At 60.0% G+C, this 54,069-nt stretch carries 60 protein-coding genes and 3 pseudogenes (1 of these 63 only partly in view); 33 read left to right on the top strand and 30 right to left on the bottom strand.

The features are described 5' to 3' along the window. The 4 genes from AB4Z52_RS22455 to AB4Z52_RS22440 all read left to right on the top strand — a co-directional run. On the top strand, positions 1–413 hold the 3' portion of the coding sequence (locus AB4Z52_RS22455; protein ID WP_442220111.1) for a J domain-containing protein. Its footprint begins 205 nt before the window's first position; only the last 413 of its 618 coding nucleotides appear in the window; its start codon lies off the left edge, out of view; it ends in the stop codon at positions 411–413. A 316-nt stretch (positions 414–729) separates the two neighbouring features. Continuing rightward, a complete protein-coding gene (gene cobS, locus AB4Z52_RS22450) occupies positions 730–1,719 on the top strand; it encodes a cobaltochelatase subunit CobS (RefSeq protein WP_442220110.1) in 990 nt (329 codons plus the stop codon). Between the two features lie 16 nt (positions 1,720–1,735). Beyond that, positions 1,736–3,637, top strand: coding sequence for a cobaltochelatase subunit CobT (gene cobT / locus AB4Z52_RS22445; protein ID WP_442220109.1), 1,902 nt, complete (start codon positions 1,736–1,738; stop codon positions 3,635–3,637). A 49-nt stretch (positions 3,638–3,686) separates the two neighbouring features. Further along, a complete protein-coding gene (locus tag AB4Z52_RS22440; RefSeq protein ID WP_442220108.1) occupies positions 3,687–4,682 on the top strand; it encodes an esterase-like activity of phytase family protein in 996 nt (331 codons plus the stop codon). Positions 4,683–4,694: 12 nt separating this feature from the next. Here AB4Z52_RS22440 and AB4Z52_RS22435 read toward each other — a convergent pair whose 3' ends face one another. Both AB4Z52_RS22435 and rpmB read right to left on the bottom strand, forming a co-directional pair. Next, a complete protein-coding gene (locus AB4Z52_RS22435) occupies positions 4,695–5,330 on the bottom strand; it encodes a queuosine precursor transporter (protein WP_442220107.1) in 636 nt (211 codons plus the stop codon). 115 nt (positions 5,331–5,445) lie between these two features. Beyond that, positions 5,446–5,748: a 50S ribosomal protein L28 gene (gene rpmB, locus AB4Z52_RS22430; RefSeq protein ID WP_442220106.1), complete on the bottom strand. Its 303-nt coding sequence runs from the start codon at positions 5,746–5,748 to the stop codon at positions 5,446–5,448. Positions 5,749–5,992: 244 nt separating this feature from the next. Between rpmB and AB4Z52_RS22425 the strand changes: the two genes are divergently transcribed. The 4 genes and pseudogenes from AB4Z52_RS22425 to AB4Z52_RS22410 form a co-directional block, all read left to right on the top strand. After that, complete coding sequence (locus AB4Z52_RS22425) at positions 5,993–6,763, top strand: DUF3108 domain-containing protein (RefSeq protein ID WP_442220105.1); 771 nt, start codon at positions 5,993–5,995, stop codon at positions 6,761–6,763. Positions 6,764–6,780: 17 nt separating this feature from the next. Further along, positions 6,781–7,674, top strand: a complete 894-nt coding sequence (gene yddG, locus AB4Z52_RS22420; protein WP_442220104.1) for an aromatic amino acid exporter YddG — start codon at positions 6,781–6,783, stop codon at positions 7,672–7,674. A 48-nt stretch (positions 7,675–7,722) separates the two neighbouring features. Beyond that, on the top strand, positions 7,723–8,400 hold the full coding sequence (locus tag AB4Z52_RS22415; RefSeq protein ID WP_442220103.1) for a methyltransferase family protein: 678 nt from the start codon (positions 7,723–7,725) through the stop codon (positions 8,398–8,400). Positions 8,401–8,787: 387 nt separating this feature from the next. Continuing rightward, positions 8,788–9,063: pseudogene (locus tag AB4Z52_RS22410) on the top strand (transposase); the annotation flags it as partial. Positions 9,064–9,372: 309 nt separating this feature from the next. On the opposite strand, the gene AB4Z52_RS22405 reads toward AB4Z52_RS22410, so the two are convergent. Together AB4Z52_RS22405 and gloB are read right to left on the bottom strand one after the other, a co-directional pair. Continuing rightward, positions 9,373–9,798, bottom strand: a complete 426-nt coding sequence (locus AB4Z52_RS22405) for a cupin domain-containing protein (RefSeq protein ID WP_442220102.1) — start codon at positions 9,796–9,798, stop codon at positions 9,373–9,375. After that, entirely contained in the window at positions 9,798–10,568 is a 771-nt protein-coding gene (gloB, locus tag AB4Z52_RS22400; protein ID WP_442220101.1) for a hydroxyacylglutathione hydrolase, read from the bottom strand. Before gloB ends, AB4Z52_RS22405 begins: the two co-directional genes overlap by 1 nt. A 55-nt stretch (positions 10,569–10,623) precedes the next feature. Between gloB and AB4Z52_RS22395 the strand changes: the two genes are divergently transcribed. From AB4Z52_RS22395 to AB4Z52_RS22385, 3 genes are all read left to right on the top strand, one after another. Continuing rightward, positions 10,624–11,415: a class I SAM-dependent methyltransferase gene (locus AB4Z52_RS22395; protein ID WP_442220100.1), complete on the top strand. Its 792-nt coding sequence runs from the start codon at positions 10,624–10,626 to the stop codon at positions 11,413–11,415. 100 nt (positions 11,416–11,515) lie between these two features. After that, the gene (hisC, locus tag AB4Z52_RS22390; protein ID WP_442220099.1) at positions 11,516–12,625 is read left to right on the top strand and encodes a histidinol-phosphate transaminase; all 1,110 of its coding nucleotides are present in this window, start codon (positions 11,516–11,518) and stop codon (positions 12,623–12,625) included. After that, positions 12,622–13,551, top strand: a complete 930-nt coding sequence (locus AB4Z52_RS22385) for a prephenate/arogenate dehydrogenase family protein (protein WP_442220098.1) — start codon at positions 12,622–12,624, stop codon at positions 13,549–13,551. Before hisC ends, AB4Z52_RS22385 begins: the two co-directional genes overlap by 4 nt. A gap of 1 nt (position 13,552) precedes the next feature. Here AB4Z52_RS22385 and AB4Z52_RS22380 read toward each other — a convergent pair whose 3' ends face one another. Continuing rightward, positions 13,553–14,569 carry a DUF2125 domain-containing protein gene (locus AB4Z52_RS22380; protein WP_442220097.1) on the bottom strand — a complete coding sequence of 339 codons (1,017 nt, stop codon included), beginning with the start codon at positions 14,567–14,569 and terminating at the stop codon, positions 13,553–13,555. A 50-nt stretch (positions 14,570–14,619) separates the two neighbouring features. Between AB4Z52_RS22380 and AB4Z52_RS22375 the strand changes: the two genes are divergently transcribed. Continuing rightward, positions 14,620–15,153, top strand: a complete 534-nt coding sequence (locus AB4Z52_RS22375) for a gamma-glutamylcyclotransferase (protein ID WP_442220096.1) — start codon at positions 14,620–14,622, stop codon at positions 15,151–15,153. On the opposite strand, the gene AB4Z52_RS22370 is transcribed toward AB4Z52_RS22375, so the two are convergent. The 4 genes from AB4Z52_RS22370 to ftsE form a co-directional block, all read right to left on the bottom strand. Beyond that, complete coding sequence (locus AB4Z52_RS22370; protein ID WP_442220095.1) at positions 15,154–15,957, bottom strand: lysophospholipid acyltransferase family protein; 804 nt, start codon at positions 15,955–15,957, stop codon at positions 15,154–15,156. Positions 15,958–16,014: 57 nt separating this feature from the next. Next, on the bottom strand, positions 16,015–16,776 hold the full coding sequence (locus AB4Z52_RS22365) for a YdcF family protein (RefSeq protein ID WP_442220094.1): 762 nt from the start codon (positions 16,774–16,776) through the stop codon (positions 16,015–16,017). A 71-nt stretch (positions 16,777–16,847) separates the two neighbouring features. Continuing rightward, entirely contained in the window at positions 16,848–17,795 is a 948-nt protein-coding gene (locus AB4Z52_RS22360) for a cell division protein FtsX (RefSeq protein WP_442220093.1), read from the bottom strand. A gap of 64 nt (positions 17,796–17,859) precedes the next feature. Further along, positions 17,860–18,519: a cell division ATP-binding protein FtsE gene (gene ftsE, locus AB4Z52_RS22355; protein ID WP_442220092.1), complete on the bottom strand. Its 660-nt coding sequence runs from the start codon at positions 18,517–18,519 to the stop codon at positions 17,860–17,862. Positions 18,520–18,698: 179 nt separating this feature from the next. Here ftsE and AB4Z52_RS22350 point away from each other — a divergent pair, with 179 nt between their 5' ends. From AB4Z52_RS22350 to AB4Z52_RS22340, 3 genes are all read left to right on the top strand, one after another. Then, complete coding sequence (locus AB4Z52_RS22350) at positions 18,699–19,385, top strand: hypothetical protein (RefSeq protein ID WP_442220091.1); 687 nt, start codon at positions 18,699–18,701, stop codon at positions 19,383–19,385. Between the two features lie 83 nt (positions 19,386–19,468). After that, a complete protein-coding gene (gene hpt / locus AB4Z52_RS22345; protein WP_442220090.1) occupies positions 19,469–20,011 on the top strand; it encodes a hypoxanthine phosphoribosyltransferase in 543 nt (180 codons plus the stop codon). 120 nt (positions 20,012–20,131) lie between these two features. Continuing rightward, a complete protein-coding gene (locus AB4Z52_RS22340; RefSeq protein WP_442220089.1) occupies positions 20,132–20,491 on the top strand; it encodes a response regulator in 360 nt (119 codons plus the stop codon). 4 nt (positions 20,492–20,495) lie between these two features. Here AB4Z52_RS22340 and AB4Z52_RS22335 read toward each other — a convergent pair whose 3' ends face one another. From AB4Z52_RS22335 to argH, 4 genes are all read right to left on the bottom strand, one after another. Then, positions 20,496–23,225: a TIGR02302 family protein gene (locus AB4Z52_RS22335; RefSeq protein WP_442220088.1), complete on the bottom strand. Its 2,730-nt coding sequence runs from the start codon at positions 23,223–23,225 to the stop codon at positions 20,496–20,498. 143 nt (positions 23,226–23,368) lie between these two features. Then, positions 23,369–24,637 (bottom strand): diaminopimelate decarboxylase, encoded by a 1,269-nt coding sequence (lysA, locus tag AB4Z52_RS22330; protein WP_442220087.1) that lies wholly within the window; start codon positions 24,635–24,637, stop codon positions 23,369–23,371. Positions 24,638–24,650: 13 nt separating this feature from the next. Further along, the gene (lptM, locus tag AB4Z52_RS22325; RefSeq protein WP_442220086.1) at positions 24,651–24,845 is read right to left on the bottom strand and encodes an LPS translocon maturation chaperone LptM; all 195 of its coding nucleotides are present in this window, start codon (positions 24,843–24,845) and stop codon (positions 24,651–24,653) included. Between the two features lie 101 nt (positions 24,846–24,946). Further along, complete coding sequence (argH, locus tag AB4Z52_RS22320; protein WP_442220085.1) at positions 24,947–26,350, bottom strand: argininosuccinate lyase; 1,404 nt, start codon at positions 26,348–26,350, stop codon at positions 24,947–24,949. 23 nt (positions 26,351–26,373) lie between these two features. Between argH and tlpA the strand changes: the two genes are divergently transcribed. Beyond that, a complete protein-coding gene (tlpA, locus tag AB4Z52_RS22315; protein WP_442220084.1) occupies positions 26,374–27,054 on the top strand; it encodes a thiol:disulfide interchange protein TlpA in 681 nt (226 codons plus the stop codon). A 54-nt stretch (positions 27,055–27,108) separates the two neighbouring features. Here tlpA and AB4Z52_RS22310 read toward each other — a convergent pair whose 3' ends face one another. After that, positions 27,109–27,450, bottom strand: a complete 342-nt coding sequence (locus tag AB4Z52_RS22310) for a hypothetical protein (RefSeq protein WP_442220083.1) — start codon at positions 27,448–27,450, stop codon at positions 27,109–27,111. A 371-nt stretch (positions 27,451–27,821) separates the two neighbouring features. Between AB4Z52_RS22310 and AB4Z52_RS22305 the strand changes: the two genes are divergently transcribed. The 4 genes and pseudogenes from AB4Z52_RS22305 to AB4Z52_RS22290 all read left to right on the top strand — a co-directional run. After that, on the top strand, positions 27,822–28,706 hold the full coding sequence (locus AB4Z52_RS22305; RefSeq protein WP_442220082.1) for an AraC family transcriptional regulator: 885 nt from the start codon (positions 27,822–27,824) through the stop codon (positions 28,704–28,706). 296 nt (positions 28,707–29,002) lie between these two features. Next, positions 29,003–29,197 (top strand): FitA-like ribbon-helix-helix domain-containing protein, encoded by a 195-nt coding sequence (locus AB4Z52_RS22300; RefSeq protein ID WP_442220081.1) that lies wholly within the window; start codon positions 29,003–29,005, stop codon positions 29,195–29,197. Further along, a pseudogene (locus AB4Z52_RS22295) lies at positions 29,194–29,611 on the top strand (type II toxin-antitoxin system VapC family toxin). Before AB4Z52_RS22300 ends, AB4Z52_RS22295 begins: the two are co-directional and overlap by 4 nt. 4 nt (positions 29,612–29,615) lie before the next feature. After that, a pseudogene (locus AB4Z52_RS22290) lies at positions 29,616–29,714 on the top strand (DNA integration/recombination/inversion protein); the annotation flags it as partial. Positions 29,715–29,928: 214 nt separating this feature from the next. Here the strand turns inward: AB4Z52_RS22290 and AB4Z52_RS22285 are convergent. From AB4Z52_RS22285 to AB4Z52_RS22260, 6 genes are all read right to left on the bottom strand, one after another. Beyond that, entirely contained in the window at positions 29,929–30,810 is an 882-nt protein-coding gene (locus AB4Z52_RS22285) for a 3-hydroxybutyryl-CoA dehydrogenase (RefSeq protein ID WP_442220080.1), read from the bottom strand. Between the two features lie 142 nt (positions 30,811–30,952). Then, positions 30,953–31,882: an electron transfer flavoprotein subunit alpha/FixB family protein gene (locus AB4Z52_RS22280; RefSeq protein WP_442220079.1), complete on the bottom strand. Its 930-nt coding sequence runs from the start codon at positions 31,880–31,882 to the stop codon at positions 30,953–30,955. Between the two features lie 23 nt (positions 31,883–31,905). Next, a complete protein-coding gene (locus AB4Z52_RS22275; RefSeq protein WP_442220078.1) occupies positions 31,906–32,655 on the bottom strand; it encodes an electron transfer flavoprotein subunit beta/FixA family protein in 750 nt (249 codons plus the stop codon). A 182-nt stretch (positions 32,656–32,837) separates the two neighbouring features. Next, positions 32,838–33,416, bottom strand: coding sequence for a cob(I)yrinic acid a,c-diamide adenosyltransferase (locus AB4Z52_RS22270; RefSeq protein WP_442220077.1), 579 nt, complete (start codon positions 33,414–33,416; stop codon positions 32,838–32,840). Positions 33,417–33,432: 16 nt separating this feature from the next. Continuing rightward, positions 33,433–33,636: a twin transmembrane helix small protein gene (locus AB4Z52_RS22265; protein WP_442220076.1), complete on the bottom strand. Its 204-nt coding sequence runs from the start codon at positions 33,634–33,636 to the stop codon at positions 33,433–33,435. A 20-nt stretch (positions 33,637–33,656) separates the two neighbouring features. Beyond that, positions 33,657–34,490 carry an SDR family oxidoreductase gene (locus AB4Z52_RS22260; RefSeq protein WP_442220075.1) on the bottom strand — a complete coding sequence of 278 codons (834 nt, stop codon included), beginning with the start codon at positions 34,488–34,490 and terminating at the stop codon, positions 33,657–33,659. Positions 34,491–34,596: 106 nt separating this feature from the next. Here AB4Z52_RS22260 and AB4Z52_RS22255 point away from each other — a divergent pair, with 106 nt between their 5' ends. Further along, entirely contained in the window at positions 34,597–35,511 is a 915-nt protein-coding gene (locus AB4Z52_RS22255; protein ID WP_442220074.1) for a YihY/virulence factor BrkB family protein, read from the top strand. On the opposite strand, the gene gluQRS is transcribed toward AB4Z52_RS22255, so the two are convergent. After that, positions 35,476–36,357, bottom strand: a complete 882-nt coding sequence (gene gluQRS, locus AB4Z52_RS22250) for a tRNA glutamyl-Q(34) synthetase GluQRS (protein ID WP_442220073.1) — start codon at positions 36,355–36,357, stop codon at positions 35,476–35,478. The two genes, AB4Z52_RS22255 and gluQRS, sit on opposite strands and share 36 nt — an antisense overlap. Positions 36,358–36,411: 54 nt before the next feature. Here gluQRS and AB4Z52_RS22245 point away from each other — a divergent pair, with 54 nt between their 5' ends. Together AB4Z52_RS22245 and AB4Z52_RS22240 are read left to right on the top strand one after the other, a co-directional pair. After that, positions 36,412–37,056 (top strand): DNA-3-methyladenine glycosylase family protein, encoded by a 645-nt coding sequence (locus AB4Z52_RS22245; RefSeq protein ID WP_442220072.1) that lies wholly within the window; start codon positions 36,412–36,414, stop codon positions 37,054–37,056. Positions 37,057–37,165: 109 nt separating this feature from the next. Then, on the top strand, positions 37,166–37,723 hold the full coding sequence (locus tag AB4Z52_RS22240) for an HNH endonuclease (protein ID WP_442220071.1): 558 nt from the start codon (positions 37,166–37,168) through the stop codon (positions 37,721–37,723). Between the two features lie 227 nt (positions 37,724–37,950). Here the strand turns inward: AB4Z52_RS22240 and AB4Z52_RS22235 are convergent, their stop codons facing one another. The 4 genes from AB4Z52_RS22235 to AB4Z52_RS22220 all read right to left on the bottom strand — a co-directional run bounded on the left by AB4Z52_RS22235 (position 37,951) and on the right by AB4Z52_RS22220 (position 39,893). Then, positions 37,951–38,220, bottom strand: a complete 270-nt coding sequence (locus tag AB4Z52_RS22235; protein WP_442220070.1) for a hypothetical protein — start codon at positions 38,218–38,220, stop codon at positions 37,951–37,953. Beyond that, positions 38,217–38,654 (bottom strand): PIN domain-containing protein, encoded by a 438-nt coding sequence (locus AB4Z52_RS22230; protein ID WP_442220069.1) that lies wholly within the window; start codon positions 38,652–38,654, stop codon positions 38,217–38,219. Before AB4Z52_RS22230 ends, AB4Z52_RS22235 begins: the two co-directional genes overlap by 4 nt. A 111-nt stretch (positions 38,655–38,765) precedes the next feature. Beyond that, positions 38,766–39,281, bottom strand: coding sequence for a disulfide bond formation protein B (locus AB4Z52_RS22225; RefSeq protein ID WP_442220068.1), 516 nt, complete (start codon positions 39,279–39,281; stop codon positions 38,766–38,768). Between the two features lie 21 nt (positions 39,282–39,302). Then, positions 39,303–39,893: a YqaA family protein gene (locus AB4Z52_RS22220; protein WP_442220067.1), complete on the bottom strand. Its 591-nt coding sequence runs from the start codon at positions 39,891–39,893 to the stop codon at positions 39,303–39,305. 252 nt (positions 39,894–40,145) lie between these two features. Here AB4Z52_RS22220 and AB4Z52_RS22215 point away from each other — a divergent pair, with 252 nt between their 5' ends. Next, entirely contained in the window at positions 40,146–40,433 is a 288-nt protein-coding gene (locus tag AB4Z52_RS22215) for a hypothetical protein (protein WP_442220066.1), read from the top strand. Between the two features lie 81 nt (positions 40,434–40,514). Further along, positions 40,515–40,724 carry a KTSC domain-containing protein gene (locus AB4Z52_RS22210; RefSeq protein ID WP_442220065.1) on the top strand — a complete coding sequence of 70 codons (210 nt, stop codon included), beginning with the start codon at positions 40,515–40,517 and terminating at the stop codon, positions 40,722–40,724. A gap of 426 nt (positions 40,725–41,150) precedes the next feature. Here AB4Z52_RS22210 and maiA read toward each other — a convergent pair whose 3' ends face one another. The 4 genes from maiA to hppD are packed head-to-tail and all read right to left on the bottom strand — an operon-like array spanning position 41,151 to position 45,390. Beyond that, positions 41,151–41,801, bottom strand: coding sequence for a maleylacetoacetate isomerase (maiA, locus tag AB4Z52_RS22205; protein WP_442220064.1), 651 nt, complete (start codon positions 41,799–41,801; stop codon positions 41,151–41,153). Continuing rightward, positions 41,798–42,823 (bottom strand): fumarylacetoacetate hydrolase family protein, encoded by a 1,026-nt coding sequence (locus AB4Z52_RS22200; RefSeq protein ID WP_442220063.1) that lies wholly within the window; start codon positions 42,821–42,823, stop codon positions 41,798–41,800. The genes maiA and AB4Z52_RS22200 overlap by 4 nt, the downstream gene beginning before the upstream one ends. A 37-nt stretch (positions 42,824–42,860) precedes the next feature. After that, entirely contained in the window at positions 42,861–44,222 is a 1,362-nt protein-coding gene (gene hmgA / locus AB4Z52_RS22195; protein ID WP_442220062.1) for a homogentisate 1,2-dioxygenase, read from the bottom strand. Between the two features lie 58 nt (positions 44,223–44,280). Continuing rightward, positions 44,281–45,390, bottom strand: coding sequence for a 4-hydroxyphenylpyruvate dioxygenase (gene hppD / locus AB4Z52_RS22190; RefSeq protein WP_442220061.1), 1,110 nt, complete (start codon positions 45,388–45,390; stop codon positions 44,281–44,283). A gap of 130 nt (positions 45,391–45,520) precedes the next feature. Here hppD and AB4Z52_RS22185 point away from each other — a divergent pair, with 130 nt between their 5' ends. Beyond that, positions 45,521–46,012, top strand: a complete 492-nt coding sequence (locus AB4Z52_RS22185) for an Lrp/AsnC family transcriptional regulator (RefSeq protein WP_442220060.1) — start codon at positions 45,521–45,523, stop codon at positions 46,010–46,012. Between the two features lie 39 nt (positions 46,013–46,051). On the opposite strand, the gene AB4Z52_RS22180 is transcribed toward AB4Z52_RS22185, so the two are convergent. Further along, complete coding sequence (locus tag AB4Z52_RS22180; RefSeq protein ID WP_442220059.1) at positions 46,052–46,513, bottom strand: Lrp/AsnC family transcriptional regulator; 462 nt, start codon at positions 46,511–46,513, stop codon at positions 46,052–46,054. Positions 46,514–46,635: 122 nt separating this feature from the next. Here AB4Z52_RS22180 and AB4Z52_RS22175 point away from each other — a divergent pair, with 122 nt between their 5' ends. The 7 genes from AB4Z52_RS22175 to AB4Z52_RS22145 form a co-directional block, all read left to right on the top strand. Further along, positions 46,636–47,424: a phenylalanine 4-monooxygenase gene (locus tag AB4Z52_RS22175; protein ID WP_442220058.1), complete on the top strand. Its 789-nt coding sequence runs from the start codon at positions 46,636–46,638 to the stop codon at positions 47,422–47,424. Between the two features lie 63 nt (positions 47,425–47,487). Then, positions 47,488–48,075, top strand: a complete 588-nt coding sequence (locus AB4Z52_RS22170) for an ANTAR domain-containing response regulator (RefSeq protein WP_442220057.1) — start codon at positions 47,488–47,490, stop codon at positions 48,073–48,075. Positions 48,076–48,117: 42 nt separating this feature from the next. Then, positions 48,118–49,395 carry a CmpA/NrtA family ABC transporter substrate-binding protein gene (locus AB4Z52_RS22165; protein WP_442220056.1) on the top strand — a complete coding sequence of 426 codons (1,278 nt, stop codon included), beginning with the start codon at positions 48,118–48,120 and terminating at the stop codon, positions 49,393–49,395. Positions 49,396–49,749: 354 nt separating this feature from the next. Beyond that, positions 49,750–51,048 carry a CmpA/NrtA family ABC transporter substrate-binding protein gene (locus AB4Z52_RS22160; RefSeq protein WP_442220055.1) on the top strand — a complete coding sequence of 433 codons (1,299 nt, stop codon included), beginning with the start codon at positions 49,750–49,752 and terminating at the stop codon, positions 51,046–51,048. A gap of 56 nt (positions 51,049–51,104) precedes the next feature. Continuing rightward, the gene (gene ntrB / locus AB4Z52_RS22155) at positions 51,105–52,028 is read left to right on the top strand and encodes a nitrate ABC transporter permease (protein WP_442220054.1); all 924 of its coding nucleotides are present in this window, start codon (positions 51,105–51,107) and stop codon (positions 52,026–52,028) included. Between the two features lie 12 nt (positions 52,029–52,040). Further along, entirely contained in the window at positions 52,041–52,838 is a 798-nt protein-coding gene (locus AB4Z52_RS22150; RefSeq protein WP_442220053.1) for an ABC transporter ATP-binding protein, read from the top strand. A 5-nt stretch (positions 52,839–52,843) separates the two neighbouring features. After that, a partial coding sequence (locus tag AB4Z52_RS22145; protein ID WP_442220052.1) for an NAD(P)/FAD-dependent oxidoreductase occupies positions 52,844–54,069 on the top strand: 1,226 nt, incomplete at its 3' end.

The raw sequence follows: 54,069 nt of genomic DNA, 5'->3' as shown, positions 1-54,069 counted from the left end.
TTTCCGGCCTGTCGGATGGCGAGATCGCCCGCTATCAGAAGGAAGCGATTACCGGCCACCGCCCGACATGGACAGTCGGTGTCAACAAGGCGGCACGCAACAGCCCGCTACAGTCGGACATTCGCTCCGGCGCCCATTCGCGCTTTCGCGATCCTTTTGGCTTCGTGGCAGAGGGGCGCGGCAAAGGGCCGCGCTTCGAGACGCAGGCTCCGAAGCTAAAGTCGCTGGAGGCAAAAGCCTTCGCAACGATGTCGCTGGCGGCCAATGCGACCCCCAAGGAGATCAAAAGCCGCTACAAGGAGCTGGTCAAGAAGCACCACCCGGACGCCAACGGCGGCGACCGCGGCTCGGAAGAGCGGTTTCGCGAAGTGGTCCAGGCCTATCAATTGTTGAAGCAGAACGGTTTTTGTTAGACGGTCTCCTTGAGTTCGGATTTGGATAAGGTATGGTCCGGATCGGCCGGGATTGCTGGGCGACCAAGGCGTCAGCTTGCGCATTTGTCGCTTGGATCCAGCGCCGACCTTCCGGACGCGACGTTTCTTGTCCGGGACTCTGTCTAGAATGCTCGCAGGCGCACCGCTTGGTCGCATCGAGGTTTTGCTTCAGTCCCGGAGAAGAATCGCCGACGTCCTGACGTATCTGGACGGGTGGTTGTCCTCCCGTCGCGATACGGTCGCGAAATGGACATGACAATGCGGCCGGGTGAGGATCACCCGCCTTGGAGACACGATGAGTAAGATTGATCTTGATTATTCCCAATTGCCGGACACAACCGTTTCCGTCCGGGAGGCCTTTGGCATCGATTCCGACATTCGCGTTCCGGCCTATAGCAAAGGCGACGCCTATGTTCCGGATTTCGATTCGGACTACCTTTTCGACCGTGATACCACGCTTGCGATCGTCGCCGGTTTCGCTCACAACCGCCGCGTCATGATCTCGGGCTATCACGGCACTGGCAAGTCCTCTCACATCGAGCAGGTTGCCGCCCGCCTCAACTGGCCTTGCGTTCGTATCAACCTTGATAGCCATGTCAGCCGTATCGACCTCGTCGGCAAGGATGCGATCGTCGTCAAGGACGGCATGCAGATCACCGAATTCAAGGACGGCATCCTGCCCTGGGCCTATCAGCACAATGTCGCGCTGGTATTCGACGAATATGATGCGGGCCGGCCCGACGTGATGTTCGTCATCCAGCGCGTGCTGGAATCGTCCGGTCGCCTGACCCTGCTCGACCAGAGCCGGGTCATTCGTCCGCATCCTGCCTTCCGCCTGTTTGCGACCGCCAATACCATCGGCCTTGGCGATACGACAGGGCTCTATCACGGTACGCAGCAGATCAACCAGGCGCAGATGGACCGCTGGTCGATCGTCACGACGCTCAACTACCTGCCGCATGAGAACGAAGTGAACATCGTGCTGGCTAAGGTCAAATCCTTCCGCACGACTTCGGGCCGCGACACGGTATCGAAGATGGTGCGTGTTGCCGACCTTACCCGCGCCGCCTTCATGAATGGCGACCTGTCAACCGTCATGAGCCCGCGTACCGTCATCACCTGGGCAGAAAACGCCGAGATCTTCGGCGATGTCGCATTTGCCTTTCGCGTCACCTTCCTCAACAAGTGCGACGAGCTGGAGCGCCCTCTGGTCGCTGAACACTACCAGCGCGCCTTCGGCGTCGAGCTGAAGGAAAGTGCTGCCAACATCGTGCTCGAAGCCTGAGAAAGACTGATCGGTCATGACAGGTCGTGGAGACAATTTGAAAGCGAAGCCGGGCGCTCCGATCGACATGGAGCCGTTGCGCCGGGCGATCAGCGGCTGCGTCCGCTCGATCGCCGGCGACGCCGAGGTGGAGGTGGCTTTCGCCAACGAGCGCCCTGGAATGACCGGCGAGCGCATTCGCCTGCCCGAGCTTTCAAAACGCCCAACCGCGCATGAATTGGCCGTGACCCGCGGGCTCGGCGATTCCATGGCGTTGCGGCTTGCCTGCCATGATGCCCGCCTGCATGCGACGATGTCGCCGCAGGGGGCTGACGCCCGCGCCATCTTCGATGCCGTCGAGCAGGCGCGCGTCGAATCCATCGGGGCGCTGCGGATGAGCGGCGTGGCCTCCAACATCAACTCGATGAACATCGAGAAATATGCCAAGGCGAATTTCGCCGGCATCGAGCGGCAAGAGGACGCGCCGCTCGGCGAGGCGATGGCGATGATCATCCGCGAGAAGCTAACAGGCCAGAAGCCACCGGCGACCGCCGGCAAGGTGCTGGACCTGTGGCGCCCCTTTATCGAGGACAAGACGTCGGGCGCGCTCGACGCTCTTCCGTCTGCCATCAACGACCAGCAAGCCTTCGCCAAGGCCATCCGCCACGTGCTTTCCGCCATGGAGATGGCCGAGGAGTACGGCGACGACGACATGGAGCCGGATTCCGAGGAGAACTCCGACGACGACCAGCAGCCCCAGGGCGAGGAGCAGCAGCAGGACGAGGTCGAGGACGACGCCGGCTCCGATGCGGCGCCCGCCGAAGACAGCGAGATGTCCGAGGAGCAGATGGAAGACGGCGAGATGGATGGCGCCGAGATTTCCGACGACGACATGACCGACGAGGGCGAGGACGATTCGGAGACGCCGGGCGAGACCCGCCGTCCGAACACACCTTTTGCCGACTTCAACGAGAAGGTCGACTATCGCGTCTTTACCGAAGAGTTCGACGAGATCGTCACCGCGCAGGAGCTCTGCGACACAGTGGAGCTCGAGCGATTGCGGGCCTTTCTCGACAAGCAGCTTGCCCATCTTCAGGGCGCGGTCGGGCGGCTTGCAAACCGCATGCAGCGGCGCTTGATGGCGCAGCAAAGCCGTTCCTGGGATTTCGATCTCGAGGAGGGCTATCTCGACAGCGCCCGTTTGACGCGGATGATCATCGACCCGATGCAGCCGCTGTCGTTCAAGATGGAACGCGATACCCAGTTCCGCGACACCGTCGTCACGTTGCTGATCGACAATTCCGGCTCGATGCGCGGCCGGCCGATCACCGTTGCTGCCACCTGCGCCGATATTCTGGCGCGGACGTTGGAGCGTTGCGGCGTCAAGGTCGAGATCCTCGGTTTCACCACCAAGGCCTGGAAGGGCGGGCAGGCGCGCGAGAAATGGCTCGCCGGCGGCAAACCACAGACGCCGGGCCGCCTCAACGATCTTCGCCATATCATCTACAAGTCCGCCGACGAGCCGCTGCGCCGGGCGCGCAGCAATCTCGGGCTGATGATGCGCGAGGGATTGCTGAAAGAGAACATCGACGGCGAGGCGCTGATCTGGGCGCATAACCGGCTGCTGGCCCGCAGCGAGCAGCGCCGGATCCTGATGATGATCTCGGATGGCGCGCCGGTCGACGACAGCACCCTGTCGGTCAATCCGGGCAATTATCTGGAACGGCATCTGCGCGCCGTTATCGAACAGATCGAAACGCGCTCGCCTGTCGAGTTGCTGGCGATCGGCATCGGCCACGACGTGACGCGTTATTATCGTCGCGCCGTCACCATCGTCGATGCCGACGAGTTGGCAGGTGCCATGACGGAGCAATTGGCCTCGCTTTTCGAGGACCAGTCGCAGCAACCGCGTGGCAGCCGCCGGCGCCGTGCCGGGTGACGATATTTCCGTGTCAACCGTCCGGTCGGCATACACCCCGAGAAATGCGATGAAGCGACTTTGCCGCGCATCCATGCTGGCAGTGCTCTTGACCGGCTGTGCGCCTGCAAAGGAGCCGGCAGATGGCGCGGCCTTCATGCGGGTGACGCAGATTTCGAGCTTTCACTTCGGGTCTGATCAGGCGAAATTCGGCGATCTCGAATTCCTCGGCGGCCTGCAGTTGAACTCCGGCAACGAGCTCTTTGGCGGAGCGTCGGCGATCCGCTTGCGGCCCGATCAGCGGCATTTCATATCGGTGCTCGATACCGGCCACTGGTGGACTGGCACGATCGAACGCGACGATGCAGGCAGGCTCAAGGGGATATCGGGCGCGCGGATCACACCGATGATCGATCGCTTCGGCATCTCGCATGAGGGCAAGGGCGCCATGGATGCGGAAGGGCTGGCGCTACGCGGCGACGACGTTCTCGTCAGCTATGAGCAGGACCATCGCGTCGATGTCTATCCGGATCCGGGTTTCGAGGCGGCAATGCCGATTGCATCTCTTCCAATCCTGATGCGCAGGTCCGAGCTCAGAAGCGATCAGAGCCTTGAAGCGCTGATGATCGGACCGGTAGGCAGTCCGCTTGCCGGCGCCGCCGTGCTCGTCACCGAACGTAGCCTCGATCGCGATGGAAATATGCTGGCGGCTATCCTCGATGGTCCCCTGAAGGGCCGGTTTGCCGTTCGCCACTACGACAATTTCGATGTGAGCGACGGCGTCTTCCTGCCGGATGGGGATTTGCTGTTGCTGGAGCGGCGCTTCGATCTCGCTCACGGGATCGGCATGCGGCTGCGCCGGATTGCCGGCGGCGATATCAAGCCCGGAGCCCTCGTCGACGGCAAGGTCATCTTCGAGGCCAGCGCCGATGATCAGATCGACAATATGGAGGGCATCGACGCCTTTCGCGCCGAAGACGGCACCATCCATCTGATCATGGTTTCAGACGACAACCATTCAATCCTGCAGCGCAGCCTGATGCTGGAATTTCGGTTGAACGGGTAAAAGCCCGGCGCCTCAGGACGCGCGGATCGGCTGCATCGGCTTCAGGACGTTCATCAGCGCGCCGTAGGGCAGGAGCATGACGAGGCCGACGATGAGCTTTACCGAGAAGTCGCCGATCGCCCAGGAAATCCAGCGCGGCGCTTCGGTCGCGAAGATGCCAAGAATCGGGGCCTGTTCGAGGGCGAAAGGCGTATTTGCACCAAGCAAGACGAAGAACGCCGCAAACGAGAGCGAGAAGAACATCAATGTATCGAGCAGCGAGCCGATCAACGAACCTACCAGCGGCGCGCGCCACCAGGCCTGACGGCGCAACCGATTGAAGAGCGCGATGTCGAGCAACTGGCCGGCGAGATAGGCCGAGCCGGAGGCGATGGCGATGCGCGGGACCGAGGTTACGAACGACAGCGTCACGCCGACGACGAAGCCGGCAAAGACCACCTTGCGCGCGGTCTGCGGGCCGAACTGGCGATTGGTGAGATCGGTGATCAGGAAGGCGACCGGATAGGTGAACGCGCCCCAGGTCAGGATATCGCCCAGCTGGATGCCGGCGATTTCGCCGTTCAAAGGGAACTGGACGAGAAAGTTCGAGGCGACGACGACAAGCGTCATTGCGGCAACGTAGATCAGTAGGTAGCGCGTCTTGAGCATTTTTTTATCCTGGGAGATGCCACCAGTTGCAGGGAACCGAGCACAAGGAAAAGGCTTGATCGGATATTATCCGTCAAGCCTTTCGAAGCTCGTATGATGTCAGGTCGCGAGAAGCTTATGCAGCTGCGACTGCAGTTTCTGCGGTCTTCTTGACGATCTGGCGACGCAGCAGACGCGCGCGCATGCTGAGGTTCGTTTCGCTTGCCTTCAAGAGGAAAGCGTCGAGGCCGCCACGATGCTCGACAGTGCGAAGGGCTGCAGCGGAAACGCGCAGACGATAGCGCTGGCCAAGAGCGTCGGAGATCAACGTCACCTTGCACAGGTTCGGCAGGAACTTGCGCTTGGTCTTGTTGTTGGCGTGGCTGACATTGTTACCCGTCAGGACGGCCTTGCCGGTCAATTCGCACATGCGGGACATGGTACACCTATTTTATTTTTGTCTGCCATTGGAAAGCCTTGCCGGCAAAGCCGAGCTTGCGATCCAACAGGCCATGATTGGAAAGTTGCGGTTCTATAGTCAGACAGACCGGCCGCGTCAAGTCAAACCTTGGCCAAACCTTGGGCTTTCCCGCAATTCGGTCAAAAAGCTCGTATTGTCTGCTGGTCGCGGGCAGCGCATAAAGTCCCTATATAAGCTGCCGGAATGATCACAAAGGCCCTTCATGTCGCATTTTGGAAAATGTCTTTTGGCTACGGCTTTGGCGATTGGCGCGCCCGTCCTTGGACATGCCGAGGAATTGCGGCACGAAACCGCCTATCGCGTCTCGCTTGCTGGTATTCCGATCGCCCGTGCCGATTTCCGCACCGATGTCGTCGACAAGCATTTCACCATCAAGGGCGAAGTCAATTCTTCAGGCCTTGCCGATCTTGTCACCACCATCTCGGCACACGCAGATATCTCCGGCCAGGTCGGGCCCAACCGCCTCGAAACGGATCGTTACACGCTGGATTACACCAGCGGTCACAAGCACCATGTCTATGACGTCGTCTACAAGGACGGCAATGTCACCTCGACCACGACGACGCCGGAGCCGAAGCGGCCGAACAATTGGATCCCGGTCAGCCCTGAAGATCTCCGTGCCGTCCTCGACCCGATTTCCGGTCTGATCTTTCCGGCTAACACCAACATCTGCGCCCAGACGCTGCCAATCTACGACGGCGAGACGCGGATGGACCTGAAGCTCTCGCCGAAGGGGTCGCATCCGTTTTCCACGGATGGGTTTCACGGGATCACCACCGTCTGCGGCGTGCATTTCACCGCCAAGGGCGGCTACAAGAAAACCCGTACGGATTTTGAATATCTGAGCAAGAGCAACGACATGGAGATCTGGTTTGCCAAGGCAGAGGTCATGAATGTATATGCTCCGGTCTATGTCCGCATCCCGACGAAATATGGGACGGTGACGATAACAGCGGTGAAATACGGCGGCTGATCGGGTAGGAGAATAGCGTGAAGTTGCGGGCGACCTTGACTGGATTTGCGGCCATCCTGATGTGGTCGTTTCTGGCGCTATTGACGGCCGCATCCGGCAAGATGCCGCCATTTCAGCTTTCCGCCATCTGCTTTGCCATCGGCAGCGTTCCGGGGATCGTGGTCCTCATTCTCAAGCCTGAGCGGCTGAAGCTGCTCCGCCAGCCTGCCAAGGTCTGGATCGTCGGTATTGCAGGGCTGTTCGGCTACCATTTCCTGTATTTTACCGCACTCAGGAACGCCCCGGCCGTCGAGGCCGGATTGATCGCCTATCTCTGGCCGTTGTTGATCGTGGTCGGCTCGGCGCTGCTGCCGGGCGAGCGGCTGCGCTGGTATCACGTTACCGGCGCCATTGCCGGACTTGCGGGCACGATCCTGATCGTCGGCCGCAATGGCTTTCATTTCGAAGGCGCCTATGCGATCGGCTATTGCGCGGCATTTCTTTGCGCCTTCACATGGTCAGGCTATTCGCTGCTTACCCGCCGCTTCGATGCCGTATCGACAGATGTCGTCACCGGTTTTTGCCTTGCGACCTCTGTTCTTTCTCTTGCATGCCATGTCGGGCTTGAGACGACGATCTGGCCGGAGACCATACTTCAATGGATTGCGGTTGTCGGCCTGGGACTGTTCCCGGTCGGCGCTGCCTTCTATGCTTGGGACTATGGCGTCAAGAATGGCGATATCCAGATCCTTGGGGCGGCCAGCTATGCCGCGCCGCTGCTTTCGACGCTCATCCTCACGCTGTTCGGCTTTGCCGAGCCGAGTTGGGGCATTGCCGGCGCCTGCCTGCTGGTGACCGGTGGCGCCGTCCTTGCCGCCCACAGGATGATCCTGAGGCGCCCGTCAGAACCTCAGGCGGCAATCGCCGAGTAAAGAGGTCTGGGAAATGTGGACAGTTATCTGATCCATAGGACGATTGCTATGATCACGAGAATGGTGGTTCAGACGACGATCTGGCTTTTGGCGATGGGGGTCGTCCTCTTCCTTGCAGCCGGCGACTGGGGCTGGCCGCAAGGTTGGGTTTTCCTGGGCGAGATTGCGGTATCGAGCTTCGCCGTGAGCTTCTGGCTGGCGCGGCACGATCCGGCCCTTCTCGCAGCACGCCTCTCCGCGCCTGTGCAACCGGACCAACAACCCTGGGACCGCGTCTTTATGGCCGCGGCGGCGCTCGTCTTCGTCAGTTGGTTGGTGTTGAGCGCTCTTGACGCTCGTCGCTTCGGGTGGTCGGTCGTTCCACTTTGGGCGGAGGCTCTGGGGGCCGTGCTGATCGCGCTGTGCATGCTTGTCGTTTGGCAGACGTTTCGCTTCAACACGTTTGCAGCCCCGCAGGTGCGCGTGCAGATCGATCGGCAGCAACGCGTGATCACCGACGGGCCCTACCGCATCGTTCGCCACCCGATGTATTCCGGCGCGCTACTAATGTTTGTGGGCACGCCCCTGCTGCTGGGCTCCTGGTGGGGCCTGCTGTTCGTTCCTCTCGCCGTCGTTGGCATCGGTTTTCGGGCGGTGGGCGAGGAGCAAATGCTGCGCGTCGAGCTGCCGGGTTACGACGACTACACCAGGGATGTAAGGTTTCGATTGTTTCCCGGCATTTGGTGAAAAACAGAGGTCTCACTCTCGCGAATGTCCGCCAGGCGATCTCGAAAGGCCGCAATGGGCTGTCTGTGGAATTGCCCTCAGGCGGGCATCCCTTACCCGGTTTCAACCGGCTGAGCCCGAGATGCTGGCGGTCAAGCGCCAGCGCTAAAACACTTTCGGCGCCCATGGGCGTTGATCGGGGTCGAATGCCAGTCCTATGACGGCACGCTGGCCAGCCGCCGTTGTCACGGGCCAAACGTCAAAGCGCGAGGCCAACGTCGGATAGATTCCGGCGCGCCCGACGGTCCCATCGCCAGCGACGATCGAGCCGCCTCGAAATCGGCCTGCTGCGGTTCTAGGTCGCCGGCTCTGTTGACGGAAACCACGTCGCCCTCTGCTACAAGCATCACGACTCGCTATCAGTCGGGCGAAGTAGACTATGATGGCCATATCTCCCGACGCGGAGACACGCATATACGTTCCCTTCTCTATGAAGCCGCGGTAGTGATCCTGACACGCAGCCAGGCCGACAGCGATCTGCGCAATTGGGGTATAAAACTACGCGAGAAGATTGGCTGCAAACGCTCCGCTGTCGCTGTCGCCCGCAAGCTCTGGAGAAGCTAACCCAAGTGCATCATGCATGCGATGCTTCGCTCCGGTGAAGTCTTCAACAGGGCGACAGCCACCAACTCTCGAGCTTTGCAGCGCCCATGGCGTGAAGTGGCGTCCCTGCCGAGACCGAGGCTGGTCCATTCCGTTAACACCGTTGCACCACGAGTTTGCTTGCAGCGTGCGAGACATACATTGGAAGGACCGTCCCGCGAAGCACCATAATGCGGCGACCTATGTCGACCGCGTAGACGACCATGCTCCCGGCAAATAACCTCCCGCACCTAAAAGGCGCTTGCAAAGCTCGCTATTAGACGACGGTCTAACTACTTGTTTTGACGCAATTCCGAGGGAAAACCGCTTCACACTTTTTCTGGAATTGCTCTATCCAGCCAATGGCTTCCATCCAGGCGGCGCCATTTCGAAGCTCGAAAACTCGAAACCGGGCGCAACCGTGCAGCCGACAAGGGTGAAATCACCGAGCGTTTCCGCCGCCTGCCACCAGTTGGCCGGGACGACCGCTTGCGGACGCTCGCCCTTTGCAAGGTCTGTGCCGAGAATGATCGTTTCGGTGGACTTGCCATCGTCCGACAGGTGCAGCGCCAGCGGCGCTCCGGCGTAATAGTGCCAAACCTCGGTAGCGTCGTGGACGCGGTGCCAGTGCGAATGCTCGCCTGCCTGGAGCATGTAGTAGATTGCCGTGGAATGGCCGCGGGTCTCGTCCGTGCTGTCTCGAAATGTCTGGACATACCAGCCACCCTCGGGGTGGGGCCGCATCGCAAGTTCGCGAATGATGTCTTCCGGTCGCATCAGAAATTGTCCTTGCGCTTTCGGATTTCGGCAAAGACTTCCTCGTTGCTACGGTTTTCCATCAAGAGGTTGCGGCGGATCGACGGATCGGCGGCGCGCAGGAAGGGATTGGTTTCCTTCTCCAACGCCAGCGTCGTCGGAATAGTGAATTTTCCTTCCGCTCGCAGCGCTTCGATATCGGCAGCGCGGGTCTTCAGGCGTTCGTTGTCGGGATCGATCGTCAACGCGAAACGGGCGTTTGCCAGCGTATATTCATGGCCGAAATAGATGGCTGTTTCGTCGGGAAGTGCCGCGAGCTTTTGCAGCGAGGCCCACATGTCGCTTGCCGGCCGCTCGAACAGCCGGCCGCAACCGAGTGCAAACAGCGTGTCGGCGGAAAACAGCAGCTTGTCGTCCTCGAAGTGGTAGCAGATGTGGCCGGCGGTATGACCTGGTGTTTCGATGACGTTGACGGTATGGCCGCCGAACTCGAAGCTGTCGCCATCGCCCACCGCGCGGTCGAGTCCTGGAATTGCCACTGCCTCGTTGATCGGGCCGATGATTTCGCAGCCGAACTGCTCCTTCAATGCCAGGTTGCCCTCGACATGGTCGGTGTGTTGGTGCGTCGTCAGAATATGCGTGATCTTCCAGCCGCGACGTGCGGCAGCGGCCAGCACCGACGCTGCCTCGGGCGCGTCGATCGACGCAGTCAGCCCGGCTTCCGGATCGTGGACCAGAACGCCGTAGTTGTCGGTCCGGCAGCTAAAAACTTCTATTTCCAAAGGCTTCATCGTCGAAAATGTCCTTAATCCCATGTCGTCAGGACCAAATGTAGAGGCTGCGGCCTTGAAGTCCAACCGCCTCCTGATAACATTTGTCGCAATGCACGCTGATATCGTCGATCTTCGCCAATTCTATCATTCCGAGCTCGGTCGCTTTGCGGAACAATCGATCGCGATGGCGCTGTCGTCGCTTTGGGCGCGGTTGCCAGAAGAGCGGCTTGTCGGCCTTGGTTATTCTGTCCCCTATCTCGACCGCTTTCGCCCCGACACCGAGCGCACCTTCGCCTTCATGCCAGCCGGGCAGGGGGCGGTGAACTGGCCGATGGGATCTGCCTCATCCACCGCGCTGATCTTCGACGAGGAGCTGCCGCTGCCGGATTCATCGATAGACCGGGTGCTGATGGTTCATTCGCTTGAATTTGCCGAAAGCCCGCGGGAGACGCTGAAGGAGCTATGGCGAATACTTGCGCCGGGCGGACGGCTGGTGATTGTCGTCCCGAACCGCACGGGCGTCTGGGCGCGGATGGAGCATACGCCGTTCGGCTCCGGCAGGCCCTATTCGCGCGGGCAGCTTACCGCTCTGCTGCGTGAGACAAATTTCACCCCTGGGGCCTCCGCCGAGGCCCTGTTCTTCCCACCGTCGAAGCTGCGTACCGTGCTGAAGCTGCGGCGCGCCTTCGAGCGGATCGGCCGCACGCTATGGCCGGCTTTTTCGGGCGTGATCATCGTCGAGGCGCAGAAGCGGCTCTACCAGGGGCTTCCGGTCGCCGTGCGCACCTCGCGCCGGGTTTTCGTTCCGGTTCTGGCACCACGCGGCGTTCCGACCGCCCGCAGGGAGACGAGCGTCGAGCGCTGAGGCGTGTGTCCGCCTCCGCCCTCGACAAAACCGTCTTTCCGCATTAATGCCACGGGGTGTCTCAAGCCGGAATTTTCCGGCCCGTTCCAAGGTCAGTCCAATGAGCATTGAAATCAGCAAGCCTGTTCCGCGCCCCGGTATTCTCGATATCGCAGCCTATGTGCCGGGCAAAGAACATGCACCGGGTGTTGCCCGCGTGTTCAAGCTGTCCTCGAACGAAACGCCGTTAGGCGCCAGCCCCAAGGCGATCGAGGCTTTTCGTGCCGCCGCCGGGCAGCTGGAGCGTTATCCCGATGGCCAGGCGAGCGAACTGCGCCAGGCGATTGCCGGGGTCTACGGGCTGAATGCTGCCAATATCCTATGCGGCAATGGCTCAGACGAACTGCTTGGCTTGCTCTGCCATGTCTATCTTGCCCCCGGCGACGAGGCCGTTATCACCGAACACGGCTTCCTCGTCTACAAGATCCAGATCATGGGTGCGGGCGCAACGCCGGTGACCGTCAAGGAAAAGGACTGTACGGTCGATGTCGACGCCATCCTTGCCGCCGTCACCGACAAAACGAAGATGGTCTTCATTGCCAATCCGGGCAATCCGACGGGCACCTATGTTCCGGTCAGCGAAATCCGGCGGCTGCAGGCGGCTCTGCCGAAGCATGTCATCCTCGTGCTCGACGCCGCCTATGCGGAATATGTCCGCCGCAACGACTATGAAGCCGGGATCGAGCTCGTCTCGTCGAACTCCAACGTCGTAATGACGCGCACCTTCTCGAAGGTCTACGGCCTTGCCGCCCTGCGCGTCGGCTGGATGTTCGGCCCTTTAGAGATCGTCGATGCGCTCAACCGTTTGCGCGGACCATTCAACATGAATGCCCCGGCGATTGCCGCCGGCGCTGCCGCCGTCCGCGATCAGGCCTTCGTCGAGACCGCTGTTGCCCACAATCTGCTCTGGATCGAGAGGCTGACCGGCGCGCTTGAGACCATTGGCCTCAAGGTGACGCCGTCGGTTGCCAATTTCGTTCTTATTCATTTCCCCGATGTCGACGGAAAACGCGCTGTTGACGCCGACGATTTCCTGACGAGCCGCGGGTACATCCTGCGGGCGGTGCGCGGCTATGGCTTTGCCAATTCTTTGCGCATGACCGTCGGCACGGAAGAAGCAAACCGCGGCGTCATCGAAACGCTCGGCGAGTTCATGGGGCGCAAGGCATGAGCAGTGTTCAGTTCGACCGAATCGCGCTGATCGGCATCGGGCTGATCGGCTCTTCGATCGCCTACGACATCAGGCGGCTCGGGCTTGCCAAGGAGATCGTCGTCAGCACGCGTAAACCCGAGACGCTGAAACGGGCCGAAGAGCTCGGGCTTGGCGATCGCTATACGATATCAGCAGCAGAGGCTGTCGTGGATGCTGATCTGGTCATCGTCTCGGTCCCGGTTGGCGCGTCGGGCAGCGTTGCCGAGGAGATTTCGGCGCATCTGAAGCCTGGCGCGATCGTCACGGACGTCGGATCGACCAAGGCATCCGTCATCGCGCAGATGCAGCCGCATATTCCTGCAGGCGTACATTTCATCCCTGGGCACCCTTTGGCGGGCACCGAAAAATCAGGTCCGGACGCCGGCTTCCCCGGCCTCTTCGACGGCCGCTGGTGCATCTTCACGCCGATCCCCGGAACCGATGAAGCGGCGATCCAGAAGCTGCGCCATTTCTGGGAGACGCTCGGTTCCCGCGTCGACGAAATGGATGCCGAGCATCACGACAAGGTGCTGGCGATCGTCTCTCATCTGCCGCACATCATCGCCTACAACATCGTCGGCACAGCCGATGACCTGGAGACAGTGACGGAATCGGAAGTCATCAAATATTCCGCGTCTGGCTTTCGAGACTTCACGCGTCTTGCCGCTTCCGATCCGACCATGTGGCGCGATGTCTGCCTGCACAACAGGGATGCGATCCTCGAGATGCTGGCGCGCTTTTCCGAGGATCTCGCATCGCTGCAGCGGGCGATCCGCTGGGGAGAGGGCGACAAGATATTCGAGCTGTTCACCCGCACGCGGGCGATCCGCCGCTCGATCATCCAGGCCGGACAGGATGTCGATGCGCCGGATTTCGGACGCCACGCGCTCGACAAGAAAAACTAGTTCAAATCGGCGGAATGGAGCCGAGGGGAATGAAACCGCTGAGCGTGACGTTGCCGTGATCGGCCGTCAGATCGACTGAAACATTGTCGCCGCCCGCAGCCATCGCCTTCAATAGTTTGGCGGCAAGGTCAATCGTGTGTTTGGCGGCCGGTATCGCGGTCTTGAGGCCGTCGCGCCATGGCCCGAGCTGGTCGATCTCGAGCTTGAACTGGCCGGAGACATAGCCTTGCTCATCGAAGGAAAAGGGGCCGGACAGCGTCATGACGCGACCGTCGCCGATATCAGCCACGACGCGGTGCAGAATGCCTGACGTAGCGTTCAGGCGCCCGTCCTTGTCGCTGCCATCGAGCAGACCCGCCTTGCCGCTGAGCGTAATGTCGGCATTTGCCGTCAGCGCGGGCAGGATCTGGGGGAAGTCCTTGATGACGGCGTTCGCGTTTTCGACGCCGATCGCGGTTTCGAGGTCATCGCCGTTCTGGCGAACGTGAATTTCGGTATGGCCGGCAGTCACGTTGATATCCTGCCCGTTGAAGGCGGAGACGATGCCGGCCTTGAGCCCTTCGATGGCCGTTGTTCCCTGTTCTATTCCCTTTCCCTTGGTGACAAGCGTCGATTGAAGGTCGGTCCATTCGGCCGAAATCGCCAGGCCGTTCGCATTTCGGATTTCGGCCGGCGACTTCAGCTGCCAGGCGATATGGCCGGGCTGATAGACCGCGGCGGAAGAAGTCAGCTTGTCAAATGAGGCCGAGATGCCATTGACATGATCGTCGACCATCACCTTGGAGCAGTACATGCCGATCTTGAAGGGGAAGCCACGGAAATCCAGGTCGGTGCATTCGGCAGATATTCCGGCGTTGTCGCGCTTGCCGAGCGCACGCAGGACATTGCCCTTCAGAGCCGAAACCGCATAGTACCAGCCGCCGACGTAAAGTGCCGCGACAACAACAACAAGCCCAACTCCGGCCAGCAACACTCGTTTGCCGATACCGGACGTGCCGGTTTGGCTTGACGCTGCCATGATGATCTCCAATGGTTGATCGCGACGCTCACACTGATTTGGCTTTGGATATGGACGAATTTTGGGTCTTTGGCTACGGATCGCTAATGTGGAATCCGGGTTTTGCCTATGAGGAAAAAGCCGACGCGCTGATCTTCGGATATCGCAGATCGCTTTGCGTCCTTTCCTGGGTCCACAGGGGAACGCAAGCCAGTCCAGGCCTGGTGCTGGGCCTTGATCGCGGTGGAGCCTGTCGAGGCACGGCATTCCGTGTCGCCGAGCATGAACGGGAGGACGTGCTCGCCTATCTGCGCGAGCGCGAGCTGGTGACCAACGTCTATCTGGAGAGGTTGTCGCCCATTCGCCTTTCAGACGGACGACGGGTCACTGCGGTCGCCTATGTCGTCGACCGCGATCACCGCCAATATGCGGGCTCGCTCGATGCCGTGTCCGCAGCCCACGTGGTCAACGGCGCCAGCGGCCATTCGGGGCCGAACGACGCCTATGTGTTCAACACGTTGGCGCATCTCAAGGAGCTCGGCATCCGGGATCATTGGCTCGAGCAGGTGACGGATGAGATCGAACGGATGCGCCAAGCCTCCTGATCAGGCCGACGCCGCGACGACCTTGGCGGCAGCAATCTCGGCCAGCCGCCGGGCCGCGGTCGGCGGTACCGGAAGGTTCGGATTGCGGGCGAACGTCTCGACCAGCAACTCGTCGCTTGCTTTTTCCGTTTCCGCAATCAGCCGCGCAAAGAAGGCATCCGGATCCATGCCTGCTTCGATGGGGGGCAGGATGCGCACTTTGAAATGGCCGGGGTAGCGCTGAAAGGTCCGCCGCGGCCAGAAAAGGCCGGGATGCATGGCAACAGGCACGACCGGCACACCAAGATCGCGGTACATGCGGGCGATGCCGTATTTGTAGAGCGGCTCGGCTCCAGGCGGGCGACGGGTGCCCTCGGGGTAAATGATCAGCTGGCGGCCCTTTGCCAGGACCTCGCGGGTGCGTTTCAACACATCCAGCATGACCTTGCCGCGCGCGCCGCGGTCGACGGGGATCATCTGCTGCTTGCCCGCATACCAGCCAAATAGCGGGATCCACATCAGCTCACGCTTGAGGATGTAGACCGGATCGTCGAGGTAGGGGAGAAGCGCGAAGGTATCCCAGAAAGACTGGTGCTTCGGCGCAAGGATATAGCCGCCGGCCGGAATATTCTCCAGTCCTTCGATCTCGAAGGTCGTGCCGACGATCTTTTCCATCAGCCATACGCTCGACCGCGCCCAGTTCTTTGGAATGGCATAGGCGGCCTTGCGCGGCATGAGGAAGTAGATCGGCGACAGAACGATCATCCGGATGATCAGGTTTGCATAGAAGCAGAGGTTGAACAGGATCGAGCGGACAATATTCATGGAGGCTTCCCTGGCCGGATGCTTGACGCGTCAACGACGGCCTACACGAAATCGCGGTCAATAAAAAGTCAGCTGATGCGGCGCCGTCGATTGGCTCGGGGGGGCATCCTTGCTGACGGTTTCTTCCGATACCTGCGAGCGAAGACCTGGCGGCCGGCCGAAGCCGGTCAGATTGCGGGCGCCGGCGAGCAGCACCTTGCCATATTCGATCAGCATGGTGCGCAGCGCGTTCGGATCGGTGAACCAATTGGCGCTTTTCAGATCCGTATTGACGACGGGATACGGGATGAAATCGGTGGCCGGATCGACATATTTCAGCTCTGCGATGCTGCGGGGCATATGATAGTTGTTGGTGACGACCAGCACGCTCTTATAGCCGTTGGAATGAATCCATTTGGCGGCTTCGCGCGCGTTGCCGATCGTGTCGACCGCGTCGTAGCCTATGTCGACGCAGCATGAAAACAGATTGGCGGGGCTCTGTGTCATCTTTCTAATCTGCGAGCGTGTGGTCGTCGGGTGAACCCCCGAGATCAGCAATCGGTTGCCGGCTCCCGTGCGTAGCAATTCGACGGCCTGATCGATGCGCTGATAGCCGCCGGTCAAAACAACGATCGCGTCCGCCTTGGGGTCGGCAGGAGGCTTCAGGGTGGTGATCGAATCGGCAAAACGCAAAAAGCCTCCGAAGACAACCGCCAGCAGAAAGATCAGAGAAAACCCGCCCCAGCGAAGCACGCGACGCAGCAGACTGCGACGCACCGAGCCGTCCGGGTTCAATCGCACCCGGCTCGTTCCCCAACCTAAGCTCTTGCGCGTCGTCATCAGGTCTATGCTCGAATCGTCAGTAATCGCACATTGCTTCACGGAACAGGCTGATTGATGGCAGGATAACGTCAATTCGCGATTGTATCGCTCCTGCTCGGATCGGATCTTATAAGGTCTATTTCGCAGATGGTCCGCATGACGGTAAAGCGTGCGGTGACGGTGGTCAGCAGCGCGATGATCACCATCGTCGCGAAGATGCCGACATAGCCAAGCGCGCCGACTGAAAAGGTGCCGAAGAGAGCAGTCGCCTGGTCGGTCTGTGGTGTCGCTATAGTGTGGCTCTGAAGGAAACCTGCGGCCGCAAAAAAGAGGGCCGCCAGAGCGCTTCCAATCGCCGAGCCTTTGAAGCTGATCTTCAGAAAATGCTTTTGAAACTCGGTGGCGACGAAACTCCCTTCGGCTCCGACGAAATGCAGCACCTCGACGATATGCCGGTTGCCCGAAAGCGCGCCGCGCGTTGCAAACACAACGGTTAGGACCATCGCGGTGAAGACGAGCAGCAGCACGCCCGTTCCGATCATGACCGTCGTGTGTGCCATCGAGACCAGCCGGTCGACCCAGGTGCGGTGGTCGTCGAGGGACGCTTGCGGGATCGAGTCCTTCAGCAGCGAGCGCATCCCGTCAAAATCGGGTGGATGAGTTTCGTCGATGGTGATGATCACAAGGCGCGGGACCGGCAATTCCTTCAGATCGAGGCCTGAGCCGAGCCAGGGCTCCAGCAATCGAGCGGTCGCGGCCTCGTCGACGATCTGGCCGGTCTTGGTGCCGACGAAGGTGAGCGCGATGTCGCGCGCCTGCACCAGCGCTTTGTCCATATCGAGATTGTCGTCCGGCTTGATCTGGATCGTCACCTCGCGGGAAATCTGGCTTTCCCAACTGGCCGCCGTCGCGCGTACCATGCTGACCGCGCCAAGCGTCAGGCAGGCAAGAAAGGCCATGATGGCAATGACGACAACAAGCGCATTGCCCTGGATATTCGAGGACGGCACGATCGGGCCTGTCGGCCGTACACGCATTTCCGGCCGCTTGCCAGGCACAGGGGCAGCTGGGCGGGGGCGTTTCTGGCGTGGCTGGGCGGGCTTAGTCATAGACGTCGAGATGCCCCCCGGAAAGGATCATGCGGCGGGCCTCCACCTGGTCCATCAGGGTCAGATCGTGCGTCGCGATGACGACCGCCGTGCCGAGCCTGTTCAGTTCGAGGAAGAGGTTCAAAAGCCGCCGCGCCATCGGCGGATCGACATTGCCCGTCGGCTCGTCGGCAAGCAGGATTTCCGGCCGGTCGATCAGCGCCCGAGCAATCGCTGCGCGCTGCTTCTCGCCGCCTGAAAGCACCGGCGGCAGTACGTTGATCCGTTCTCCAAGCCCGACCCACTTCAACAGTTCGAGCACGTCGGTGCGATACGAGCTCTCGTCCTTGCCGCGAACCCTTAAAGGCAGGGCCACGTTTTCGTAGGTGGTCAGGTGATCGAGAAGACGGAAATCCTGGAAAACGATGCCGACCCGTCGTCTGAGCAACGGCAGTTCGGCGCGCGGAATGACGGTGATATCCCGGCCGAACATGCGGATCAGACCGCGGGTCGGCTGCAGCGACATGAAAAGCAGGCGCAGCAATGTCGTCTTGCCGGCGCCCGATGGACCGGTCAGGAACTGGAACGACTTTTTCGGAATGTCGAAGGTCAAGTCCCGGAGAATCTCCGGGCCCATGCCGTAGCGCAAACCGACGTTTTCAAAGTGAATCAACGGGCAGCCCAGTCTTCCGGGTTTTGATAAGACGAGTTGTTAATCAACACAGTTAACAGGCGGTAAATTTTGCCGAAAACGCGCCAGTTTGATGACCGTATTTGCGAAAGATTAACCATTAAAATTTACTTCTGGGCGGGATTCGTTTCAATGCCCACCTTTGCCAGGGCGTCGAAACCATGTGGACTACCACAGAGGACGTCGTCATGGGCGCATTCCGTTACCGACAGCAGCAAACCGGACTGGTTTATGATCTGCTTCCGCCCGAGGCGCAAGCAGGTCCACGCCCGCGCGCTCACTTCGAGCGCAAATTCGACGTCATCGATGCGGAATTCATCACGGTCATTCCAACCCGTACCAACGGCCAGCCGACGAAAAGCTTCAACGACAATCGTCAATTTCAGCGCCGGAGCGCTCCGGCGCCGTCGATGATTGCGACGATCGCTGCCTGGTGTTTCCGCGCTGGCGAGCGTTGGTTGCAACGCGCCTCAGGTCGCACTTTCGCTGCCCTCGTTGCTGCCCTGTTCGTTCTGGTCTTCGGACTGGCTGGCGGCTTTGCGAGCCTGTCGGCGGCGCCGACGGTGGTCGTAGCACCTTTGCAATTCACCCACGTCACTTTGACGCCAAAGGACGCCAATGGCCTCAAGATGCTCATCGTCAACGGCATCATCGAAAACCGCGGCGAGGCGACCGCTGCGGTGTCGCAGATCAGGGCCGATCTGGTCTCCGACGACCGGCTTCTGTCCAGCATCCTGATCACGCCGCCGACGGAGCGCCTTGGTGCCGGCGAAAGTCGCGGCTTTTCGGCGCGATTGCAGCGCCCCGGTGGAAAAATGCCGGAAGTCCATCTTTCCTTCCTGCCCTAGGGTGTGTCCCCTGCGGGATTGTGGTAACGGCTTTTGCTCTGTCCGGCGGAACCACCGCCGTCTATCCAAGGAGCATGCCCCCGATGCCAGTCGTACGCGGAAAGAATATCGACCCGCTTTTTACCGCGGAGCAGATTGCCGAGCGCAATCGGGCGCTTGCAATCGAGATCACCAAGGGTCCGACCAAGGATCTGCTGGTCATCGCCATCCTGAAGGGCTCCTTCATCTTCGCAGCCGACCTGCTGCGCGCCCTTCACGACACCGGACTTGCGCCGGAAGTGGAGTTCATCACGCTGTCCAGCTATGGCTCGGGCACGGTGTCGCAGGGTGTGCGGATCGTCAAGGATATCGACAGCGACGTTAAGGACCGCGATGTCCTGCTCATCGACGACATTCTCGAATCCGGCCGGACGCTTCGCTTTGCCAAGGAATTGCTCTATGAGCGCGGAGCACGCAACGTGACGCTGGCGGTGCTGCTCGACAAGCGTGTCAAGCGCCAGGAAAATATCGAGGCTGACTATGTCGGCTTCGAATGCCCCGACTATTTCGTCGTTGGCTATGGAATGGACGTGGCCTACGCCTTCCGCGAACTGCCCTTCGTCGGCATCGTCACCGGCGACGCCTGACACCTCCAGATTAAAGAGCCCTTGTTAACCAACAAGCGCGGTTGGCTCGGGCTGTTTACCGATCGCTAGGGAAAGTCTGGTGATTTCTCCGCGGGACATGAAGCCTACGGAGCGATGCACATGGCAAGAATTCTGATCACCGAAGATGAAGATTCGCTTCGGGTATTCGTTGCCCGCGCGTTGCGGCTGGATGGTCACGAAACGGAAGAGGCAGCCGACGGCGCCGAAGGTCTCGAAAAGCTGAAGACTGGCACCTACGATCTCCTGCTGTCCGATATCCGCATGCCCGTCATGGATGGTATCGAACTGGCGCACCAGGCGGCATCCGGTTGGCCCGATTTAAAGATCCTGCTGATGACCGGCTATGCCGAACAGCGCGAACGTGCCGACGACCTAATGGAAAAAATCGTCGATGTCGTGGCAAAGCCGTTTGCGCTTCCAGATATCCGCAAGGCCGTCGCACGCGCGCTCATTGCTTGACCGCTTATTTTATGTCGAGCAGGCGTTCCAGATAGCGCCGCTCCTCCTCCATCGTCGGATTGTTGCCAAGCCGCTTTCGGATGGCGTCGAGGATTTCGCGGGCGCGCTGCACGTCGATCTCGTCGGGGATTTTGTGGCTACCGTCGAAGGCATCGCCGTCGCTTTGCAGTGATCGGCCGAGCGGATCCCGCTCGCCCTGGTTTCCCTGACCTTGTCCTTTGCCATCCCCTCGACCCTGGCCCTGTTGTTGGGCCTGCATCATTTGCGTCAGCATGTCGCGGGCGCCCTGGCGCAGCTGCTCCAGCGCGCGGCTTTGACCCTGGATTGCGGGCTCGCCATGGCCCTGGCCAAGTTCGCCGGCCGCGCCCTTCATTTCCCGCTGTGCCTGGCCAAAGCCCTGGCCGGGTTTGATACCAAGGCCGTTCAGCGATTTCTGCAGCTCGCCCAACTGCTTGCCGAGATCATCCTGCTGTTTGCGAAGCTGCTTCAAGGCTTCACGCAGCTGTTCAACCGTCTTGCCATCCTGCGACGACTGACCTTGTTGCTGTTGGCCCTGTTGCTGCCCGCCCTCTTGCTGCTGGCCTTGCTGTTGCTGATCCTGCCGCGGCTGCCCGTCCGGGCCCGGCATCGGCTGTTCCAGCGGATCGCCGTCTTCGTTGGGATCGCCGCGCTGCATGCGATCCTTCATCGCCTGGTCGAGCTGGAACGTTTGCTCCATCAGCTTCTGCTGGTCGCGTAGGATCTGGCCGAGCTTGTCCATCTGCTTGCGGGCTTCGCTGTTTTCCTGGCCCTGTTGCTGCCCTTGCTGCGGTTTTCCCGCCTGGAGATTGTTCATCATCCGCTGGAGCTCGGACAGCATCTGCTGGGCGGCATCGCGATTGCCGGAGCGGGCGAGGTTTTCGATCTGATCCATCATCCGCTCGAGATCCTGCTGCCGGAGCACATTGGCGGACTTCTGGTTCGGCTGCATCGGCGCATTCTTCATGCGCTCGGCCAGCTCCTTCATGTAGCTGTTCATGGCTTTGCGCAGCTCGTCGGTCAGCTGCTTGATTTCGCTGTCCGAGGCGTTGCGCTGCAGCGCATCGGACAACTTCTTTTGCGCATCCCGCAGCTTCTTCTCGGCGTCCGACAGCTGCCCATCTTCCATGCCGGTGGCGATCTGCCAGAGGTAGTCGGCGGTGTCCTTCAAGTCCACGTCGCCCAGCGCCAGACGCATGCGCGTCAGCGCTGACTGCAAGAGCAGGTAGTGGGTGAGATTGGGTATGGTCTCGTCGGCGCGGATGCTCAGCGATTCGTTGAGCGCGATTGCCTCCGGCATTTTGCGGGTATCCAACGCAAACACCTGTCGCTCCTCGGCGACGGCGCCTGCCAGTGGCTCGCTGAAGTTCCGTGCAGGCATCGTCATTTCGTGCGGCGGGCTGCGGCCGGTCTGGCCGGCGCCGTCGCGCGCAACGAGGGTCACCCTGACACGCTTGCCGGCAAGGGGGTGTTCGCTCAGGTCGTGGCTGCCGAGCCCCTTTACCTCGCGACGGTTGCGACGGCCGATCTCGAACCTGAAGTCGGGAAGTGGATAGAGCGGCTTTGCCTCCGGATCCACTCCAACCGGAACGATTTCGGCATGGGCCTCCTCGATGCCGTAGTCATCCTTGGCCTTGAAGCCGATTTCCAGCGCGCCGTTGACCGTTGCATGCGGGATGCCGTCGAAAGCGATTTCCGGCGGTTTATCGGTAAGAACGTCAAAAGTCCAATGGCGGTCGTTGACCGTCAGCACGCCGCCCTTTTCGAGTTTCAATGCATGCGTGCGGGCTCCGGGCGGTGCTGCAGCAGCCGTATCGCTTGGTGCCGGAGAGGTTGCTGGCGGACCTGCGGCAGCGCGGATGTTTCCTGCTCTCGTGCCGCTCGCGTTCGGCGGTGCGGCGGCCTTATCGTCCTGAAGCGCGATCTCGACACCGCGCTCGCTGCCTGTCCCCTGGAACAATACCTTTTCCGTGCCTTGGCCGCCGGTAACGCGGATGGTGAGATCGGAGAATTGCGGCACGCTGATAGTGCCGCTGGCCGTTGCAGTGCTACCCGTCAGATAGGTCGGGGCCTGGCCGGTGTAGTAAGGCGGCGTGACCCATGCGTCGATGCGCAGGTCCGGATCAGTGTTCGTCTCGGGGACATTTTGAAATGCGTCGGTGATCGAACCGCCGCCGTTGGACATCGAAAAGCCGAAGGCGGCAACCAGCAGCAGGGCCGGAATGGCGCGCAGACCGAAGCGGTCGTGGCTGGCGATATCAGGGCGCGGCAGCCCGGTATCGAGGGCTGCGATCCGCTCGGCCATGCGGGTCTGGTGCTCACGCCAAAGTGCGCGGGCAAACGGCGTATCGAAGGCCGGTTCGTCGTCCTGGACGGTAACCGGCTGATGCGGCAGGCCGTTGCGTTCCTCCAGCAGCCGGTCGGCTTCGGCCACGCTTGGCCAGCGCAGGCGACGCAAAGGTACGATCGAGGCGCCAAAGGCAAGGATGAAAGCAATCAGGAGCGCCAGGCGTGGCAATCCCGGCAAAATGCGGAACAGGCCAAACCAGGATGTGCAGAGATAGAGGGCTGCGACCGCAAACACCGGCAGCAGCATCGGCAGCAATTGTTCTGAAACAAGGACGAGCCGGGCAAGGACGCGCTTGATCGCAACCAGCCGCGCAAGCGCGGGCCGTGAGGAAAAAGCACCCTTCCTGTCGCTATCGGCGTTGCTCATCTGCCCGTCACTCTCCGAATTCTCGCGGCCGGCCAATCTTCATCTTGTGCTTGCGATGCACAAGATAACGATAGCATCCTTTGTGGCGAAGACGAGGGCAGGGCCGCTTTTTCAGCCGATTTCGCTCAAATGTGAACCACGGCTCAGGCGAGCCACGCGGGAATGGAGTCGAGTGCAATCAGGTCATCATAGGTCTGGCGCGGCCGGACAACGTGAAATTCGGAGCCGTTGACGAGCACTTCCGGCACCAGCAGACGGCTGTTGTAAGTCCCCGCCTGGACAGCGCCATAGGCACCGCCAGACCCGACGGCTAAGAGATCGCCTGGCTTTGGCATGCTCATCTCGCGGCCGAGCGCCAGATAGTCTCCCGTCTCGCAGACGGGGCCTACGACATCGGCCTTGATGCGCGGGGCGCTTGCCGCCGTGACGATGACGGGCCTGATCTCGTGGTGGGCCTCATAGAGCGTCGGGCGAATGAGGTCGTTCATAGCGGCATCGACGACGATGAAGCTCTTCTGGCCACCGTCCTTCACATAGATGACTTCGCTCACCAGGATCCCGGCATTGCCGACGATCAGCCGGCCCGGTTCGGTGACGATCCGACAGTTCAGGCCGCGAAGCTGGTCCTTGACGATATGGGCATAGGCTTCCGGTGAAGGCGGCGGGTTGTTGTCGTCGCGATAGGGAATGCCGAGGCCGCCGCCGACATCGACGTGATGAATGTCGTGGCCGTCGGCGCGCAGCGTGTCTACAAGCTCCCTCAAAAGCTTGAAGGCATCCTGGAAAGGCTGCAGCTCGGTGATCTGGCTACCGATGTGCATGTCGATGCCGGTCACAGTGATTGCTGGCAGTTCGGCGGCACGGGCGTAGACGGCGCGAGCGCGCTCGAAGGAAATACCGAACTTATTTTCTTTCTTACCGGTCGAGATCTTGGCGTGGGTGCGCGCATCGACGTCAGGATTGATCCGGAAGGAGACCGGCGCCTTCTTGCCGGCGCGGGCGGCGCGCTGGTTGAGAACCTCGAGCTCGGGCTCTGATTCGACGTTGAAGCAATAAATGCCCGCCTCGAGTGCCGCGTCCATTTCCGCCGCGGTCTTGCCGACGCCCGAAAACATGATGCGCTCTGCGGGGATGCCGGCCGCAAGCGCGCGAAAAAGTTCGCCGACTGAGACCACATCGACACCGGCGCCAAGGCGCGCGAGCGTCTTCAGGACTGCCTGGTTGGAGTTGGCCTTCATCGCATAGCAGACCATGGCATCGACATCGCTGAAGGCCTCGGAAAACACGCGGTAATGGCGCTCGAGCGTCGCGGTCGAATAGCAGTAGAAGGGCGTGCCGACAGCCTTGGCGATCTCGGGAATGGAGACGTCTTCGGCGTGGAGGATGCCGTCGCGATACTGGAAATGGTTCACGGGAGAAACCTGTTCAAAGAAGCGGATCGAGGAAGAAAGGCTTGTCGACGGTTCCCGGCTGCTTGGTCGGCTTCGACGCATCGCCGCCCTTGGTCGCGTGCACGCTCGGCGGATCCAGATCGCCTTTACGGCCACATCCAACGACGGCAAGACCCACCACCGAAAGCACGGCGGTCAGGCGGATGATGTGCGGCACGTTGATCTGCATCGATGTCCTCTTGGGCGACGGTAGGCGACAAGCAGTCCTTCATAGCGAAGTTTGCAAGGCTTGTGCACCCTGATTGTTTCGCTCGGAATTGCCGTTCGGTGTCAGTTGCGGGCGCGCCAGAAAGCGATCTGCCTGCGCACTTCGGAAGGTGCAGTGCCGCCGAAGCTCTTGCGGCTTGCAACGGAGGCCTCGACCGTCAGGACGTCGAAGATCTCTGGGGTAACCGCTGGATGAAGCGTCTGCAATTCCGCAAGCGACAGTCCTGCCAGATCGCAGCCCTTGCTTTCGGCAAGCGCCACCGCATGGCCGGTCACGTGATGGGCGTCGCGGAAGGGAAGGCCGGCCTCGCGCACCAGCCAGTCGGCAAGGTCCGTCGCCGTCGAATAGCCGGAGCCGGCTGCCGCCTTCATCCTTTCAACGTTGATCGTCAGATCGCGCACCATGCCGGTCATCGCGGCAACGGCAAGCTCCAGGCTTTCGGCTGCGTCGAAGACCTGCTCCTTGTCTTCCTGCATGTCCTTGGAATAGGCGAGTGGCAGGCCCTTCATGATGGTCAGAAGCGCCACCAGCGAACCGTTGATACGACCGGTCTTGGCGCGCACCAGCTCGGCCGCATCCGGGTTCTTCTTCTGCGGCATGATCGACGAGCCGGTGGAAAAGGCGTCGGAAAGGCGCACGAAGCCGAATTGCGGTGTCGACCAGATAACGATCTCTTCGGCCAGACGCGACAGGTGCATGCCGGCAATTGCCGCGATCGACAGGAATTCGATGGCAAAATCCCGGTCGGAAACAGTGTCGATCGAGTTGCGGGTCGGCTCGCGGAAGCCGAGCGCCTTTGCAGTCATATGGCGGTCGATCGGAAAGCCGGTGCCGGCAAGCGCGGCAGCGCCGATGGGTGATTCGTCCATGTGCTCGATGGCGTGGCGAACACGCGAGCGGTCCCGGCCGAACATCTCGACATAGGCCATGCAGTGGTGGCCGAAGGTGACAGGTTGTGCAGTCTGCAAATGCGTGAAGCCGGGCATCACGGTCTCGGCATGCTCTTCAGCGCGATCAAGGAAGGCGGCGATCAGCCCGGACAGCGCCTGTTCGGTGCGCTGCAGCTCCTCCTTGACCCAAAGCCTGAAATCGAGTGCGACCTGGTCGTTGCGCGAGCGGGCAGTGTGCAGGCGTCCGGCCGCAGGGCCGATCAGTACCGCCAGCCGCGCCTCGACGTTCATATGGATGTCTTCGAGCTTGCGGGAGAATTCGAAATTGCCACTTTCGATCTCTGACAGGATCGTGTTCAGGCCGTGAACGATCTTGTCTTTGTCCTCAGTCGAAATGATGTCTTGATGGGCCAGCATGGTCGCATGGGCAATGGAGCCGCGGATGTCCTGCGCAAAGAGTTTCTTGTCGAAACCGATCGATGCATTTATCTCCTCCATGATCGCAGCGGGGCCGGAGGCGAAACGTCCGCCCCACATCTGATTGGAGGAGTTGGTGTCCTTGGTGCCGTCAGCCATGAGATGCCTATCTGGAGAACGAAATGACAGCGAAGAAGCCGCTTGGTCTGCCGTCCGTGAAACTGATCCTGATCGCAGCCGTCGCCGGGGTCGTCGCGGGTGCGGCAGCGGTATACGTGAAGCAGGGTGGGTCTGGCAATGGCATCAGTGAAACCGCAGCCCTTGCCGGCGATTGCAAAGCTGCGAAGGATCTTTCCGCCGCGCTAAACCCCTTCACCAAGGGGCAGGTAGCGGCCATGGTCGCAGCGCAGCAGCCGCTGTCGCTGAAGACGGTTGCTTTCAAGGGCGCGGAAGGCCAACCGCTCTCGGTGGAGAGTTTTGCCGGCAAGACGGTATTGCTCAACCTCTGGGCCACCTGGTGTTTTCCCTGCCGCGAGGAGATGCCGGCGCTGAACGCCCTGCAGAAGGAAATGGGAAGCGACAAATTCGAGGTGGTCGCCGTCAACATCGATACCGGCGACGACGAGAAGCCCAAGGCCTTCCGCAGTGAAACCGGCATCGACAGGCTTGGCTACTACCGCGACAACACGATGGGTGTCTTCAACGCCTTGAAAAAGCAGGGTCTGGCTTTCGGCCTGCCGGTGACGCTGCTGATCGACAAAAAGGGATGCCTGGTGTCGGCGATGAACGGGCCGGCGGCGTGGGACAGCGAGGATGCCAAGGGGCTGATCAAGGCTGCTGTCGGCGCGGGAACATCGCTTTAGGGGTTGACGCGATATAACTGCTGAAAAGTTATTGCAGCGGGGTGGACTTTACCGTCAATAATTTCTGCTGTTCTGCAGCTTGATCTTCTTGATGCGGTGGCGTTGATAGGCGTCGATTTGCCGAAACAGCGCGATGCGTCTGGCAAAGATAAGATGCGTGATCGAAACGATATACGGCGCGCTGGTGTCCGGTCCGCCGATGTCGAGCCGACAGGTGATGCCGCCTTCGTCCCCCATGTAGAAGATGCGTATGATGTGGCAGCGATCGGGTATGGCGAGATCCGGGGATTGCTTGATCAACGTCGCTTTGAGGGTCTGAGACAGCCCGGCTTCAAGGGGGAGCGACGCCTGCAGCTCTGCAACAAGACGATCGGTTTTGTCAGGATCATCGAGCATCGGCAGCACTCTTGGCAGTGGCGTCGTCGGACGCAGTGGACATGGGTGCGATTGTATGGTTCCAGGCCTCTCATAATTCGACCGTTTCCGCGAAAGTCAAACCCATGCGGCGAAATGGAGAGGGCCGAGTTGACACGCGGGGCTAACATTGGCAGCTCTCGAGACCCCACCGGGCTGAGGCAGTTCAATACCGACCAACACATTGGCAATTAATGTGAGCGCACCCGGAATTCCATTGTCAGATAATCTGAGCAGAAATTCGACCGGCACGGTCGCTGGCGGGCACCGGTTGATCTATGCCAAACCGCAAGATCGGTCGAGCGCGTCATATCCGGGAGCGCCTAACTGGTGTCGCCACGGAGGACAGGACGATGAAGGCGGCGCTTGAAAACTACCATGCCCGGATGCAGCGGGTGCTGGACCACATAGACCAGCATCTGGACGACGATCTGGACCTGGAAGCGATGAGCGGCGTCGCGGCTTTCTCGAAATTCCATTTCCACCGGCAGTTCACGTCCACCTTCGGGTTGTCGGTGCATCGCTATGTCCAGCTCGCCCGCATGAAGCGCGCTTCGTACCGGCTGGCCTACAGAGACGCCGAAAGCGTCACTGATATAGCGATGGATGCCGGTTACGACGCACCGGATGCTTTTGCCCGCGCCTTTCGGCAACGGTTCGGACAATCGCCTTCGTCGTTCCGAAAGTCTCCCGAATGGGAGCCGTGGCTTTCGGCCTTCGGGCCTCTCGACAACGCTAGGAGCAAGCTCATGCAGAAAACTTATAGCCACGAAGATGTGACGATCCGCGATGTGGCCCCGACGGGGGTGGCGATCATAGAGCATCGGGGCGACCCCGCAACGATTGGCGATACCATCCAGCGGTTCATCGCCTGGCGAAAGGCCAACGGCCTGTCATCCCCAAAGACCAGCCCGATCTTCAACGTCTTCCGTTCCGAGCGGCGGCCCGCATCCCCGGCCGACTATCGGATGGACCTGTGTGCGGGCATCGATTTCTCGCTAGGACCTGACGACGAGGGCGTGGCGGCGGGTTTTATCCCCGGCGGGCGCTGCGCCGTGCTTCGCGTCGTCGGCAATACCGACAATCTGGAGCCTGGCGCTCTCTACCTCTATCGCGACTGGCTGCCGGCCAGCGGCGAAGAGCCGAGGGATTTCCCCCTCTACTGCCAACGCCTCGCCTTCTTCCCCGAGGTACCGGAGCATGAGACGGTCGCGGAGCTATTCCTGCCGTTGAAATAGGAACGCTGGACGGCTGCTTGTCCCTTCTGATCGCCAGACGCGGACAGGCCGTTGTCCACCAATCTTCCCTGTTCAGAGGTGATGCGTGACGATGCGTGATCGACGGCTGCAGGCTTATGTTTTCTGTTCCGTTGACGTTGATACTCAGACCCCTGCTACAAGAATGCCGAATCCCCCCGCCGATCCGCTGCAGCGGCGTGCCGAGGCGGAGCCCGGTCCGGCGGACGGGTTCCTGATGACAAATTTGACGTTAAACCGATGCTGCCGTTAAATAGTTTGCAAAGCAGCGGCTACGCGTGCGCGCTGCAACGCATGGTCGCTCGATGGAGGACGAAGCGCGCGATATTCTCCGAGTAGCACTGGCTGCAAGCGAAAGGCCTGCTCGCAATCTCGCCGAGACCATCCGCGCGCGCCTGACGCTGGTCGGCGGCCTCGACCTCGATATTCCCGCCCGTGAGGCTATTCGCGACGCGCCGGATTTTGGCCGGTGATCATTCTCGACACCAACGTCATTTCGGAGCTGCTCACGCCGTCCCCAAGCATGGTCGTCATCGAATGGTTGGCGGCGCAGCACCCTCCGTCGGTGTTCACGACCGCAGTCACCGAGGCTGAAATCCTCTATGGGCTGCGACTTCTGCCAGAGCCGCCGCCGCGATCTGGAGGCGGCCATCTCGCCGATTTTTGGCGAGGATCTGTTTGGACGCGTGCTGCCGTTTGATCGTGACGCGGCGGATCTCTATGCCACCATCGCCACGGATCGTCGCAGCGCCGGCCGGCCCATCAGTCAGTTCGACGCGCAGATAGCAGCAATCGCCCTGTCGCGCGGTGCCTCGGTGGCGACACGCAATGTCTCTGATTTCGAGGGAATTGGCTTGGTGATCTTCAATCCGTGGAAGGGCCACTGAATAGATCAGAGCTGCAACGAAAGCTTCGCCTGGCGTGTTGCTGCGGGCCGAGGAGCTGGATGCACTCGATGCCATCCTGCCCTTCGATCGCCGCGACCAGCTGATCAATCCTCGAGCCACATGGCTCGAGCAGCATAGGTTATCCCCCGCCCCTGCCTCAATGGCGTGGAGATCGACGAATGCTATTTACAGAAGCTGGTCGGTCATGCATCTGGCGGGTCTGTAGACCTCATCTAGACGCGTCCAGCATTCTGCTCAGACCGACACCATCACCACACGAAGTGTGTTCAACGAACCGTTTGTCTCGCCTCAGGCCGTTAACGGGTCGGAACCGGGACCTCGCCGCGATAATCATAAAAGCCGCGTCCGGATTTGCGGCCGAGCCAGCCGGCTTCGACATATTTAACCAGCAGCGGGCAGGGGCGGTATTTCGAATCCGACAGGCCCTCGTGCAGCACCTGCATAATCGACAGGCAGGTGTCGAGGCCGATGAAGTCGGCAAGCTGCAGCGGTCCCATCGGGTGATTGGCGCCAAGCTTCATGGCGGTGTCGATCGCGTCGACCGTGCCGACGCCTTCATAGAGGGTGTAGATCGCCTCGTTGATCATCGGCAACAGGATGCGGTTGACGATGAAGGCGGGAAAGTCCTCGGCGACGGTGACTGTCTTGTCGAGCGTGCTGACATAATCGCGCGCCATCTTGAAGGTGGCTTCTTCAGTCGCGATGCCGCGTACCAGTTCGACGAGCTTCATGACCGGAACAGGGTTCATGAAATGGATGCCCATGAAGCGTTCCGGGCGATCCGTGGCAGAGGCAAGCCGGGTGATCGAAAGCGAGGACGTATTGGTGGCAAGGATGGCGTCCGGCTTCAGGACGGGACAGACCAGCGTGTAGATCTTCCGCTTGACGCTCTCGTCCTCGGTGGCTGCCTCGATGACGAGATCCATCGGGGCGAGGTCGTTGACGTCGGCCGAGCCTGATATCAGCGCCAATGCCGCTTTGCGTTCGTCCTCCGTCATCTTGGCGGCCGAAACCTGGCGGGCGAGATTGCCGTTGATCGTTGCCAGTGCGCTTTCAATGCGCTCCTGCGACAGATCGTAGATGTTGACCTTGTAGCCTGCAAGCGCCGACACCTGCGCGATGCCGCAGCCCATCTGGCCCGCACCGACAATACCGATCGACTTCAAGTCCGTACTCATGGTCAACTCCCTGGCGGCGCATCTTACGACGCGACCGCTCTGTTCGCAAATTTGCCGGGCCATCACTAGCCCGGCAAGATTGATAGACTGATAAAGAACAATTTTCCAGTCGCTCGCAATGGCGAAAACCGGGCTTGTCCGATCAAAGCGCCTTTTCGAGCTCCGGCAGGGCTTCGAAGAGATCAGCGACGAGGCCGTAGTCGGCGATCTGGAAGATCGGGGCTTCCTCGTCCTTGTTGATGGCGACGATGACCTTACTGTCCTTCATGCCGGCCAGATGTTGGATGGCGCCCGATATGCCGACCGCGATATAAAGCTGAGGTGCTACGACCTTGCCGGTCTGGCCGACCTGCCAGTCGTTCGGCGCATAGCCGGCGTCGACCGCTGCGCGCGATGCGCCAACGGCAGCACCGAGCTTGTCGGCAACCGGCAGGATGACTTCGCGGAACTTTTCCGCAGAGCCAAGGGCGCGACCGCCCGAGATGATGATTTTCGCCGATGTCAATTCCGGACGGTCGGAATTGGACAGTGCGTCGGCAACGAAGGTCGACAGACCCGGGTTGGCGACCGCAGAGATGGTCTCAACGGCTGCCGAACCACCTTCAGCTGTCGATGGGAAGGAGGCCGTGCGCACGGTGATGACCCGCTTGGCGTCGGTCGACTGCACCGTCTGGATGGCATTGCCGGCATAGATCGGCCGCTTGAAAGTATCTGCCGACACGACTTCGATGATTTCCGAGACCTGGGCAACGTCGAGCAGCGCTGCGACCCGCGGCATGACGTTCTTGCCGACCGAGGTCGCAGCCGTGATGATGGTGTCGTAGCTTCCTGCCAGCGACACGATCAGGTCGGCCAAAGGCTCGGCGAGATTGTTGGCAAGGTCGTCGCTTTCAGCAAGCAGCACCTTGGAAACGCCTGAAAGCTTGGCGGCAGCATCGGCAGCAGGCTTTGCGCCCTTGCCGGCCACCAGCACATGCACGTCGCCCCCGATACTTGCAGCAGCGCTCAATGTCTTGGCGGTCTGGTCGGAAAGGCTTTGATTGTCGTGGTCAGCCAGAAGAAGAATGGCCATGGTTCTGTTCTTCCTTTCCTAAATTAAAGCACGCCGGCTTCGTTTTTCAGCTTGTCGACAAGCTCGGCCACCGACTTGACCTTGACGCCAGCCTTGCGGCCACCGGGTTCTTCGGTCTTCAGCACTTTCAAGCGCGGGGTCGTCGTCACGCCGAAATCGGCAGGCGATTTCTTGTCGAGCGGCTTCTTCTTGGCCTTCATGATGTTCGGCAGCGAAGCATAGCGCGGCTCGTTGAGGCGCAGATCGGTGGTGACCACGGCCGGCAGCTTGATTTCGATCGTCTGCAGGCCGCCGTCGACCTCGCGGGTCACCTTTGCCTTGCTGTCGCCGATTTCGATCTTCGAAGCGAAGGTCGCCTGGGCAATCCCCATCAGGGCTGCAAGCATCTGGCCGGTCTGGTTGCTGTCGTCGTCGATTGCCTGCTTGCCGACGATGATCAGGCCCGGCTTTTCGGCTTCGGCAACGGCTTTGAGGATCTTGGCAACGGTCAGCGGTTCAATGGCGTCGTCGGTCTCGACCAGGATGGCGCGGTCGGCGCCCATGGCAAGTGCGGTGCGCAGGGTTTCTTCCGCCTTGGCGGGGCCGATCGAGACGACGACGACTTCCTCCGCCTTGCCTTGCTCCTTCAGCCTTAGCGCTTCCTCGACCGAGATCTCGTCGAACGGGTTCATCGACATCTTGACATTGGCAAGCTCGACGCCACTGCCATCCGGCTTGACGCGGATCTTGACGTTGTAATCAACAACCCGCTTCACTGGTACGAGAATTTTCATGGAATCCTTCCTTCAACATGTCGCTCGTGAAAATGCGCTGTCCGGCGCCTTTCCATTTGTCGAATGGCGACATGGATACGCGTTTTTTCTCCAAATACAACGCTTCGATGTCGCAAAATGCCGGAATGCTTTAGGCCGGCAAATAACGCTTACGTCAACGTCAATTACCGACCGTGCCCGGTTCAGCGATTCTTGCCCGGAACCCAGAGCACGTCGGCGCCGCCACGATCGTTTGCATGTCTTGCCGCGACGAATAAGAGGTCGGAAAGGCGGTTCACATATTTCAGCGCCGGTGCGCTGACGCTTTCGCCTCCGGTCTTGGAAAGGGCGACCATCAACCGTTCGGCGCGGCGCACGATCGTGCGGGCAAGGTGCAGTTGGGCTGCAGCCGGGCTGCCGCCGGGAAGCACGAAGGAAGTTAGCGGCGACAGTTCGGCATTCAGGGCGTCGATGTCGCGTTCGAGCCTGTCGACCTGGGGCTGGATGATCCTCAGCGGCTCAAAGGTGACGGGTTCGCCGGTTTCGGGCGTCGACAGGTCGGCGCCGAGGTCGAAGAGGTCGTTCTGGATCGCCACCAACATCTGGTCGAGCACGGGATGCTCCGACGTGTGCAATCTTGCGACGCCGATCGCCGAGTTGGCCTCGTCGATGGTGCCGTAAGCCTCGACGCGAAGATCATGCTTCAGGCGGCGCGGCCCGGCGACCAGCCCAGTCGTGCCGTCGTCGCCGGTTCTCGTATAGATCTTGTTGAGCTTCACCATGCGACTTTGTCTCGTGTTAGTGCGGACGCCCGCCGCCCGTCAGCCACAGCGTCAGCATGATGAGCGCAAGCGCGATCGCCTGCAACAGCACGCGCATCTGCATCAGCTTGTTGGAGAGGCTCGGGTTATCGCCCTTCATCATGTTGAAGAGGCCGCGCACCAAGACGATGGCGACCAGGCCCATGAAGATGATGGCAAAGATATAGGTGAAAGTGGACATGGATTGTGGGCCTTCGTCTTTCAATCAAGCCGGCGCATCAAACGGTAGAAGAGGTCTGCCGGCAACAGACGCTTCAGCCACACACCCTGCTTGGCAGGTGCGGTTACCAGGTAATGGGGGTGCGGTCTCCTCGCCTCCAGGGCATGCTTTAGCACGATATAAACGGCTTCGGGTCCGAGTTTTTGGCGGTTGACGGGGCCTGTGCCATTCAGTCGCGCCAGCTGGCGTCGATATTCCACTGCGTGCGCAGAATTCCTGAGGTCGACATTTTCCTCGAACTTGGCGAGTGCGTTTGCCGTGAAGCGGGTGGCGATCGCCCCGGGCTCGATCAGGCTGACATGGATGCCGGAGCCTTGCAGTTCCATGCGCATGGTGATCGACAGGCCTTCGAGGGCGAACTTGGAGGCCGTGTAGGCGCCGCGGTAACGATAGGGGATCAGGCCGAGAATAGACGAGCACTGGACGATGCGGCCTTCGCCACGCCTTCGCATCAGCGGTATCACCTGGCGCGTAAGGTCGTGCCAGCCGAAGAAATTGGTTTCGAACTGGGCGCGCAACACGTCGGTCGAGATGTCCTCCACTGCGCCGGGCTGGCCATAGGCGCCATTGTTGAAGAGGGCGTCGATGCGGTCATCAGTGCGTTCGCGCACCCTATCGACAAGCGCTGCGATCGTGTCCGACCTGGCGTAGTCCATGACGAGCGCCTCGATGCCGTCGGCCTTAAGCGGTGCAAGGTCGGCTTCGCTGCGCACGGTGGCAAACACTCGCCATCCGTCGGCCTTAAGCGCACGTGCGCAATGGGCGCCGATCCCGGAGGAGCAGCCCGTCACGACGATGTTGCGTTGGTCGGCCATGGAATGATTCCTGTACAAACTCAAACTCGTTTCCCATATTCGCCATGACGAGACAATCAACAATCCGGCGAGCGCGAACCAGCGACCGGCGCGTAGCGGAGATGGAATGCCGACAATTGTTCGCACGCTCTACAAGGTGGTCTACGATGCCGTCTTCCACTTCATCGAGGACGATGGGTTCGCGATGGCAAGCCATGTCGCCCTGTCGAGCCTGCTTGCCGTCTTTCCCTTCCTGATCTTCGGCACGGCGCTTGCGAGCTTCCTCGGCGCCAGCCAGTTTTCCGGAACGGCAATTCACCTGATCTTCGATACCTGGCCGGAGGCGATCGCCAAGCCACTTGCCGATCAGGTCGTCCAGGTTCTGACGATCCCGCGCGGCGGCCTGCTGACGATTTCGGTTCTTGCGGCCGCCTATTTCGCGTCCAATGGCGTCGAGGCGCTGCGGATATCGCTCAATCGCGCCTACCGAATGGCCGAGACGCGGCCATGGTATTTCACCCGCCTTGCCAGCCTTGGCTATGTGCTCATCGCCGTTCTGATTTTTGCCGCGATCAGCATCCTACTCGTCGCCGTGCCACTGGTGCTCAACTATGCGCGGCAGTGGGTGCCGTGGCTTGCCGATACGCTCGACATCGTCTCGAGCTGGCGTATCTACGGTACCCTGTTCATGCTGACGGCGGGGTTGATGATCGTCCATCTCTGGTTGCCGGCCGGTCGCCGCAAGGTTCTGGACGTCGTTCCAGGCGTGCTCCTGACCTTGCTGTCCTGGCTCGCTGGCGCTTTGATCTTTGCCTATTATCTCACGACCTTCGCCAATTACACCGCGACCTATGCGGGCCTTGCCTCGGTCATGATCGTGCTCGTCTTCCTTTACATGATCAGCGTCATCTTCATCCTCGGAGCCGAGACCAATGCGGCATTGATGAAATTTCGGGTCCGCCGGATGTTCTCCCGAGGCATTGCAGAAGTTGAGCCGACCCAGCCGTCAAAGCCCGATGCGGCGGCGAAGATCCGCAACTGAAATTCCACGCGCACGCAACTCGGCGATACCGGCGTCGCCTTCGCTCTTTGCGAGCTTTCGACCTGTTCCATCGGTGACCAGCCGGTGGTGATGGTAGACGGGCCTGGTAAGACCGAGCAGATCCTGGAGCAGCACGTGGATCGAAGTCGCGTGAAAGAGGTCTAGCCCGCGCACGACATCGGTGATGCCTTGCAGCGCATCGTCGATGACGACGGAGAGATGGTAGCTAGAAGGCGCGTCCGAGCGCGACAGAACGACATCGCCCCAGGCGGCCGGATCGGCGGCGATCTGGCCCCTTAGGCCGTCGCCGGTCTCGGTCCACTCCAGGCGCCCTGAAATCGTTTCGAGCGCACGGCGCATGTCGAGCCGCCATGCATGCTTGATGCCGCTGTCGAGCAGCTCCTGGCGATCGGCAGAGCTTCTGTCACGATCGTCGGGCGGATAGAAGGGCATGCCGTCTGGATCGCAAGGCCAGGCCGCGCCACCTGCTTTGAAGGCTGCAACATGGGATCGCACCTCGCCCCGTGTCAGGAAGGCCGGGTAGACAAGACCGCGATCGACCAACGACTGCAATGCGCCTTCATATTCGACAAAATGCTCGGATTGGCGGCGCACCGGCTCCTCCCAATCCAGGCCGAGCCAGGCGAGATCAGCGTAAATCCCCTCTTCGAATTCGGGTGTACAGCGCGCCTGATCGATGTCTTCGATGCGTAACAGAAAGCGCCCGTCGGCAGCGCGCGCCATCTCGTGGTTGAGGAGAGCCGAAAGCGCGTGGCCGAGATGCAGCGGCCCGTTGGGGCTCGGCGCAAAACGAAATGTCGATCTTTGACGGGGACTGGCGGCCATGCTTTCTTCTGCCACGGATTTTCGCCAACGACCACCAGGCAGGAGATTTCAGGCATGCATATCATTCGTGGCGAGGCGGATATCCAGGAGGGACTGGAAGCGCTCGTCGAGCTTGATCCGCGTCTACGGCCGATCGCTTCTGAAGCGGGGCCGTTGCCGCTGCGGCTGGTCGAGCCCGGCTTTGCGGGGTTGGCGCATGTCGTGGTGTCGCAGTCGGTGTCGCGTGCCAGCGCAGAGGCGATCTGGAAGCGGATAGGCGCGTCGGGCGAACCGCTAACCGCTGCCGCCTATGCCGCCTTCCATTCGCAGGCATGGCGGGAATTCGGTCTGTCGCGCGGCAAGGCCGAAACCCTGTCGCGAGTAGCCCTTGCCGTCATCGATGGGAGCCTCGATCTGCAGGCGCTCGGACAGGAAACACCCGAATCAGCAATGGCGCGCCTGACCGCTCTGAAGGGCATCGGGCCGTGGACCGCCGAGGTCTACCTGATGTTCTGCGTTGGTCACGCAGATGTGTTCCCCTCGGGTGACGTTGCGCTTCAGGCCGCGGTCGGCGCTGCGTTTGGAATGGAAAAAAGACCGCAGGCCAAGGATTTGGCGCGGGAAGCGGCGATTTGGTCGCCCTGGCGGTCGGTTGCGGCCAGGCTGTTCTGGGCGCTCTACGCAGTGCAGACCCGCCGCGATATCCTGCCTATCGGCTGATCGGCAACACCGCCAGAATTTGCTGGTTTGCACTGAATTTATTGGACTTCACAATGCTGTAACATCCGGCCTAATATGTATGTGCAGATGAATCGACCAGGAGGGTTCCTTGACGATTGCAGTCTCCCCCCAGGCCCTGCCGGCGCTCGTCTTGAACGCTGACTACCGGCCACTGAGTTATTATCCCTTGTCGCTGTGGTCCTGGCAGGACGCGATCAAGGCGGTATTTCTCGACCGTGTGAACATCATCGCCGAATATGATCACTCGGTTTCTTCGCCGAGCTTTTCCATGCGCCTGCCGAGCGTCGTGTGCCTGAAGACTTACGTCCAGCCCTCGCGCAATCCAGCCTTTACCCGGTTCAACGTTTTTCTGCGGGATCGTTTCGAGTGCCAGTATTGCGGCGCGAATGACGACCTGACCTTCGATCACGTGATCCCGCGCGCCCATGGCGGCGAGACCACGTGGGGCAACGTCGTTGCGGCCTGCTCACCGTGCAATTTGCGCAAAGGCAGCAAATTGCCGAAGCAGGCTCAGATGTTCCCGTCGCAAAAGCCCTATCAGCCGACCGTACAGGACCTTCACAACAACGGCCGGCTTTTCCCGCCGAACTACCTGCACGACAGTTGGCTCGACTATCTCTACTGGGATACCGAACTGCAGCCGTAAGCGTCTGGCCTCAGGAGGCCGGCCTGCCCGTTCGCTCGCGCCAAGTTTGGTTTGCCTATGTCCAGTGGTGCGACGTCGGCGCTGCATTTTTCAAAGGGCTCCCTTTCACACAGGTTCGCACCAGAAATTGCGCATGAGCAGAAGCCGAATACCGAGGAAAATCCGCAATTTGGCAGCAACTACCACCGCGCCGGAGGAGGCGAATCCTCCGTCGCCGCGATACAGGTTCAGCGATGGAAGCCTGACGCGCCCTGTTCTTCGACCAATTCGTCGCCGGGATCGGGATCAACATCCGGCGCACGATCCAAGATGGCAAGCGTTGCGTCGACATCTCCCCATGACGCCCGATTCTTCAGGCTAAGGATCGCTCGTCGATGACCAATGCCGTCCGCGATAAAGGCTGACAGCAACTGGTTCAGCGATACATTGTTTTCTGCGGCTGCTCGCTTCGCTTCTTCCATGACATGGTCTGCTATTCTGAGAGGATAGGTACTCATGTTGGCTGCCTCCTTCTCGCCAATTCCGCCACAAAATCTCCAGCCTTCATAACGGACAAACCGAACGCTCCAACGGCCGGGTGTTGGAAGTGTCGGTCACTGCTCACGATAAATGTGGCCCCCGCCGTCAACGCGCATTCAATGTAGATATCGTCCTTGGGATCATCCAGAAACGGCCTGAAGCGAAACCATGGAGACACCAGCATAGATTGACCGAAAACAGCATCGAGAACCGTATCGATTTCGCCGCCGCTTATCCACGGGTCATCACCAAGAACGCCGGGCCGTTTTAGAACATCCTCGTATTCCACAGCTACGGCCGGTGAGACGGCAAAGGGAACCTCACCGACGAGCATCTCCCTCAACAAGTTGGAAGTAACCTTCTTCAGCGACAGCGGCTTATCGTTTGCCCAGTGTCGGAAAGCGGCTCTCACTCATCCCGCCCCTATAACGGAGCAGGGACATAGGTCATGCGCGAAGGCTAGATGTGGTTATTACCTGTGCGAACGGGATAAGCCGTTTTTTAATCGCAAATACCAACGCCCTCAAGCCGACTTGCGAAACCCTGTGAAAGCGATCGCCGCGAGGATGACGCTGGCGATCACGTTCCAGCCTGCCATCGACAGGCCGAGAACCCGCAGTGCCGCTTCGGTGCATGAAGGTCCCTTAAGCGTGTTCAATTGCCCAAGCAGCTCGCCGGCCTTGGGTGCTGCCGCCGTGCTGCCACCGCTTGCGCAGGTCGCGGGGCCTTCCCAGAAATGCCATTCCACGCCGGCGTGATAGACGCCGATGCCGCCGCCAACGACCATCAGAATTCCAGCGATCGCAAGCAGGGTTCGGGTGATCCAGGCGGGGAGCCCCGCAAGCGCCGAGAGGCCGGCAAGAATGGCAACGGGAATGCCGTAATAATAGGGCTGGCGCTGTTCCAGGCACAGCGCGCAGGGGACATATCCGCCGATATACTGGAAACCGAGCGCAGAGCCGATGGTGGCCGCCATGCCGATGGCAAGGAGCGCCGAATAGCCAAGGGCGGGCCGGGAAAGGGTTGCGGTCTGGGTCATGTCAAGGCTCCGCAGTCAGGCTCAACGTGCAAGCAGGTGGAAGGCAATATACGCCAGGATGAGAACCGCCGCGACAACCGCTGCGATCTGGCCGAGCCGCTTCTCGATGAAATGGCGGATCGGCTCGCCGTAGCGGCGCAACAGCCATGCGAGGAAAAAGAAGCGGGCGCCGCGTGCGACGATTGCCGAGACGATGAACAAGCCGAGATTGACGTTGGCGACGCCGGAAAGGATCGTCACGACCTTGATCGGCGGCAGGTGCGCCAGGCCGGAGGTAATCAGCAAAAGAACGACGGTGCCGTAGGTGACGCCCGATCGCATCTGCTCGAAAGCGTCAAGTTTTCCGTAGAACTGCAAGATCGGCTTGGCGACCGCCTCGAAGGCGTAATAACCGATCGCCCAGCCGGCGATGCCGCCGAGGACCGAGGCCACCGTCGCGATAAGAGCGTAGCGCCATGCGCGGTGCGGCTTGGCAAGCGCCATCGGCAGAAAGAGCACATCAGCAGGAACGAGGAAAATCGAGCTTTCGACGAAGGCAATGACCGCGAGCCAGATTTCGGCCGATGGACGACCCGCAAGCGACATGGTCCAGTCATACAATCTGCGAAGCATCGGGTCCCTTTCCGTTTTCGTGCATGAGCTTTAGGGACGGCGAATGTGGCTGTAAATGGTCGAGGCTTAGGCTTTATTCGCCAAACCCAAAATTTTCCGTGATGGTCGGGGGTCGAACCGCCCAATTGTCGCAAACTTGTCACGCCGGCCGCTCCTCGGCGACCTATCCTTTGCCTTTGATACTCCGCCACATTGCAAAAGGCCGCGCCTTTGGCAAGTTGCAGGGCAGGGCTGGTCTCCAAGGGCAAGGATATGAAGCTTTTTGTGATCGAAGGTGGCAAGGGCAATGCTGCCGGGGACGCCATATTCCAACTCCACGCCGCAAAGCCGGCTCTTGGCGATGTCATGGCCGAGGCGGCGCGACGGATAAAGGCCAGCGGCTACGAGGACTGGCGCGTGAGGGAATTCGTCACCGGTGCCTCAATGCCGCCGGCCCTCAAATATCTGAGAATGCAGATCGAATTCGTTGCAGAGGCATTGCTGCGGCTGGATCCAATTCCCGAGGATTTCCGTTCTGACACATATTGGCCTTGCTTCTAATACAGAAGTTTAACCACTCCCGTTGACGGGATATCAGGAGAATCCGTTTACGCATGGCCGAGATCGAAGCTGGGGGCAGCCATGGAAGACATTGCCATCAAATCGCGCATCATTGTCGCAATGCAATATGACAAGGTTCAGAAGCACTTGAGCCTTCAATTCAAGAACGGCGAGCGTCGTCTCTTTGCGGACGTGCCGCGCAACATCGTGATGAACATGGTAAAGGCGACTTCGCCCGGCGAATACTATATCGCCAATGTGCGCGCCCAGTTTCCGCGTCTGGCTACCTGACAATCAGGCAAGTCTCTCGGCCGCCTGCGCTCAAGGGTGCAGGAGGGTTATCGGCGGGCTTAGCGCATAGCTGGCAATCTGGAAAAGCAGACCCGAAAGCGCCAGCGCTGCGAGCACAAGTGGCATCATCCAATCATTGTTCAGCATAGTTCTTCTCCTCTACAGGAGAGGATAGTCTTTTGTTGGAAAGCGGCAAGCAAAAGATTAACGAATGGTTAAATTGTCAAGGTCGGACAAGCCTATGAATGGCGACCACAGTACTCCGCAACTGATTTGTATTCTATTTAGCTGTGATTAATACTTTCGGATTGTCGTCGATAACAACAGTGAATGGTTTTCACCAGGTGGCCGAACAATGAGGTCGTTCTATCCAGTATTGGTTTGCAAGGATGCTTCTGTTGGCCACGCCATTGATCCGGACATCGATCAGACAATTGCTTCGCTCGCCGGTCTGACACGGTCGGGATGCGCTGCCTGAAATGCGGGCAGCGCTGCGCATTTGCCATCGATTTCGACAATGCGTTTGAGGTTGGTCATATCTGCCCCCCAGCGGCGGGCGTTGTAGACCTGTGGCACTAGGCAAAGATCGGCCATCGTCGGGGTGTTTCCGAAGCTGAACTCTCCTTCGCCGTCTTCGAGCATCAATTCCAGTTTGCGAAGTCCGTCCGTGATGAAGTGCTTCATCCACTCTTCGCGGGCGTCGGCTTTGCCGGTCAGGGCCATGACGTGGGCAGCGACATGCATGTTGCATATTGGATGAATATCCATGGCGACCGCATAGGCGAGTGCCCGCACTCTTTGCCGGCCGGCGGGTTCCCGCGGCAGCAATCCACTTTCCGGATGCATCTCGGCCAGGTATTCGATGATCGAAAGCGACTGCGTCAGCCTCATTCCGTCGATCACCAATGTCGGCAACAGACCCTGCGGGTTCAGCTTCAGGTAGTCCGGGTTCTTGTGCGACCCATCCAAAAGGTCGACCGGCACTGTCGCATAGTCGATTGCGAGCACGTTGAGCGCTATACGCACGCGGTAGCTCGCAGACGACCTCCAGTAGTCGTATAGGACGACCTCGTTCATTGCGATCCAGGTCCTGCATATCTTTCAATCGTCTGCTCGATCGCTCCGAAGATCGAATGCCCGGCACGATCCTTCATTTCGATGCGGACCTCATCGCCGAACGTCATGAACGGGGTCTTGGGCGATCCGGTTTCGATGACCTCGATCGTGCGTATCTCGGCGATGCAGGAGTAGCCGTCCCCGCCGTCTTCGACCGTCTTTCCTGGTCCACCGTCCAATTTGTTGGACACTGTTCCCGAGCCGATGATCGTCCCTGCGACGAGATTGCGGGTTTTGGCGGCATGGGCGATCAGTTGGCCGAAATCAAAGGTCATGTCGATGCCGGCATTCGCCTTGCCGAATGCCCTGCCGTTCAGGGATACGAGCAGCGGAAGATGTAGCTTGGCGCCGTCCCATGCCTCCCCAAGTTCGTCCGGCGTCACGGCGACAGGCGAAAATGCCGATGCTGGCTTGGACTGGAAGAAGCCAAATCCCTTTGCCAGTTCTTCCGGTATCAGACCTCGCAGTGACACGTCGTTGACAAGCATCAGCAAGCGGATGGCGCGACGGGCGCGCTCCGGACTGGAACCCATGGCAACATCGCCGACAATGACGGCGATTTCGCCCTCCATATCGATCCCGTGGGCCTCGTCGGCCATCACGATCGGGTCGCGCGGCGCGAGGAAACCGTCGGAGCCGCCCTGGTACATCAGTGGGTCGACCCAGAAGCTGGCGGGCATCTCGGCGTTGCGGGCCTTGCGCACCAGTTCGACATGGTTGACGTAGGCCGAACCATCCGCCCATTGGTAGGCTCGGGGCAATGGCGACGCGGCAGCGTGCTCGTGGAACCTGCTCGTCGGCTGCGCTCCGGTCTCGATACCTTCTGCAATCTGCGCCAGCCGGGGAGCCACGTGGTCCCAGTCGTCGAGTGCAGCCTGCAGCGTGCGGGCGATATGACCGACCTCAGAGCAGCGGGTAAGGTCGCGGGAAACGACGACAAGCCTGCCGTCCCTTGTGGAGTCCTTCAGTGTCGCAAGCTTCATGTCCTACTTCCAGCATCGCAGCATTTGTGGCCGATTTTCACTTGATGCCAGGAGTACCGTCGAACTTGCGTTCCAGGCCGTCCCAGCATTCCAGGTAGTTGTCCTGCAGCGTCTCCAGCTCCGCCGCATATTTCGTCAGTTGCTGAGGGTAGCGGGTCTCGAACATGAAGGCCATCGTGTGATCCAGCTTCACCGGCTTGAGTTCGCAATTGGATGCCTTTTCGAAACCGAGCGCGTCCGGCCCGTGGGGCAGCATCATATTGTGCAGGCTCATGCCGCCTGGCACGAAGCCTTCCTCCTTGGCATCGTACTGCCCATGGATCAGGCCCATGAACTCGCTCATGATATTGCGGTGGTACCAGGGTGGTCGGAACGTATGTTCGGCGACCAGCCACCGTGGCGGAAAGATGACGAAATCGACGTTGGCGGTTCCCGCCTGCTCGGTAGGCGCAGTAAGCACCGTAAAGATCGACGGATCGGGATGATCGAAAAGGATCGCACCGACCGGCGAGAAGGTGCGCAGATCGTATTTGAACGGCACGTAGTTGCCGTGCCAGGCAACAATATCGAGCGGCGAGTGGCCGATTTCCGTGACGTAGAACTTTCCGCACCACTTCACGTGCACGCGGCAAGGCGTCTCCTTGTCCTCGAAAGCTGCAACGGGTGTCTTGAAGTCGCGTGGATTTGCCAGGCAGTTCGCGCCGATGGGACCGCGATCCGGCAGCGTGAATTTCGCACCATAGTTCTCGCAAACATAGCCGCGCCAGACCTTTTCTTCACCGGTCCGCGTCACCTTGAACATCATGCCGCGGGGGATAAGGCATATTTCGGACGGCTCGACATCCATCATGCCCATTTCGGTGAATACTCTGATGGCACCAAGCTGCGGCACGACCAGCAGTTCACCATCGGCATTGAAGAAATAGTCATCGACCATGTCGTCGTTGAAGGCATAGGTGTGGGCGGCCATGCCGACCTGGGTCATGACGTCGCCCGCAGCCGTCATGGTGCGGATGCCGGCGAGGAAATTGAGCTTCTCCTTCGGCGCCGGGATCGGGTTCCATCGCAACTGGCCAAGCGGCAGCGAATGATCGTCGAGGCACGGAGCCGTCTTCCAGAACGGGTAGCTCGCATTGGAGAAACGGCGCGTATGGCGCACGCTCGGGCGGATGCGATAAAGCCAGGAACGCTCGTTCGTGCCACGTGGTGCGGTAAAGGGCGAGCCTGAAAGCTGCTCGGCATAGAGCCCGTAATTGCATTTTTGCGGACTATTCTGGCCCTGCGGCAACGCGCCGGGAAGGGATTCTGTCTCAAAGTCGTTGGCGAATCCGGGCATATATTTCAGGCTGTTGGCCGCCGAGGCTGCGCCATCCGAACTCTTGGTTACCGTCTGTTCCATTGCTCATTCCTCCCGGAAACCTAAGAACAGCTCCAAATATGCGCCACGTCTCGAGACATCATTCGGCGGCGGTACCAATGACGCCGCGCTTGAGTTGATCTGCCTCGATCGACTCGAAAAGAGCGCGGAAGTTGCCTTCGCCGAAGCCTTCGTCGCCCTTGCGCTGGATAAATTCGAAGAAGATCGGGCCGATGACGGTTTTCGAGAAAATTTGTAGCAGGATTTTCGTCATGCCGCCATTCACCACACCCTCGCCGTCGATCAGGATTCCGTGCTTCTTCATGCGCTCAATGGGCTCCTCATGGCCGTTCACGCGATCATAGGACATGTGGTAATAGGTCTCCGGCGGACCCGGCATGAAGAGAAGGCCGTTGTCGGCAAGCTTGTCGACGGCTGCGTAGATGCCGTCGGTGCCAACTGCGATGTGCTGGATGCCTTCGCCCTTGTATCTCTTCAGGAATTCCTCGATCTGGCTCGTCTCATCCTTCGATTCGTTGAGCGGGATGCGGATCTTAGAGCAGGGCGATGTGATGGCGCGGCTGACAAGGCCAGTGAAGCGTCCGTCAATATCGAAGAAGTGGATCTGTTTGAAGTTGAACAGCTCGCGGTAGAAATCCCACCACTTGTCCATGTTGCCGCGGTAGACGTTGTGCGTCAGATGGTCGAGATAGTAGAAGCCGACACCTTCAGGCCGCGGATCGCGTGCTCCAAGCCACTCGAACTCGGCCTCAAAGGCCGATCCCTTTGCGCCATAGGTTTCGATGAAATAGAGCAGCGAGCCGCCGATCCCGACGATCGCTGGAACGTCCAGCGTCTTGTCGTCGCCTTCATAGGCAACGGCGCCTTTTGACACCGCGTGGTCGAAGGCGTGCTTCGCATCAACGACGCGCCAGGCCATCGAAGGCGCACAGGGGCCGTGATCCGCGACAAAGCGAGTGGCATGACTGCCCGGTTCGGCGTTCAGGATGTAGTTGATGTCGCCCTGACGCCAGACCGTAATGTCCTTGGTTCTGTGCTTGGCGACCGCAACATAGCCCATGCGTGTGAAAAGCTCGCGCAGCTTCGCAGGCTCAGGATGAGCGAATTCGACGAATTCGAAGCCATCTGTCCCGGCCGGATTGTCGGCCGTGATTTCCGACGGCGGCGCATCATGCGGGAAAGGACCCATTTTCTCCTCCATAGAGATTTACTTCTTGATCATGCAAAGTGTGATCCAAAACACGTGCAAGGTGCTTGCATTCTTCATGCCTAGAGAAGAAGTTATGCACGATCTGTGAGGTTTTTGGGGATTTCGTGCAATGGATGAACAGCTCGACAAGTTTGATTTGCGCCTGCTCCAGGAGTTGCAGAAAGACGGCAGATTGACGAACAACGAGTTGGGCGAGCGGATCGCGCTTTCGCCCTCGCAATGCTCGCGTCGGCGGACGAGACTGGAGGCTGAAGGATATATCAGGGGCTACCAGGCAAACCTGGATAGGCAGAAGTTAGGGTTGGATATGCTGGTCGTCATCTCCGTGACGCTTGCCACCCACAACAGAGACAATGCCCGCAGATTTTCCCAATTGGTCAACGGACTACCGGAAGTTCTTGAAGCTTACGCGCTTACCGGCGAAATGGATTATCACCTGAAGATCGCGACCCGTGGGCTTGCTGGCCTTTCAAGATTCGTCAACGACGTCCTGTTGCCTCACGAGTCGGTGCAGCACGTGAAAACCTCGATTGTCCTCGACACGCTCAAGACATTTGAGGGGCTGCCGGTGCTCGTGCCGAGCAGCGGGCATGGCGATTAGTGCGCGTTGACTTTGACGGTGTCGCTCTGAGATCTAGCGCTAGATCGGCAGTTCGGTCGAGAATTTGAGCTCGCGCAGCACGAAACTCGATACGACCGTGCGCACATGCGGATTGCGCATGAGATAGCGGGTCATGAAGGCCTCGTAGCTTTCCACGTCCCTTACCCGGATCTTCAACATGTAGTCGAAGGCGCCCGACAATGCGTAGCACTCCATGATTTCCGCCCGCTCCAACACCACTGCTGCGAAAGACGCTACCGCCTCTTCGTGGTGATCCTCCAGCGTCACATGTGCGATCACGCAGAGCTTAAGATCGAGTTTTCCCGGATCGAGCAGTGTCACACGCTTGCGGATGACGCCGTCCGATTCCAGCTCCTGGATCTTCCGCCAGGCCGAACTCTGCGACATGCCGGCCCTTTCCGACAGCTCTGCCAGCGAAAGCGTGCCATCGGCCTGGACGAGCTGTAGAAGCTTGCGATGAAAAATCCCGGATTCTTTCATTCTTGCGCCATATTCGAAAATATCATCCATTACTATGGCGATACTCAGCAAAAATGAAAGGAAAATCCTCCGGATACGGAGCATAATTGCAAGAAGATTGCAGTATCCGGGAGGATCGAGATATGAAGGAAAGCAGCTACACCGCCAAACTGGCCGGTCCGGACGGTCTATACGCCTACACCACCGAGGAAGATGCGATATGGGGTGAACTCTACCGGCGTCAGTTGAAGCTGCTGGCCAATATGGCCTGCCAGGAATATCTGGACGGTGTTAAAACCCTTGGGCTCAAGCCGGACAAAGTCCCTCAGCTTCTCGACGTCAACCGGCGTCTCAACGAGACCACGGGCTTTGGCGTAGAAGGCGTCCCGGCCCTCATTGCGCCCTCGCGCTTCTACGAGCTCCTGTCGCAAGGAAAATTCCCGCTCGCAACCTTCCTACGCCGCCGCGAGCATATCGACTACATCGAGGAACCGGACCTGTTTCACGAGGTTTTCGGCCATTGCCCGCTGCTGACCAACCAAAGCTACGCCAATTTCGTACGGCATTTCGGCGAAACCGCCGTTCGCCTCGGCAAAGGCTATTCCTGGCATCTGTTCCGCATCTTCTGGTTCACCGTCGAATTCGGCCTGATCAACACGCCGCAAGGCCGTCGCTGTTTCGGCGCGGGCATCGTCTCCTCACCAAGCGAAGCGAAGGCAGCGATGGAGGGCAAGGCGTGCGAATTCCGACCGTTCGATCTGCTAAGCGTCCTCAGGACGCCCTACCGGATCGATATCGTCCAGCCCATCTACTATGTCATCGACAGCTTCGCCGACCTTGAAGCGATTGTCGAGCAGGACATCGAGGGCCTGATCCTCAAGGCAAAATCGCTGGGTGATTTCGCGCCCGCTTTCGAAGCAAAGGCTTCGTAAGCCGCGACGGCCGCGCTTTAAACTCCATTGCCAAACTTATTGCGGTGCGGCATGGATGGTCACATGCCGCATCGAGACCTGACAATTCTCGTAATTGACGAGAACGAGATCCGTTCCTCCATCATCGAGGAAGGGCTTCGTGATGCCGGTCATCACCGCGTCACCGTCATTCATCAGGTCCAGGGCGTCGCGCGGATCATCGAGACGCTGCGGCCCGATGTCATCGTCATCGATATCGAAAATCCCAATCGCGACATGATGGAGCATCTGTTTCAACTGACGCGGACCCTCAGTAGACCGATCGCCATGTTTGTGGACAGGTCTGACACGGCTTCGATCGAAGCTGCGGTCGATGCCGGCGTGTCCGCCTATATCGTGGATGGATTGCGCAAGGAGCGCGTCAAGCCGATCCTCGACATGGCAGTCAGCCGCTTCAATGCCTTCAGTAGGCTGCAGCGCGAACTCGCCGAAGCAAAATCCGCCCTGGAAGAACGAAAAATCGTCGATAGGGCGAAGGGAATTTTGATGAAGACGCGAAAGCTGTCGGAGGAGGACGCCTATGCGCTGCTTCGGCAGGCGGCGATGAACGAGAAGAAGAAGATCGCGGAGATCGCTCAAAGCGTGGTTACCGCCGCGGGGCTTTTGTTGTGATCCGCCGGCGTGCGACAGCGTCCCGATAAAGAGGAATGCGCAATGGAGACTAAGACCGAAGAGACCAGGGGGAGCCTGGCAGCGCCGGCCCGGGTGTCGTCCGAGGGACGCCACACCTTGCGGGCCGGCTTCATTCCGCTCGTCGATGCCGCGGTGCTGATAGCGGCCAGGGAATTCGGGTTTGCCGAACGCGAAGGGCTGGCGCTCGATCTCGTCAAGGACGTCTCCTGGGCAAATGTCCGCGATCGCCTCGCCTTCCGTCAATATGACGTGGCGCACATGTTGTCGCCGATGCCGGTCGCCTCCATGCTCGAGCTCGGCTCCAACCCATCCCCCACCATAACCGCCTTCTCGCTCGGACGCGGCGGCAACGCCATCACGCTATCGACCAGGCTCTTCCAGAAAATGAGAGAAGAGACGGGATTGTCGGAACAGGCCGGCGCACTTAAGAGCGCCGTCGCAATGGCAAGGGTCCTCGATGCGGCGAGACAGCGTGGCGAGCCGCCTCCGACATTCGGCGTGACCTATCCGTTTTCCTCACACAACTACGAGTTCCGCTACTGGCTTGCCGCGGGTGGCGTGGATCCGGATCGAGACGTCAAGCTCGTCGTCGTGCCACCGCCTTTGACGTCAGACGCTCTTGCCACCGGATCGATCGATGGCTTCTGCGTCGGCGCGCCTTGGAACATGATCGCCTGCGAGCGAGGCGTCGGGCGCATCGTTGCCGCCAAGCAGGATATCTGGCCGTCCGCTCCTGAGAAGGTCATCGGTATGCGCCCGCAATGGGCCGAAGCACATCCCGAGCGCGTGTCGCGGATGATCGTCGCGCTCGATCGTGCAGCAAGATGGTGCGACGATCCGCAAAACCATGACGCGCTTGCCGAAGTGCTAGCAGAGACGGCATATCTCGGCGCGCCGCTGGACATTGTTCGCCGTGTCCTTGCCGGAGAATTCAATCTCGACGCCTCCGGCACGAAGCGCGTGATCGATGGATATATGAGATTTCACTCGTCCAACGCCAACTACCCCCGGCCGAGCCAGGCCGTCTGGATCTATAGCCAGATGGTTCGCTGGGGTCAGGTGGCATTGACCGACGCCGGCGCCAAGGCTGCGGCATCCGGCTATAGGCCGGATCTCTACCGCAATGCACTCGGCGACGCCCAATGCCCCGTCGATGATGATTTCCGCATCGAAGGCCTGCAGGCGCAAGACAGGTTCATCGACGGTCGCATTTTCGATCCGTCAAAGGTCGATGAATATGTCGAAGGCTTCGCCGTGAAGTCGAAGAGAATGGCCGGCGGCGGCGACGATCAATTCTAATTGTCACCAACGCATCCGCACAAAATCGGATCAGCAATAAGCCGACCAGCGAGCAGGTGCACAAATTATCCGCAAGACCTATAGATGCTCATCTGAGCGGCACCTTTCCCTATTTTCATATTTTCGCTAATTATTACAACTAGATAGAAATTTGCCCGCCAATTGGCATGGCTTTTGCGTCTTCATAATTGCCCCGTCAATGGCGATGGGAGCGAAGACGAGCGCCAGATTGCGCTTGCAAAGACATCGACGTCGCAAGGTTTTGCAGTCCGGGATTCATTTCCGATGACGCAATCTCCGAGCGGCGTTTTTTTATTTCCGAGATTCCGTCAGTCCAGCAGAGGAAAGCTCCGCATGAAAAAGATTTCGACGATGTCCTTCAGCCGCAGGGATGTTCTAAAGACCACCGCCACTGCAGCGCTGATCACCGCGATGAGGTCGGCTTTTCCTTCGGGAGCATTCGCCTCGACCGGCGCACCGGAGGTTCGCGGAGCAAAGCTCGGCTACATCGCACTCACCGATGCCGCGCCGCTGGTCATCGCCAAGGAGAAGGGCCTTTTCGAAAAGCATGGCCTGCCTGATGTCGATGTCGCCAAGCAGGCATCATGGGGCGCGACGCGCGACAACCTGGTCCTTGGCGGCGAGGCAAATGGCATCGACGGCGCCCATATCCTCTCGCCGCTCCCCTTTCTCATGCAGACGGGCAAGGTAACGCAGAACAATCAGCCTGTTCCGATGTCGATCCTTGCCCGGCTCAATTACGACAGCCAGGGCATCTCCGTTGCCAAGGAATACGCCGAGACAGGCGTCGGCCTTGACGCCTCGAAGCTGAAGGCAGTCTTCGCGGCCAAAAAGGCCGCCGGAAAGGAAATCAAGGCTGCCATGACCTTCCCGGGCGGCACCCATGATCTGTGGCTGCGTTATTGGCTGGCTGCCGGCGGCATCGATCCTGACAAGGACGTCTCGACCATCGTCGTGCCGCCGCCGCAGATGGTGGCGAATATGAAGGTCGGCAACATGGACGTCTTCTGCGTCGGCGAGCCGTGGAACGAGCAGCTCGTCAACCAGGGCATCGGCTTTACCGCCTGCACGACCGGCGAAATCTGGAAGGGGCATCCCGAAAAGGCATTCGCCATGCGCACGGACTGGATCGAGAAAAATCCGAATGCGACCAAGGCGCTGCTGATGGCAATCATGGAAGCCCAGCAATGGTGCGACCGCATGGAGAACAAGGACGAGATGGCCGCCATCCTCGGCAAGAGGCAATGGTTCAACGTCCCGCCGGTGGACGTGCTCGGCCGCCTGAAGGGCGACATCAACTACGGCAACGGCCGCACCGAAAAGGCCACCAATCTCTACATGAAATTCTGGGCAGGCGGCGTCTCCTATCCTTTCCAGAGCCACGACGCGTGGTTCATCACCGAGAATATCCGCTGGGGCAAGTTCGCTCCCAACACCGATATCAAATCGCTGGTCGGCAAGGTCAATCGCGAGGACGTCTGGCGGGCAGCCGCGAAGGATCTCGGCGTGGCGTCGGCGGATATCCCCTCATCGACGTCGCGTGGCAAGGAGACCTTTTTCGACGGGAAGATCTTCGACCCCGAGAACCCGTCTGCCTACCTCGACAGCCTTTCGATCAAGGCTGCGACCTGAAGCGATGCTGCTCGCCGGTGCACGCCGCCCAGTCAACTGCTTCCAAGGAGAAACCCGTGTCCGCTTTGGCGCATAAACAACAGCCGTCCGACACATCCGGCTCAACGGCATCCGGCAAATCGGCGTCCAGTCCAGCGACGACGGGAACGATCGTCGTCCTGCCCACAAGACGGTCGGCGATGCCAGGCCTGCGACATGTCGCAAGTTCCGCGGCCGTCAATATCCTGCCGCCGCTCTGCGTCTTTGTCATTGCGCTCCTCGTGTGGCAGGTTCTCTGTTCGGGTGCAGGCGCAACGCTGCCGCCGCCCAGCAGGGTTTGGGAGGACAGCCGTGATCTGATCGTCTCTCCGTTCTTCAACAACGGTTCGCAGGACATCGGTCTCGGCTGGCGGGTTCTGATCTCGCTGCAGCGCGTCGCCTATGGCTTTGGGCTCGCCGCGATCATCGGTGTCCTGATCGGCGCGATCATCGGGCAATCGATCTGGGTGATGCGCGGGTTCGATCCGATCTTCCAGATCTTGCGCACCGTGCCGCCGCTTGCCTGGTTGCCGCTCTCGCTTGCGGCTTTCCAGAACTCCAATCCGTCGGCGATCTTCGTGATATTCATCACCTCGATCTGGCCGGTGATCATCAACACCGCCGTCGGCGTTCGCAATATCCCTCAGGACTATCGCAACGTCGCCAAGGTGCTGCGGCTGAACCAGATCGAATTCTTCTGGAAGATAATGCTGCCGTCGGCCGCGCCGTACATTTTCACCGGCCTTCGCATCGGTGTCGGTCTTTCCTGGCTTGCAATCGTTGCGGCCGAGATGCTGACCGGCGGCGTCGGTATAGGCTTCTTCATCTGGGACGCGTGGAACTCCTCGCACCTCTCCGACATCATCGTCGCCCTCGCCTATATCGGCGTCGTTGGCTTCATTCTCGACAAGCTCGTTGCCGCTCTCGGCAGGTTCGTTACTCGCGGCGCTGCGGCCAACTGAGGACATGCAATCATGAACGCCTATCTAAAGCTCGATCACGTCGACAAGCATTTTGACCGCGCAGGCAAGCGATCCGAAGTCCTGAAGGGCGTCAATCTTGCCATCGCCAAAGGGGAATTCGTCTCGGTCATCGGCCATTCCGGCTGCGGAAAGTCAACGCTGCTCAATCTCGTTGCCGGACTGACGCCCGTTTCATCGGGCGCAGTGCTGCTTGAGAACAAGGAGGTCAATGCACCGGGGCCGGAACGCGCAGTCGTCTTTCAGAACCACAGCCTGCTGCCGTGGCTGAGTGTCTACGACAACGTCAATCTTGCCGTTTCCAAGGTGTTCGGCGGAACCAGGACCAAGACTGAACGCGACGAGTGGGTGATGCGCAATCTCGACCTCGTTCAGATGGCGCATGCGCGTGACAAGCGGCCTTCAGAAATCTCCGGCGGCATGAAGCAGCGCGTTGGCATTGCCCGGGCTCTTGCCATGGAGCCGAAGATCCTGTTGCTCGACGAACCCTTCGGCGCTCTCGATGCCCTGACCCGCGCTCACCTTCAAGATGCCGTGATGGAAATCCATGCGCGTCTCGGCAACACGATGATCATGATCACCCATGATGTCGACGAGGCGGTGCTGCTATCTGACCGCATCGTCATGATGACCAACGGCCCCGCCGCTCATATCGGCGAGATATTGAGCGTGCCGATCCCGCGGCCGCGCCATCGCATCGAGCTTGCCTCGGACCGAACCTACCTCATGTCACGAGAAGCCGTGCTGAAGTTCCTCTACGAACGTCACCGCTTCGTCGAAGCCGCGGAGTAATGCCCATGACCCAGAAACTTGTCATCATAGGCAATGGGATGGCGCCGGGCCGCATGCTCGAGCACCTCTTTGAAAACGACCCCGAACAATACCAGGTCACGATCTTCAACGCGGAGCCGCGCGTCAACTACGATCGCATCATGCTCTCCCCGGTGCTTTCTGGCGAAAAGAGCTATGAGCAGATCGTCATTCACGGCGACGGCTGGTACATCGAAAACGGCATCACGCTCTATAAGGGCCACAAGATCATCGCCGTCGACCGGGCGGCAAAGACCGTCACATCAGACCACGGCGTCGTCGAACCCTATGACAAACTGGTGATCGCCACCGGTTCGGTGCCCTTCATCATTCCGGTGCCGGGCAAGGACCTTCCCGGTGTGCTGAGCTACCGCGATCTCGACGACGTCAACGCGATGCTGCTTGCGGCGCAATCGCGGGCAAAGGCCGTGATCATCGGCGGTGGCCTGCTCGGCCTTGAGGCTGCCGCCGGGCTCAATCTTCGTGGCATGGACGTAACGGTGCTTCACGTCAACCCGACCCTGATGGAACGCCAGATGGACCCCGCTGCGGGATATCTATTGCAGAAGGCACTCGAAGAACGCGGGATCAAGGTGATCACCAAGGCCAACACCAAGGCGATCATCGGCAGTGGCAAGGTTGAGGGCATCGAGCTTGATGATGGCCGCATCATTCCGGCGACGCTCGTCGTGATGGCGGTCGGCATTCGTCCCAATATCGGGCTCGCGAAGGACGCCGGTATCGCCGTTAACCGCGGCATCGTTGTCGATGCGGGCATGGGAACCTCCGATGGCGACATTCTCGCCATCGGCGAATGCGCCGAGGTCGATGGGAAGATCTACGGCCTCGTCGCCCCGCTCTACGAAATGGCGCGGGTCGCGGCCGCCCATCTTGCCGGTGACAGATCGGCGGCCTTCGTTCATTCCGACACGCCGACGAAGCTCAAGGTCACCGGCATCAACGTCTTTTCGCTCGGCGACTTTGCCGACGGCGACGACCGCGAGGAAATCGTCCTGCGCGATGCTGCGGCCGGCATCTACAAGCGCGTCATATTGAAGGACAATCGCATCATCGGAACAGTGCTCTACGGCGAGACGTCTGATGGTGCCTGGTTCAACGACCTGAAGAAGAAGGCGACCGACATCACCGCGATGCGGGACACGCTGATCTTTGGCCAGTCCTACCAGGGAGGGTCACCGCTGGACCCTATGGC

It is taken from the genome of Rhizobium sp. 2YAF20, from assembly GCF_052114685.1.
Classification (GTDB): Bacteria; Pseudomonadota; Alphaproteobacteria; order Rhizobiales; family Rhizobiaceae; genus Rhizobium.
This window is presented reverse-complemented; position numbering and strand designations above follow the sequence as displayed.

Excerpts from the sequence above, each read along its gene's own strand:
- cobS (WP_442220110.1), top strand. The coding sequence starts at position 730 with ATGAGTAAGATTGATCTTGATTATTCCCAATTGCCGGACACAACCGTT.
- cobT (WP_442220109.1), top strand. The coding sequence starts at position 1,736 with ATGACAGGTCGTGGAGACAATTTGAAAGCGAAGCCGGGCGCTCCGATC.
- AB4Z52_RS22440 (WP_442220108.1), top strand. The coding sequence starts at position 3,687 with ATGAAGCGACTTTGCCGCGCATCCATGCTGGCAGTGCTCTTGACCGGC.
- AB4Z52_RS22435 (WP_442220107.1), bottom strand. The coding sequence starts at position 5,330 with ATGCTCAAGACGCGCTACCTACTGATCTACGTTGCCGCAATGACGCTT.
- rpmB (WP_442220106.1), bottom strand. The coding sequence starts at position 5,748 with ATGTCCCGCATGTGCGAATTGACCGGCAAGGCCGTCCTGACGGGTAAC.
- AB4Z52_RS22425 (WP_442220105.1), top strand. The coding sequence starts at position 5,993 with ATGTCGCATTTTGGAAAATGTCTTTTGGCTACGGCTTTGGCGATTGGC.
- AB4Z52_RS22415 (WP_442220103.1), top strand. The coding sequence starts at position 7,723 with ATGATCACGAGAATGGTGGTTCAGACGACGATCTGGCTTTTGGCGATG.
- AB4Z52_RS22405 (WP_442220102.1), bottom strand. The coding sequence starts at position 9,798 with ATGCGACCGGAAGACATCATTCGCGAACTTGCGATGCGGCCCCACCCC.
- gloB (WP_442220101.1), bottom strand. The coding sequence starts at position 10,568 with ATGAAGCCTTTGGAAATAGAAGTTTTTAGCTGCCGGACCGACAACTAC.
- hisC (WP_442220099.1), top strand. The coding sequence starts at position 11,516 with ATGAGCATTGAAATCAGCAAGCCTGTTCCGCGCCCCGGTATTCTCGAT.
- AB4Z52_RS22385 (WP_442220098.1), top strand. The coding sequence starts at position 12,622 with ATGAGCAGTGTTCAGTTCGACCGAATCGCGCTGATCGGCATCGGGCTG.
- AB4Z52_RS22380 (WP_442220097.1), bottom strand. The coding sequence starts at position 14,569 with ATGGCAGCGTCAAGCCAAACCGGCACGTCCGGTATCGGCAAACGAGTG.
- AB4Z52_RS22375 (WP_442220096.1), top strand. The coding sequence starts at position 14,620 with ATGGACGAATTTTGGGTCTTTGGCTACGGATCGCTAATGTGGAATCCG.
- AB4Z52_RS22370 (WP_442220095.1), bottom strand. The coding sequence starts at position 15,957 with ATGAATATTGTCCGCTCGATCCTGTTCAACCTCTGCTTCTATGCAAAC.
- AB4Z52_RS22365 (WP_442220094.1), bottom strand. The coding sequence starts at position 16,776 with ATGACGACGCGCAAGAGCTTAGGTTGGGGAACGAGCCGGGTGCGATTG.
- AB4Z52_RS22360 (WP_442220093.1), bottom strand. The coding sequence starts at position 17,795 with ATGCGTGTACGGCCGACAGGCCCGATCGTGCCGTCCTCGAATATCCAG.
- AB4Z52_RS22350 (WP_442220091.1), top strand. The coding sequence starts at position 18,699 with ATGTGGACTACCACAGAGGACGTCGTCATGGGCGCATTCCGTTACCGA.
- hpt (WP_442220090.1), top strand. The coding sequence starts at position 19,469 with ATGCCAGTCGTACGCGGAAAGAATATCGACCCGCTTTTTACCGCGGAG.
- AB4Z52_RS22340 (WP_442220089.1), top strand. The coding sequence starts at position 20,132 with ATGGCAAGAATTCTGATCACCGAAGATGAAGATTCGCTTCGGGTATTC.
- AB4Z52_RS22335 (WP_442220088.1), bottom strand. The coding sequence starts at position 23,225 with ATGAGCAACGCCGATAGCGACAGGAAGGGTGCTTTTTCCTCACGGCCC.
- lptM (WP_442220086.1), bottom strand. The coding sequence starts at position 24,845 with ATGCAGATCAACGTGCCGCACATCATCCGCCTGACCGCCGTGCTTTCG.
- argH (WP_442220085.1), bottom strand. The coding sequence starts at position 26,350 with ATGGCTGACGGCACCAAGGACACCAACTCCTCCAATCAGATGTGGGGC.
- tlpA (WP_442220084.1), top strand. The coding sequence starts at position 26,374 with ATGACAGCGAAGAAGCCGCTTGGTCTGCCGTCCGTGAAACTGATCCTG.
- AB4Z52_RS22310 (WP_442220083.1), bottom strand. The coding sequence starts at position 27,450 with ATGCTCGATGATCCTGACAAAACCGATCGTCTTGTTGCAGAGCTGCAG.
- AB4Z52_RS22305 (WP_442220082.1), top strand. The coding sequence starts at position 27,822 with ATGAAGGCGGCGCTTGAAAACTACCATGCCCGGATGCAGCGGGTGCTG.
- AB4Z52_RS22285 (WP_442220080.1), bottom strand. The coding sequence starts at position 30,810 with ATGAGTACGGACTTGAAGTCGATCGGTATTGTCGGTGCGGGCCAGATG.
- AB4Z52_RS22280 (WP_442220079.1), bottom strand. The coding sequence starts at position 31,882 with ATGGCCATTCTTCTTCTGGCTGACCACGACAATCAAAGCCTTTCCGAC.
- AB4Z52_RS22275 (WP_442220078.1), bottom strand. The coding sequence starts at position 32,655 with ATGAAAATTCTCGTACCAGTGAAGCGGGTTGTTGATTACAACGTCAAG.
- AB4Z52_RS22270 (WP_442220077.1), bottom strand. The coding sequence starts at position 33,416 with ATGGTGAAGCTCAACAAGATCTATACGAGAACCGGCGACGACGGCACG.
- AB4Z52_RS22265 (WP_442220076.1), bottom strand. The coding sequence starts at position 33,636 with ATGTCCACTTTCACCTATATCTTTGCCATCATCTTCATGGGCCTGGTC.
- AB4Z52_RS22260 (WP_442220075.1), bottom strand. The coding sequence starts at position 34,490 with ATGGCCGACCAACGCAACATCGTCGTGACGGGCTGCTCCTCCGGGATC.
- AB4Z52_RS22255 (WP_442220074.1), top strand. The coding sequence starts at position 34,597 with ATGCCGACAATTGTTCGCACGCTCTACAAGGTGGTCTACGATGCCGTC.
- gluQRS (WP_442220073.1), bottom strand. The coding sequence starts at position 36,357 with ATGGCCGCCAGTCCCCGTCAAAGATCGACATTTCGTTTTGCGCCGAGC.
- AB4Z52_RS22245 (WP_442220072.1), top strand. The coding sequence starts at position 36,412 with ATGCATATCATTCGTGGCGAGGCGGATATCCAGGAGGGACTGGAAGCG.
- AB4Z52_RS22235 (WP_442220070.1), bottom strand. The coding sequence starts at position 38,220 with ATGAGTACCTATCCTCTCAGAATAGCAGACCATGTCATGGAAGAAGCG.
- AB4Z52_RS22225 (WP_442220068.1), bottom strand. The coding sequence starts at position 39,281 with ATGACCCAGACCGCAACCCTTTCCCGGCCCGCCCTTGGCTATTCGGCG.
- AB4Z52_RS22220 (WP_442220067.1), bottom strand. The coding sequence starts at position 39,893 with ATGCTTCGCAGATTGTATGACTGGACCATGTCGCTTGCGGGTCGTCCA.
- AB4Z52_RS22215 (WP_442220066.1), top strand. The coding sequence starts at position 40,146 with ATGAAGCTTTTTGTGATCGAAGGTGGCAAGGGCAATGCTGCCGGGGAC.
- AB4Z52_RS22210 (WP_442220065.1), top strand. The coding sequence starts at position 40,515 with ATGGAAGACATTGCCATCAAATCGCGCATCATTGTCGCAATGCAATAT.
- maiA (WP_442220064.1), bottom strand. The coding sequence starts at position 41,801 with ATGAACGAGGTCGTCCTATACGACTACTGGAGGTCGTCTGCGAGCTAC.
- AB4Z52_RS22200 (WP_442220063.1), bottom strand. The coding sequence starts at position 42,823 with ATGAAGCTTGCGACACTGAAGGACTCCACAAGGGACGGCAGGCTTGTC.
- hmgA (WP_442220062.1), bottom strand. The coding sequence starts at position 44,222 with ATGGAACAGACGGTAACCAAGAGTTCGGATGGCGCAGCCTCGGCGGCC.
- hppD (WP_442220061.1), bottom strand. The coding sequence starts at position 45,390 with ATGGGTCCTTTCCCGCATGATGCGCCGCCGTCGGAAATCACGGCCGAC.
- AB4Z52_RS22185 (WP_442220060.1), top strand. The coding sequence starts at position 45,521 with ATGGATGAACAGCTCGACAAGTTTGATTTGCGCCTGCTCCAGGAGTTG.
- AB4Z52_RS22180 (WP_442220059.1), bottom strand. The coding sequence starts at position 46,513 with ATGAAAGAATCCGGGATTTTTCATCGCAAGCTTCTACAGCTCGTCCAG.
- AB4Z52_RS22175 (WP_442220058.1), top strand. The coding sequence starts at position 46,636 with ATGAAGGAAAGCAGCTACACCGCCAAACTGGCCGGTCCGGACGGTCTA.
- AB4Z52_RS22170 (WP_442220057.1), top strand. The coding sequence starts at position 47,488 with ATGCCGCATCGAGACCTGACAATTCTCGTAATTGACGAGAACGAGATC.
- AB4Z52_RS22165 (WP_442220056.1), top strand. The coding sequence starts at position 48,118 with ATGGAGACTAAGACCGAAGAGACCAGGGGGAGCCTGGCAGCGCCGGCC.
- AB4Z52_RS22160 (WP_442220055.1), top strand. The coding sequence starts at position 49,750 with ATGAAAAAGATTTCGACGATGTCCTTCAGCCGCAGGGATGTTCTAAAG.
- AB4Z52_RS22150 (WP_442220053.1), top strand. The coding sequence starts at position 52,041 with ATGAACGCCTATCTAAAGCTCGATCACGTCGACAAGCATTTTGACCGC.